General features: G+C 32.4%; 57 protein-coding genes (1 of these 57 running past the window's edge). 15 read left to right on the forward strand and 42 right to left on the reverse strand.

The window, feature by feature from the left end; translation table 11 throughout:
* Nucleotides 1-389: 389 nt before the first annotated feature.
* The 10 genes from LQ679_RS13230 to LQ679_RS13275 form a co-directional block, all read right to left on the reverse strand.
* On the reverse strand, nucleotides 390-1040 hold the full coding sequence (locus LQ679_RS13230) for a KinB-signaling pathway activation protein (RefSeq protein ID WP_159316331.1): 651 nt from the start codon (nucleotides 1038-1040) through the stop codon (nucleotides 390-392).
* A 15-nt stretch (nucleotides 1041-1055) separates the two neighbouring features.
* Nucleotides 1056-2117 (reverse strand): Mrp/NBP35 family ATP-binding protein, encoded by a 1062-nt coding sequence (locus LQ679_RS13235; RefSeq protein WP_037590437.1) that lies wholly within the window; start codon nucleotides 2115-2117, stop codon nucleotides 1056-1058.
* Nucleotides 2118-2385: 268 nt separating this feature from the next.
* On the reverse strand, nucleotides 2386-3855 hold the full coding sequence (locus tag LQ679_RS13240) for an MDR family MFS transporter (protein WP_037590435.1): 1470 nt from the start codon (nucleotides 3853-3855) through the stop codon (nucleotides 2386-2388).
* A gap of 70 nt (nucleotides 3856-3925) precedes the next feature.
* Nucleotides 3926-4393, reverse strand: coding sequence for a SepA family multidrug efflux transporter (locus LQ679_RS13245; RefSeq protein WP_037590433.1), 468 nt, complete (start codon nucleotides 4391-4393; stop codon nucleotides 3926-3928).
* A 32-nt stretch (nucleotides 4394-4425) separates the two neighbouring features.
* Nucleotides 4426-5766, reverse strand: a complete 1341-nt coding sequence (gene sdrM / locus LQ679_RS13250; protein ID WP_204168542.1) for a multidrug efflux MFS transporter SdrM — start codon at nucleotides 5764-5766, stop codon at nucleotides 4426-4428.
* Nucleotides 5767-5769: 3 nt separating this feature from the next.
* On the reverse strand, nucleotides 5770-7359 hold the full coding sequence (locus LQ679_RS13255) for an amidohydrolase (RefSeq protein ID WP_037590429.1): 1590 nt from the start codon (nucleotides 7357-7359) through the stop codon (nucleotides 5770-5772).
* Nucleotides 7360-7469: 110 nt separating this feature from the next.
* Nucleotides 7470-7871, reverse strand: a complete 402-nt coding sequence (locus LQ679_RS13260) for a TipAS antibiotic-recognition domain-containing protein (protein WP_239763287.1) — start codon at nucleotides 7869-7871, stop codon at nucleotides 7470-7472.
* A 130-nt stretch (nucleotides 7872-8001) separates the two neighbouring features.
* Nucleotides 8002-8244 (reverse strand): hypothetical protein, encoded by a 243-nt coding sequence (locus LQ679_RS13265; protein WP_037590426.1) that lies wholly within the window; start codon nucleotides 8242-8244, stop codon nucleotides 8002-8004.
* 9 nt (nucleotides 8245-8253) lie between these two features.
* Nucleotides 8254-8952, reverse strand: a complete 699-nt coding sequence (gene trhA, locus LQ679_RS13270; protein ID WP_051575476.1) for a PAQR family membrane homeostasis protein TrhA — start codon at nucleotides 8950-8952, stop codon at nucleotides 8254-8256.
* A 14-nt stretch (nucleotides 8953-8966) separates the two neighbouring features.
* Nucleotides 8967-10154, reverse strand: a complete 1188-nt coding sequence (locus tag LQ679_RS13275; protein WP_204188298.1) for a UTP--glucose-1-phosphate uridylyltransferase — start codon at nucleotides 10152-10154, stop codon at nucleotides 8967-8969.
* Between the two features lie 180 nt (nucleotides 10155-10334).
* Here LQ679_RS13275 and LQ679_RS13280 point away from each other — a divergent pair, with 180 nt between their 5' ends.
* Nucleotides 10335-10487 carry a hypothetical protein gene (locus tag LQ679_RS13280; protein ID WP_162841906.1) on the forward strand — a complete coding sequence of 51 codons (153 nt, stop codon included), beginning with the start codon at nucleotides 10335-10337 and terminating at the stop codon, nucleotides 10485-10487.
* 51 nt (nucleotides 10488-10538) lie between these two features.
* Here LQ679_RS13280 and LQ679_RS13285 read toward each other — a convergent pair whose 3' ends face one another.
* A complete protein-coding gene (locus LQ679_RS13285; protein WP_037590422.1) occupies nucleotides 10539-11030 on the reverse strand; it encodes a metal-dependent hydrolase in 492 nt (163 codons plus the stop codon).
* Nucleotides 11031-11304: 274 nt separating this feature from the next.
* Nucleotides 11305-12039, reverse strand: coding sequence for a hypothetical protein (locus LQ679_RS13290; RefSeq protein WP_191835692.1), 735 nt, complete (start codon nucleotides 12037-12039; stop codon nucleotides 11305-11307).
* 157 nt (nucleotides 12040-12196) lie between these two features.
* Between LQ679_RS13290 and hutG the strand changes: the two genes are divergently transcribed.
* Nucleotides 12197-13186: a formimidoylglutamase gene (hutG, locus tag LQ679_RS13295; protein WP_037590419.1), complete on the forward strand. Its 990-nt coding sequence runs from the start codon at nucleotides 12197-12199 to the stop codon at nucleotides 13184-13186.
* Nucleotides 13187-13189: 3 nt separating this feature from the next.
* Nucleotides 13190-14101 carry an EamA family transporter RarD gene (gene rarD / locus LQ679_RS13300; RefSeq protein ID WP_103361308.1) on the forward strand — a complete coding sequence of 304 codons (912 nt, stop codon included), beginning with the start codon at nucleotides 13190-13192 and terminating at the stop codon, nucleotides 14099-14101.
* Nucleotides 14102-14145: 44 nt separating this feature from the next.
* Here the strand turns inward: rarD and argF are convergent, their stop codons facing one another.
* The gene (argF, locus tag LQ679_RS13305; protein WP_204255353.1) at nucleotides 14146-15147 is read right to left on the reverse strand and encodes an ornithine carbamoyltransferase; all 1002 of its coding nucleotides are present in this window, start codon (nucleotides 15145-15147) and stop codon (nucleotides 14146-14148) included.
* A gap of 226 nt (nucleotides 15148-15373) precedes the next feature.
* Between argF and LQ679_RS13310 the strand changes: the two genes are divergently transcribed.
* From LQ679_RS13310 to LQ679_RS13320, 3 genes are all read left to right on the forward strand, one after another.
* Complete coding sequence (locus tag LQ679_RS13310) at nucleotides 15374-15640, forward strand: SunI/YnzG family protein (protein WP_025904965.1); 267 nt, start codon at nucleotides 15374-15376, stop codon at nucleotides 15638-15640.
* A 145-nt stretch (nucleotides 15641-15785) separates the two neighbouring features.
* Entirely contained in the window at nucleotides 15786-16508 is a 723-nt protein-coding gene (locus tag LQ679_RS13315) for an SDR family NAD(P)-dependent oxidoreductase (RefSeq protein WP_025904966.1), read from the forward strand.
* Nucleotides 16509-16519: 11 nt separating this feature from the next.
* Nucleotides 16520-16846 carry a heme oxygenase gene (locus LQ679_RS13320; RefSeq protein WP_037590416.1) on the forward strand — a complete coding sequence of 109 codons (327 nt, stop codon included), beginning with the start codon at nucleotides 16520-16522 and terminating at the stop codon, nucleotides 16844-16846.
* Between the two features lie 713 nt (nucleotides 16847-17559).
* Here the strand turns inward: LQ679_RS13320 and LQ679_RS13325 are convergent.
* Entirely contained in the window at nucleotides 17560-18918 is a 1359-nt protein-coding gene (locus tag LQ679_RS13325; protein WP_239763288.1) for a YjiH family protein, read from the reverse strand.
* 359 nt (nucleotides 18919-19277) lie between these two features.
* Between LQ679_RS13325 and LQ679_RS13330 the strand changes: the two genes are divergently transcribed.
* Complete coding sequence (locus LQ679_RS13330) at nucleotides 19278-20435, forward strand: MFS transporter (RefSeq protein ID WP_191835703.1); 1158 nt, start codon at nucleotides 19278-19280, stop codon at nucleotides 20433-20435.
* A gap of 46 nt (nucleotides 20436-20481) precedes the next feature.
* Here LQ679_RS13330 and LQ679_RS13335 read toward each other — a convergent pair whose 3' ends face one another.
* The 10 genes from LQ679_RS13335 to LQ679_RS13380 all read right to left on the reverse strand — a co-directional run bounded on the left by LQ679_RS13335 (nucleotide 20482) and on the right by LQ679_RS13380 (nucleotide 31416).
* The gene (locus LQ679_RS13335) at nucleotides 20482-20994 is read right to left on the reverse strand and encodes an Asp23/Gls24 family envelope stress response protein (protein ID WP_204173708.1); all 513 of its coding nucleotides are present in this window, start codon (nucleotides 20992-20994) and stop codon (nucleotides 20482-20484) included.
* 61 nt (nucleotides 20995-21055) lie between these two features.
* Nucleotides 21056-21283, reverse strand: a complete 228-nt coding sequence (locus tag LQ679_RS13340) for a DUF2273 domain-containing protein (RefSeq protein WP_369919472.1) — start codon at nucleotides 21281-21283, stop codon at nucleotides 21056-21058.
* 21 nt (nucleotides 21284-21304) lie between these two features.
* Nucleotides 21305-21844: an alkaline shock response membrane anchor protein AmaP gene (gene amaP / locus LQ679_RS13345; protein WP_239763289.1), complete on the reverse strand. Its 540-nt coding sequence runs from the start codon at nucleotides 21842-21844 to the stop codon at nucleotides 21305-21307.
* Between the two features lie 181 nt (nucleotides 21845-22025).
* Nucleotides 22026-23042, reverse strand: coding sequence for a FecCD family ABC transporter permease (locus LQ679_RS13350; protein ID WP_126477902.1), 1017 nt, complete (start codon nucleotides 23040-23042; stop codon nucleotides 22026-22028).
* The gene (locus tag LQ679_RS13355; RefSeq protein ID WP_239763290.1) at nucleotides 23039-24043 is read right to left on the reverse strand and encodes a FecCD family ABC transporter permease; all 1005 of its coding nucleotides are present in this window, start codon (nucleotides 24041-24043) and stop codon (nucleotides 23039-23041) included. The genes LQ679_RS13350 and LQ679_RS13355 overlap by 4 nt, the downstream gene beginning before the upstream one ends.
* A 15-nt stretch (nucleotides 24044-24058) precedes the next feature.
* Nucleotides 24059-24862 carry an ABC transporter ATP-binding protein gene (locus tag LQ679_RS13360; RefSeq protein ID WP_025906315.1) on the reverse strand — a complete coding sequence of 268 codons (804 nt, stop codon included), beginning with the start codon at nucleotides 24860-24862 and terminating at the stop codon, nucleotides 24059-24061.
* Nucleotides 24863-25070: 208 nt separating this feature from the next.
* Entirely contained in the window at nucleotides 25071-25907 is an 837-nt protein-coding gene (locus tag LQ679_RS13365; protein WP_025906313.1) for a YitT family protein, read from the reverse strand.
* A gap of 919 nt (nucleotides 25908-26826) precedes the next feature.
* Nucleotides 26827-27780 (reverse strand): L-lactate dehydrogenase, encoded by a 954-nt coding sequence (locus LQ679_RS13370; protein WP_159316342.1) that lies wholly within the window; start codon nucleotides 27778-27780, stop codon nucleotides 26827-26829.
* A gap of 23 nt (nucleotides 27781-27803) precedes the next feature.
* The gene (locus LQ679_RS13375; RefSeq protein WP_126477900.1) at nucleotides 27804-29402 is read right to left on the reverse strand and encodes an L-lactate permease; all 1599 of its coding nucleotides are present in this window, start codon (nucleotides 29400-29402) and stop codon (nucleotides 27804-27806) included.
* Between the two features lie 292 nt (nucleotides 29403-29694).
* Nucleotides 29695-31416: an ABC transporter ATP-binding protein gene (locus LQ679_RS13380; RefSeq protein WP_126477899.1), complete on the reverse strand. Its 1722-nt coding sequence runs from the start codon at nucleotides 31414-31416 to the stop codon at nucleotides 29695-29697.
* 184 nt (nucleotides 31417-31600) lie between these two features.
* Here LQ679_RS13380 and pbp4 point away from each other — a divergent pair, with 184 nt between their 5' ends.
* Both pbp4 and LQ679_RS13390 read left to right on the forward strand, forming a co-directional pair.
* A complete protein-coding gene (pbp4, locus tag LQ679_RS13385) occupies nucleotides 31601-32968 on the forward strand; it encodes a penicillin-binding protein PBP4 (protein WP_204188294.1) in 1368 nt (455 codons plus the stop codon).
* Nucleotides 32969-33056: 88 nt separating this feature from the next.
* On the forward strand, nucleotides 33057-33806 hold the full coding sequence (locus LQ679_RS13390; protein ID WP_051575454.1) for a M50 family metallopeptidase: 750 nt from the start codon (nucleotides 33057-33059) through the stop codon (nucleotides 33804-33806).
* Between the two features lie 407 nt (nucleotides 33807-34213).
* On the opposite strand, the gene LQ679_RS13395 is transcribed toward LQ679_RS13390, so the two are convergent.
* A complete protein-coding gene (locus tag LQ679_RS13395; protein ID WP_025905995.1) occupies nucleotides 34214-34864 on the reverse strand; it encodes a metal-dependent transcriptional regulator in 651 nt (216 codons plus the stop codon).
* Between the two features lie 144 nt (nucleotides 34865-35008).
* On the opposite strand from LQ679_RS13395, the gene LQ679_RS13400 reads away from it, so the two are divergent.
* From LQ679_RS13400 to mntC, 3 genes are read left to right on the forward strand one after another with little or no spacing between them, the layout of a single operon-like run.
* Nucleotides 35009-35722 (forward strand): metal ABC transporter ATP-binding protein, encoded by a 714-nt coding sequence (locus tag LQ679_RS13400; protein WP_025905997.1) that lies wholly within the window; start codon nucleotides 35009-35011, stop codon nucleotides 35720-35722.
* Nucleotides 35719-36543 (forward strand): metal ABC transporter permease, encoded by an 825-nt coding sequence (locus tag LQ679_RS13405; protein WP_159316346.1) that lies wholly within the window; start codon nucleotides 35719-35721, stop codon nucleotides 36541-36543. Before LQ679_RS13400 ends, LQ679_RS13405 begins: the two co-directional genes overlap by 4 nt.
* Before the next feature lie 10 nt (nucleotides 36544-36553).
* A complete protein-coding gene (gene mntC / locus LQ679_RS13410) occupies nucleotides 36554-37471 on the forward strand; it encodes a manganese ABC transporter substrate-binding lipoprotein MntC (RefSeq protein WP_239763306.1) in 918 nt (305 codons plus the stop codon).
* A gap of 275 nt (nucleotides 37472-37746) precedes the next feature.
* Here the strand turns inward: mntC and LQ679_RS13415 are convergent, their stop codons facing one another.
* From LQ679_RS13415 to LQ679_RS13450, 8 genes are read right to left on the reverse strand one after another with little or no spacing between them, the layout of a single operon-like run.
* Complete coding sequence (locus LQ679_RS13415) at nucleotides 37747-38238, reverse strand: Na+/H+ antiporter subunit G (protein WP_126477896.1); 492 nt, start codon at nucleotides 38236-38238, stop codon at nucleotides 37747-37749.
* A complete protein-coding gene (locus LQ679_RS13420) occupies nucleotides 38216-38509 on the reverse strand; it encodes a monovalent cation/H+ antiporter complex subunit F (protein WP_049320936.1) in 294 nt (97 codons plus the stop codon). The genes LQ679_RS13415 and LQ679_RS13420 overlap by 23 nt, the downstream gene beginning before the upstream one ends.
* Nucleotides 38509-38991, reverse strand: a complete 483-nt coding sequence (locus tag LQ679_RS13425; protein WP_025906008.1) for a Na+/H+ antiporter subunit E — start codon at nucleotides 38989-38991, stop codon at nucleotides 38509-38511. Before LQ679_RS13425 ends, LQ679_RS13420 begins: the two co-directional genes overlap by 1 nt.
* Before the next feature lie 2 nt (nucleotides 38992-38993).
* A complete protein-coding gene (locus LQ679_RS13430) occupies nucleotides 38994-40490 on the reverse strand; it encodes a Na+/H+ antiporter subunit D (RefSeq protein ID WP_159316348.1) in 1497 nt (498 codons plus the stop codon).
* Nucleotides 40483-40830: a Na(+)/H(+) antiporter subunit C gene (locus tag LQ679_RS13435; RefSeq protein ID WP_025906012.1), complete on the reverse strand. Its 348-nt coding sequence runs from the start codon at nucleotides 40828-40830 to the stop codon at nucleotides 40483-40485. The genes LQ679_RS13430 and LQ679_RS13435 overlap by 8 nt, the downstream gene beginning before the upstream one ends.
* Nucleotides 40827-41252, reverse strand: coding sequence for a monovalent cation/H+ antiporter subunit B (locus tag LQ679_RS13440; protein WP_025906014.1), 426 nt, complete (start codon nucleotides 41250-41252; stop codon nucleotides 40827-40829). The genes LQ679_RS13435 and LQ679_RS13440 overlap by 4 nt, the downstream gene beginning before the upstream one ends.
* The gene (locus tag LQ679_RS13445) at nucleotides 41239-43638 is read right to left on the reverse strand and encodes a DUF4040 family protein (RefSeq protein WP_239763308.1); all 2400 of its coding nucleotides are present in this window, start codon (nucleotides 43636-43638) and stop codon (nucleotides 41239-41241) included. The genes LQ679_RS13440 and LQ679_RS13445 overlap by 14 nt, the downstream gene beginning before the upstream one ends.
* A gap of 18 nt (nucleotides 43639-43656) precedes the next feature.
* The gene (locus LQ679_RS13450) at nucleotides 43657-44208 is read right to left on the reverse strand and encodes a tyrosine-type recombinase/integrase (RefSeq protein ID WP_037589834.1); all 552 of its coding nucleotides are present in this window, start codon (nucleotides 44206-44208) and stop codon (nucleotides 43657-43659) included.
* A 136-nt stretch (nucleotides 44209-44344) separates the two neighbouring features.
* On the opposite strand from LQ679_RS13450, the gene LQ679_RS13455 reads away from it, so the two are divergent.
* Together LQ679_RS13455 and LQ679_RS13460 are read left to right on the forward strand one after the other, a co-directional pair.
* Nucleotides 44345-44554 carry a DUF1659 domain-containing protein gene (locus tag LQ679_RS13455; RefSeq protein WP_025906021.1) on the forward strand — a complete coding sequence of 70 codons (210 nt, stop codon included), beginning with the start codon at nucleotides 44345-44347 and terminating at the stop codon, nucleotides 44552-44554.
* A gap of 32 nt (nucleotides 44555-44586) precedes the next feature.
* Nucleotides 44587-44802, forward strand: coding sequence for a DUF2922 domain-containing protein (locus LQ679_RS13460; protein ID WP_037589835.1), 216 nt, complete (start codon nucleotides 44587-44589; stop codon nucleotides 44800-44802).
* A 55-nt stretch (nucleotides 44803-44857) separates the two neighbouring features.
* Here LQ679_RS13460 and LQ679_RS13465 read toward each other — a convergent pair whose 3' ends face one another.
* The gene (locus tag LQ679_RS13465) at nucleotides 44858-45187 is read right to left on the reverse strand and encodes a MarR family transcriptional regulator (protein ID WP_025906024.1); all 330 of its coding nucleotides are present in this window, start codon (nucleotides 45185-45187) and stop codon (nucleotides 44858-44860) included.
* A gap of 262 nt (nucleotides 45188-45449) precedes the next feature.
* On the opposite strand from LQ679_RS13465, the gene LQ679_RS13470 reads away from it, so the two are divergent.
* Nucleotides 45450-47630, forward strand: coding sequence for an AraC family transcriptional regulator (locus tag LQ679_RS13470; RefSeq protein ID WP_204167851.1), 2181 nt, complete (start codon nucleotides 45450-45452; stop codon nucleotides 47628-47630).
* A 76-nt stretch (nucleotides 47631-47706) separates the two neighbouring features.
* Here LQ679_RS13470 and LQ679_RS13475 read toward each other — a convergent pair whose 3' ends face one another.
* The 8 genes from LQ679_RS13475 to LQ679_RS13510 all read right to left on the reverse strand — a co-directional run.
* Entirely contained in the window at nucleotides 47707-48669 is a 963-nt protein-coding gene (locus tag LQ679_RS13475) for an LCP family protein (protein WP_037589837.1), read from the reverse strand.
* Nucleotides 48670-48916: 247 nt separating this feature from the next.
* Complete coding sequence (locus LQ679_RS13480; RefSeq protein WP_159316352.1) at nucleotides 48917-49213, reverse strand: hypothetical protein; 297 nt, start codon at nucleotides 49211-49213, stop codon at nucleotides 48917-48919.
* 282 nt (nucleotides 49214-49495) lie between these two features.
* Nucleotides 49496-50347, reverse strand: coding sequence for a MurR/RpiR family transcriptional regulator (locus LQ679_RS13485; RefSeq protein ID WP_239763310.1), 852 nt, complete (start codon nucleotides 50345-50347; stop codon nucleotides 49496-49498).
* A 5-nt stretch (nucleotides 50348-50352) separates the two neighbouring features.
* Nucleotides 50353-51789 (reverse strand): PTS transporter subunit EIIC, encoded by a 1437-nt coding sequence (locus LQ679_RS13490; protein WP_159316353.1) that lies wholly within the window; start codon nucleotides 51787-51789, stop codon nucleotides 50353-50355.
* A 19-nt stretch (nucleotides 51790-51808) separates the two neighbouring features.
* Entirely contained in the window at nucleotides 51809-52693 is an 885-nt protein-coding gene (gene murQ, locus LQ679_RS13495) for an N-acetylmuramic acid 6-phosphate etherase (protein ID WP_037589842.1), read from the reverse strand.
* Complete coding sequence (locus LQ679_RS13500) at nucleotides 52694-53743, reverse strand: MupG family TIM beta-alpha barrel fold protein (protein WP_204188289.1); 1050 nt, start codon at nucleotides 53741-53743, stop codon at nucleotides 52694-52696. It abuts the gene before it with no gap.
* 1000 nt (nucleotides 53744-54743) lie between these two features.
* On the reverse strand, nucleotides 54744-57173 hold the full coding sequence (locus LQ679_RS13505; protein ID WP_239763312.1) for an MMPL family transporter: 2430 nt from the start codon (nucleotides 57171-57173) through the stop codon (nucleotides 54744-54746).
* Between the two features lie 186 nt (nucleotides 57174-57359).
* Nucleotides 57360-57671, reverse strand: partial view of a DUF1304 domain-containing protein gene (locus LQ679_RS13510; protein ID WP_025905022.1) — the 3' portion only. The gene runs 48 nt beyond the window's last position; the window shows 312 of its 360 coding nt (coding positions 49-360); its start codon lies off the right edge, out of view; its stop codon occupies nucleotides 57360-57362.

The following is a 57671-nucleotide window of genomic DNA, read 5'->3' on the forward strand; positions in this document are numbered from 1 at the left end:
TGATTGGTTAAGCCAATCACTCTGAAGTACTTTCAGTACTCAATTATTGGAATTAACGTTGACATATTGTCATTCAGTTTTCAATGTTCATCTAATTTGCGTCTAAACAATATTGTACTAAAAACAATGTTTGTTTTCAACTAATTTTGTTAACTTATTTTTAACACGTTTATAAATATATAACATTTATTTCGTATTAACAAGAGTCAATTTTACACTTTCAAGAAAAAGTTTTGATAACTTTTTTCGTTGTTGTGCTGTCGTTTTCAGCGACTTTTATATAATATCAAGTGAGGTTTTAAAAGTCAACACTATTTATCATCTTTTTTAACAAAAAATTAAAAAGCACAAGATTAAGGTGTAAATAGAATTTAATCTTGTGCTTTTTATCATTTCTTCAATGATTTACCGTCTTTATTCAACTTTGATTTTTTTGCTTTTCTCTCTTCAAGAGACAACGCATTATATTTAGGTAATGTAATTAATTGATAAGCATTACATAATAATAATCCAAAGATTGTAAGATAAATCCAACTTGTATCTTCTACTCTTAAAAATGGTATAAGTTCTACAGTTGTCATAACAACCATGAAAAACATAGATGGAATCCATAAATTCTTTTTAGATTGTTTGTTTTTTATATTACTTGTAATGATTGCAAAAATAACGACAACGATTGGTAGCCAAATAAATGATATGATTTGATCTGTTCCACCAAATCTTAAAAATCTAAAATACACTAAATCAAATATAGCAAATACTGTTACAACGATTTGTACATGTGGCCATATCTTACCAAAGATACCTATGCCTAATTGATTAATGAATAAATAGATGAAATATGCAAGCTGACTAATAGTTGCTACAAGTAGTCCTACAACTAAGAACCATATTGAAGCTGCTACAAACTCACCTATTTCTCCAGCAAATAAATATTTCGTTACTTTATCATATCCAAAGATAAGTGACGCAATATATGTCACAACTACACCTATCAACAGTGTATTTCTGTAAAATTGAATTAAATATTTTAAAGTCACTTGCTTACCTCCGCACTAATCTTCATCTGTTATATTAATGATATTCTTAGCAATTTGACTATAAACTTTACCTAAATCTTCATGTTCTTTATAGATAGAAGGTGAAAAGTTATTTTCATCCCACTCAGGTTGACTTAATGGAAGCTCACCTAATAACGTCGTTTGAAGTTCTTGTGCTAATTTAGCACCGCCGCCTTTACCGAATACATATTCTTTATTTCCTGTTTCTTTACTTTGGAAATAAGACATATTTTCGATTACACCTAAAATAGAATGTTCAGTATGTTTAGCCATTGCACCTGCTCTTGCTGCAACAAATGCTGCAGTTGGATGAGGTGTCGTTACAATAATTTCTTTACTTGAAGGTAACATTGTATGTACATCTAAAGCTACATCACCAGTACCTGGTGGTAAATCAAGTATTAAGTAATCTAATTCTCCCCATTTAACTTCTGTAAAGAAACTTGTGATCATTTTTCCTAACATTGGACCTCTCCAAATGACAGGTGCATTTTCTTCAACGAAAAATGCCATAGAAATAACTTTAACGCCTTCACGCTCAACAGGAATAATTTGTTCGCCTTCTACTTCTGGTTTTTCTTGTATACCCATCATATCTGGAACACTAAATCCATATATATCAGCATCAACGAGTCCTACTTTTTTACCTTCTCTAGCAAGAGATACTGCTAAGTTAACGGCTACTGTTGATTTACCAACACCGCCTTTACCTGAGGCAACTGCAATGAATTCAACTGGATTATCTTTAGATAATAGTCCTTCTATCGTTTGTTCTTCCATTATACCTTTGAATTTTTCTAATGCTTCATCAGATAATTCATCAAATCTTATCCCTACAGTTTTCGCACCATTTTCTTTTAATAGATCTACAATTTCCATTTGTAAATCTAGTTGTGGTTGTCCGCCAAGCTTAGCTATCGCAACTTTGACACTCACATGCTCTTTTTCTTCTTTGATGCTAACTTCAACTATGCCGCCTGTTTCTTTAAGTGGTACATCTACAATCGGATCATGTAACGCTCCCACAAGTTCTTTAACCTGTTCTACTGATAACAAAATCTACGACTCCCCTTCTAAAATAATTATCTACTTATCATTATATTCAGTGTAACAAAAAATTTAAACATACAGGTAGTTTATTGTTTAAAAAAGGGAGCGGGACAGAAATCTAATTTATATAAATAGATTTCGTAGTCCCACCCCGGTAAGGATGACTAGAGTTGAAAAAAGCTTGGTACAAGCGCATTTTCAATTCAGACATCTACTGCCAAGTTGTAAAAAGAGACTGAAACATTACATTATGTCTCAGTCTCTTTAAATCTTCTTATTTAGAATGGTTCGGTATTCTTGTATTACTATGTTTGTTTTCTGATTTAATAAATATAGATAATACAACTCCGAAAAATACAATAACAGTTAATACTAAGAAAGCAATATTAATACCGTGAATCATTGCTTCAGATTGTAATATCTTCGCAGTATTACCTGCATTGGCATGTTCTAATTGTGTCTTTGAAGGTTCAAAGTTCTTAGCACCAATCGACATAATCGTTACTAATATACCTGTACCAATTGAACCTGAGATTGTTCTTAGTGTATTCATCATTGCTGTACCATGGGATAATACTTCGTTTGGAATCGCATTTAATCCTGCAGTATTAACAGGCATCATTATCATAGAGACACCAAACATTCTAATTGAATAAACAACAATTAAATAAAGTAGTGATGTACTATCATTTAAGAATGCAAGCATGAGAGTTGTGACTGTAATGATTGTAAATCCGATGATTGCCAACCATTTCGCACCGTATTTGTCGAACAAACGACCTGTTACAAGTGACATAACACCTGTAATGATTGCACCTGGTAATAATAGTAAACCAGAAATTAATGCTGAATATCCTCTTGCATCTTGCATATACATTGGCATTAATAGTGATGGTCCAATTAAAGAAACCATTGAGAAAATACCTATGATTGTTGTTAATGCAAATGTTTTATATTTGAATACTCTTATATTCAATAATGGGGTTTCTAATTTCAACTGTCTTAATACGAAGATTACTAACGTTACGATACCTACAATTAATGTAACGATAACAATTGGTGATGTGAATCCTAGAGATCCTGCGCTACTGAATCCATATAATAAAGATCCAAAGCCTACTGTAGATAGAATAATAGATGGTACATCTAAGTGAACATCTTTTGGTTTAGAAATATTCGTTAAGTATTTCGCACCAAAAGCTAATGCTACAACCGCGAATGGAATGATTGTGTAGAATGGACTTCTCCAACTAAAGTTATCAACGAGATAACCAGATAACGTTGGACCTAATGCTGGGGCGAATGAGATAACGAGACCTGCCATACCCATCGCAAAACCACGTTTTTCTTTAGGGAATAAATTAAAGAGTACAAATTGCATAAGGGGCATCATAACACCTGCACCCATTGCTTGAAGTACTCTTGCTAACATTAATATTCCGAAGTTTGGCGATAAAGCGGCAACTAAAGTACCGATTGTAAATGATAACATCGCCATTAAATAAAGTGGTCTTGTATTAAATTTATCCATCAAAAATGCTGTAGCCGGTATCATAACACCGTTGACTAACATAAATCCTGTCATTAACCATTGACCTTGGTTGGCATCGATTTTTAAATGTACCATGATTTCAGGTATTGCTGTATTTAATAAAGTTTGGTTTAAAATCGCCACAAAGGCACTTACTAACATTACAGCTACTACTAAATTTCTTTGACCTTTTGAAATGTCCTGAACATTCATGGTTTCAACTCCTTCCAAATATACCTTTGCTATTATGCACTATTTTATTTCGGAAATCAAAATAAATGTTTCATCGGTTTAAATTTTTGCTATCTGGATAGAAAATTTCAGTACATATATATAAAACAGTGATAATCACTAAAATGACCCAAAAGTCAATTTTGATTTGTGAATAATATATATGTACTGTGAAATAAAACATAATCGTGCTAACAGTAATTGTTAATAAATGAAAAGTCATACCCTTGAAATACGGATTATCATTTAGTCTATTTTTAAATCTATCTAATAAAAATTCTATAGCGACAAGTGTAAAGTAGCCAAACAATATATAACTACCATAATAGAACAAGTTATCTATCATACTTTTATTGTAGTTGAATTCTGCTAAGCCATAATAAATTAAAATTCTGCTTAATCCAAACATACCAAAAGAAAGTAGTACAATAAAAATTGCACCAGACAATGTGAAAATACTTATAATAATCAATATGGACAATAAATGAAAAATATCAAAACGCTTATTTTTTCTTTTCATACATTGTGACTCCCTCTAAATATGTTTTACCTTTAAAAACTTTTTCTTCGCTTTTCTTTAAATACAATAGACCATACAATCGTCAATGTAACGACTACTAATATAATATACAACATAATATTTTGAACGCCGTAACTTAAAAATGAAATGTTTAATACATATATTGAAGAAACAATTAACGATCCAGTTGTACTACCTATTGTCTTAAATAATGTATAAATCGACATCATGGAACCTAATTGGTGATGCGGTGCTTCTTCTTGAACAACGACAACATCTTTCGTATATACCGTACCAAATGATACACCCATTACAAAAACAGCAAATGGGATGATTACAATCCATTCGACGCCTGTTAATATAGCAAAGCTACCAACAAACATTGCCAAGAAAGCTAACATATAAATGAATTTCAATTTAAGTTGATCTAATCTACCAAGTACAAACGTGATAAACAACCAACCTACCGACATTGGAAAAATGATTAAACCACTTTGTAACGGTGTAAAGCCTTGTTCATTTTGTAAATAGATTGGCATAAAAATAGTGTAGCCCATCAACATTGTTGAATAAATCATATCTGTAAACAACACGAGAATGATTTTTCTATTAAATGCTTCAACAGGTACAAACGGATTTCTCATACGCGTCTCAACTCTGTAGAGTAATACGACAAATCCAATTAATAATATGAAGCAAATCATACGTAAAATAAATGGTATATGTTCTGCAACAATTAGTAAAAAGCTTGCGACCACACCATAAAATATGAATAAGCCTTTATAATCTAATTTAGTTTTTTCTACTTTTTCTTGTTCGAAATTAAAATACTTTATAACCAACCACATAGATACTAAAGCTATAGGTACATTGATATAAAATAGAAAGCTCCAGTTTAAAGATTCTAATATTGCGCCACCTAACAGTGGTCCTACAATACTAGATATACCCCAAACACTTCCAACAATACCCATCACTTTATATCTTCTCGGAATTGGAAAAGCAAGTTTAGGTACAACTTGACCTAATGTCATCATGACACCTGCACCTAAACCTTGAACAATTCTAGAAATAACTAGCAATGGGAAACTATGTGTCATTTCACTTAACCCACAAAATACACTACCAATAATAAATACAGATATCCCTAGTAACACTACTAACTTAATATTAATTCTCTTTACAAGTTCACCAACGATTGGTGTCATAAACACAACCGCTATTAAATATACTGTAAAGATTAATGCAACTTCCGTATCAATATTAAAGTCTTTCTGCATCGTTGGTGTTGCTAAAGATACGATTGATGTTTCTATAGCACTCATAAACATAATAAGTACTAAAGCCAACACAATTCCTTTGTTCTTAGTCATAATTCACGCTCTTTCATATACAATATTTCCGTTAACAATTGTTAATTTAGCTTGAATTTGTGCTAAATCTTGACGGTTAACCTTAAATGGATCTTGATCTAACACAGTGAAATCCGCTTCATATCCTACTTTAATTCTTCCAGTACGGTCAGTCGTTTGACCAATCTCACTCGCAAGTGTTGTATATAAACGTAAAGCATCAAATACCGAAAGTGCTTCTTCAAAGAAATACGCACCTTCTTCACCATACGTTTGTCTATTAACTGCCGCATGAATACCTAGCATAGGATTCGGTGTTTCAATCGGTGCATCTGAACCCCCACCTATTATAATACCTAAGTCTAACATTGACTTGAATGGATATAAATATCTTGCTCTTTCTTCCCCTACTTTATCTTGAACCCACGGAAAATCACTTGTAATAAATTGTGGCTGAACATCACAAATCACAGGTAACTTCGCAACACGTTGTAACAGTTCTTCATTTAATGTACTAATGTGAATTAATCTATCTCTTAGTCCGTTTGGCACAGGATATTTTTCTATTGCATCTAATACCATTTCACAAGCTTTGTCACCAATCATATGAACAGCTATCGCACCATTATATTTTCTTGCGATTTTCACTTTTTCTTCGAGTTCTTCTTGTGTATATATCGCAAGTCCATAATTCGTTCCAGTAGGATCATTAGAATAAGGTTCTTTCAACAATGCTGTACTGCCACCAAAAGCACCATCTGCATAAAATTTCATAGCATCAGGTTCTATCCATTTATCAACAAAAGTCGCCTGTTCTTCCATCATTTGTTCATAAACACTAAAGTGTCGTAACAATCGTACTCTAAATGGCTTTTGATCTTCACCTGGTCCTACAACTGTTTTATAAGCATTTAAGACATCTTTATAATCTTCGTAGTAACCTAAATCTTCTGTATGCGATCCTGTTATACCATACTGATATAAATATGTAATCGCGTTATTTAAATGTTTAGTAAGAGACTGTTCATCTTCATTTGAAGCTAATTCTTCAAATGGTTCCATAGCTGTATCATATAACCAACCAGTCAGTTCACCTTCTTGTTTTTCATATGAACCACCGTCAGGATTTTCGACATCATTTGTCATACCTAAAATCTCTAACGCTTTCGAATTGACGATTGCTGCATGTCTACATACCCTTTTTACAATTACCGGATTATCTTTGCATAATTCATCTAAATCAAATTTATTAAGTCTAATGCCATTTAATAAATTTTCGTCATACCCTTCAGCAACTAACCATTCACCTGGTTGTAGCGTTTGTGCTTTTTGGCTAATTTTTTGTTTAACATTTTCGATATTTGTTTCACCATTTAAAATGACTGATGATAACCAAACACCAGTCCCCATAACATGAATATGTGTTTCAACAAAACCCGGAAACATCGTCCCACCTTTTAAATCGATTGTTTCATAATCCGTTGTTTGAATTTGGTTTAAATCTTCTTTTGATAAAACAGCTTCTATCAAACCATTTTCTACAATTACCCCTGCATATGTATCATCTGGTCTTTCCATCGTATATATTGTTCCATTATGATATAACTTTTTCATCCGATTCAGCTCCCTTATACATTCAAGTTTATTCTAATTCTACATATTTAATAGTAAAAAAGACACCGATAAAATCGATGTCTCCTATTTTAATTTTATAAAGTTCATTTTTATAGTATGACATGCTTAACGGCAGTAATTAATGCTTCCGTTCTTTCTTCACCAAAATATGCTTTATATCTATTATCCGCTTCATACATATTAATAATTTCTAAGTGTTTATCTTCTGTATAATTTGGCCAACTGAATGTTAACCATTCTCTGTGTAACTGAGTGACTTCTTCTTGTTTTTCTAATGTTGCCCCTTGTTCAACAATATTATCCAGTTTTTCTACGAGTTTCTTTTCAATTTGATTTTTACTTTTAATTTCATCTTTTGTCATATCAAGAAACTGATCATCAGTCTGGTCAATCTTATGGCCGCTTCTATCTTCTACTGTTTCTCCCTGAAGCTCTTCATTAACATTTAGTTTGTCACGATCGAATGTTTCAAAATCTCTTTTTTCTGACATTATGATTTCCCCCTATTCATATCGTATAACATTTAATATTATCTATTTACCCGTTTTGCAAAAAAATAACAAAAAGAGCAGGATAGAAACCTCAATATTCTAAAGAGATTACATATCCTGCTCACTAACTTTATTTCAATCGTCTTTGTTCACCTTTTTTAAGATGTTCATTAAACGTTTGTTTATTATTTCTGCGTTGGTGTTTAATCAATAATACTAGTGCATAAACTAATATTAGACCGAATATAAGTGAAACAATACCCATAAACTGCAAACCACTTTGTTTGCCGTCACTAAATACAAAGTAATAAAAGAAATAGCCTTGAATTAAAATAATAATTGTAAGAACCGTATAATACAAACGATAGTTCATCTTATCCTCCTACATAAAGTACATAATTGCTAGAAAATGAAAAATAGAAGCAATCAAAATGAAGAAGTGCCAAATCATATGGAAGTATTTTTTATCTTTTTGAGCATAGAACCATGCTCCTACTGTATAACTAAGACCTCCAAATAAAATAAACAACATAAATATTAACGATGTCTTATTGATAACTGTTGGTAACATGAGAACACCCATCCAACCCATAATTAAATACATCGCTAAACTTAATTTATGATTAACGTTCTTAGCTGTTGATTTATATATAATGCCCCAAATTGTAATTCCCCATTGGACTGCCATAATTAGCCAACCTAACCAGCCGCCAACTAACGATAATGCAATCGGCGTGTACGTTCCACAAATTGCGATATAAATCATACTATGATCAATAATTCTCATAATGTATTTCTGAGGTGATGAAGATGACATTGAGTGATAAATCGCAGATGATAAAAACATCAGCATAATACTTATAATATAAATAGAGACACTCGTCGATTTAAGTGCGCCATCACTAATATAACTTTCTACTGCTGCGTATGGTAAGAAGAATAATAGAAAGAAAGCAGGGACACCATGTGATACTGCATTACCAACTTCCTCACCGAAGGAAAGTGGCATAATATCTTTAAATGCTTCTTTAACTTTCCCGTTTTTTCTAGGATGAGACTTTGTATGATTGATTTGTTCCATTCATATACCTCTTTTTATAATAGTTGATTGTTCTCTAAATCTCTTTGCGCTGTTTCGATACTGTCTTGTCCTTCTTTGTTCTTTAAAGGGCTAAATTCTTTCGTTCTATCTACTTGTAGTGTAGCAAATGATTCTGCATATTTGAAAATATCAAAATAAAACAATTCGAATTTCAATGACTCTTCTTCTACAACACTGAAGTCTTCATCTAATTGTTTTAACTTCTTAACTGCTAAATGATACGGCAATGGTTTAGAAGCCGCTTCTATAAGAAAATCTAATTTAAATACATGAATACCAATGTTAGCATTCTCTAGTTTATCAACATCATCTTCAGATAGCTCAGAATACTCTAATACACGTTTTTTACCATCAATTGATACAAGACGACCAACTTTTTCGCCACTATGCGCTTTAATAGATTTAGTTGTCACATCACTATTATGTTCAACTGTAAATCCAACAAATTCAGGATCCAGAACTTTTACGAGCGCATTATCAATGTTGTTTAAGAATAAGTATTCCACACCATTTTCTTTCATTTCAGCAAGTAACTTTGTCTTCTCTAGAGATTTGAATACACCACCATTACCATTAGGTGTGCGCATGACTCTTCTATTTGTATCTAAAATTAATTGACCGTCCGTCGTTAAAGATACAATGTGGTCTTGCTTAAAGAAATGAATATAATTTTCATCGTAATCAAAGTATTTGTTTTCTAAGAAAAATGACAATGTATCTTTATGATTCACGTCACTTGTCATGATATACCAATGAATTGGCGTACCCACTTCTTCTGTTAATTGCTTTAATTGCTCTGCTTGTCTTTCAAATAAACTTTTGTTATTGAATGAGAATGTACCTTTTGGTCCTTTATGACCTAATCTTGTACCTTGCCCACCAGCCATTAATAATACAGCAAATTTACCATCTTTAATCGCTTGTATACCAAGTGAACGGTAAGATTTCAGTTGTTCTTCTGAAAGTTGATCTTTAACTTCAAACTCAACTTGTTCTATATTATCTGCAACATCTATTGTTTTTCTATTTATGTATACATCTTGATATAGCTTATCTATTTCATCTAAATCTAATTGATTGATATCAGATTCTAATTGTTCTTTCTCACTTTGGCTCATCACTTTAGTATATTCTAAAATGTGATGTTGACCATGTTCTTTCAGGTTTGTTTCATCTAGCATTATAATACCTCCGAAAATTTGACTCATTCTTATTATACGACTTTAGAATGATTTGTCTAAAAATATCACAAAAAATTTATAATTAAAATGATTATTTTAAAATTAAATGGGTATTTATAATAATGTGTTGCTTTAAGCACAAAATATTCCTATATATAATAGGCCAAGGAGGATTTTATTATGAGTTTAGGAGATAAGTTTAACGATGCAAAAGACAAAGCAGTTGAAAAAGGTAAGGATCATTTAGAAGAGAATAAAGACGAATATACTGAAAAAGGTAAAGACTTTGCTAAAGAAAAAGGCGAAGATTTAAAAGGTAAATTCGGAAAATAACATAATGTTTAATGAAAGCTAAGACACTACCTTTGGTCTTAGCTTCTTTTTTTATATAAACAATCGATAAATATCTTTCCACCATAAAATGACTGTGATAATGGTAAATGCAGATGATAAGCTTAAATCCATAACACCGCCCGTTCTAAATACAATGGGTAATTTAACCGAGACATTTAAAGGATAAAATAGTTTGACCCCTCTTGGTGTTAACATATCTAAAATGATATGCGATAACATACCCAATATAATCGAAACTAAATATGGTTCTGGTGCGGATATTGTTCTCAATCCCCAAAATATTAAAAATAGAAATAATAATGAATGGGTAAACGTTCGGTGTCCAAAAATTAACCTAATAACAAAACTAATCGGAAATATTTTCTTACCTAGATTACTTTTGAAATGACAAATATCTGGGACCAAACTCGCTACACCACATAAACTTACAATCGTAAATGATGTAAAAATATCTTCTCCATAATAAATACTTAATGATGACCCGATGAATATACCGCATGAGAGATGTGTTTTTCCTGTCATATTAATGTTTCCTCTTTTCAATTACTTTATTCTATTTTACCACAAAATACCGAACAAGTATACGAACACTTTGTGACTTTATAGTGATATACCTCACATAAATGTAGTTCAAATGACAAAATTGTGAAAACAATCACATAAGTATTGATTTGTTATTAATCCCTGTTAAACTATAGTTGTAAGTCATATTAAACATAACCCTATACCATTGTTGAAATAACCCCCTTATTTCACAATTAAAAAACGTTCATCGCATTAGATGAACGTTTTTTATTTAGCTTGCTTTGTTTAATTGTGTTTCTTGCTGATGATCACTTTGAGTGGATTCATTGTTGCTTGATTGTTGAGAGCGATTTTGACTTTGCCCTTCTCTATTTGTATTCTCGTCTTGTTGATTCGTGTTTCGAGATGGATCAGCTTGATTATTATCCTCTTCGTAGGGTTCATTACTTTGTTCATTTGATCCTTGGTTTGAATCTTGGTTAGAATCTTCATTTGTATTTGAGTGATGTTGATCTTGATGACCTTGATTATTCTGATCATTTTCTTTAGGTAATGTACAGCCATCATCATTACATAAATAACCATCACGAGATAAATTTTGCCAAGCTCTCGTAAATTCGATTGTATTTTCTGCTTTATCACATTCTGCTTGAGAGTTACCTTGATTTAACAAACAATTTCTAGCTACTGTATAAGCTTCTGTATCAAAGTTTTCAGTTTCATTATGATTGTTCGGTTTAACACCATTTACATTTTCTTCTACTGGAATTTCATCTGAAGATTGTTGATTGTTATTGCCATTTTGATTGTTATCATTATTATTTGTTTTTGATTTTTCTTCTTTAGTTTTAACATCTTCACCTGTCGATTCTGAAGTTGTTTTTTTCTCAGTAGTCGTTTCAGATGATTTTTCGTTATCATTATGTTCATTATTCTTAGAAGTTTGGTTGTCACATGCTACTAGAAATAATAAGCAAACTGTTAAGAGACCATAAATCCATTTCATAGAATCACTCCTCGGCCTTTTTGCTTTTTCTTTCTTACTATTCATTAAAGACACTTCTTTCTTATAAAATAATTAAGCATTTAATAAAACATAAGAATATCATACATGATAAACTAACATTAGTAAAAACTATTGTAACATTTAGGGGGTATTAAATATGTATAGAAGTGTTAAAAAGGATGAGTGGACAGGTAGAACAGATAGCACAACATTGCGTTCTGCCTTTAGATTCCATCAAATCGTTGACTCAATTCATATTGAGAAAGAAGACATTACACCAAAGAAAGAATTCGAACATCAAGTTAATATGGCACTTATAGGTTTTGAATGCGATGAAGGTGTTTCTAGAAATAATGGTCGACCAGGTGCTGTAGATGGTCCTAAACATTTTAGAAAAGCTTTAAGTCCTTTGCCAATACATAATGAGTATTTACATTTAACTGACTACGGAGATGTCATTTGCCACAAAAATAAAATGGAAGAAGCGCAATCAGAACTTGGAGATAAAATCTCAAACATATTATTGCATAATGACTTTACAGTTATTATTGGTGGCGGTCATGAAGTCTTATATGGCCATTATTTAGGTGTAAGAAAAGCCAACAAAGACAAAAAAATTGGCATCATCAACATAGACGCACATTTTGATATGAGAGATTACGACGAAAAAACATCTTCTGGCACAATGTTTAAACAGATTTTAGATCAAGATGATCAAGTTGGTTATTTTGTGTTAGGTATTCAGAAAAATGGTAATACTAAAGCACTCTTCGAAAGAGCTGATGAATATGGTGTCCAATACATTCGTGAAGATGAGCTTCGTAGCCATTTATCGATAGAAACAATTACTTCTATTAATTCATTTATTGAAGGCTATGATGAAATCCTCATTACATTATGTACTGATTCTATAGATGTAAGTTATGCACCTGCAGTAAGTGCACCTTGTATTATGGGATTACAACCTCAAATTGTTCAAACAATTTTACAATTAGTTACAAACTCAAACAAAAGTTCAAGCATTAGTATTGCTGAGCTATCACCAAGATTCGATATAGATAATCGAACTGCAAGATTACTTGCGAATATCGCATCGAATATTTATCACGATCAAGCAGAAGTCATTCAATCACAGTGGGAGTCCTAAATCATGTCAGAATTTAAAAAAGGTATTATATATGCAATATTTGCATATGTTATTTGGGGTGTCCTACCAATTTATTGGAACCTCGTAAGTGAAATTGGACCATTCGAAATTTTAGCACATCGTATTATATGGTCAGCAGTATTCATGTTATTACTGTTATTATTTACAAAACAATTTCCAATGTTCAAAGCAGCAACAATTAAGTTATTTAAACAAAAGAAAATGCTATTCGCTATTATCATCGCTGGTTATATAATTACAGTGAACTGGGGTACATTTATTTGGGCGGTTAATAACCACCATGTACTACAAGCAAGTCTTGGTTATTACATCAATCCTTTAATGAGTATATTCCTAGCCTTTATTTTCCTAGGCGAACGATTCTCAAAAGCTCAATGGGTAGCTATTCTATTAGCATTTGTTGGTGTTATTTATATGACTTTTCAAGTCGGAGAATTTCCATTCGTATCAATATTACTTGCAACATCATTTGCGCTTTATGGATTGATCAAGAAAGTTGTAGATATCGATGCATTTAGTAGTATTACGATAGAATGTATCGTGACATTACCAGCAGCACTTATTTATATATTCTACTTATCACAACATAATGCCGTTACATTTGGTATGAACAGTTCAAGCGGATGGTTATTACTTTCTGGTGCTGTTACAGCTGTTCCACTTATTTTATTTAGTGCTGGCGCAAGAAGAATACCTCTATCTTTAACAGGCTTTATTCAATATATTGGTCCAACTATCATGTTCTTTATTGGTATATTCTTATTGAACGAACATTTCGATGTTGATCAATTTATTACATTCATATTTATTTGGGCAGGTATTATCATTTATAGCTACAGTAAATATGTAGAACTTAATCGCAATAGAAAAAAATTAACTAAAGAAGCTCGTTAACAATAAAAGGCTGAGACATTCATGGATGTCTCAGCCTTTATTTATTAATATATATCGCCACAAGTTGTAGCTAATAAAGCTTTAATTGTATGCATTCTATTTTCTGCTTGTTGGAATACTTTTGAATAAACTGATCTAAATACGTCATCTGTCACTTCCATACATGTTACACCAAACTTTTCGAAGCATAGCGCACCCATTTCAGTATTCAAATCATGAATAGCTGGTAAGCAATGTAAAAATAAAGTTTCATTTTTACCTGTTAAATTAATTAAGTTTTGATTTACTTGGTAATCTTTAAGTAATTCAAAGCGTTCTTCTAATTGTTGTTCCTCACCCATTGAACACCAAACATCTGTATATATGATATCACTGCCGTAAATACCTTCTTGGATATTATCTGTAATTAATATTTCACTTCCAGATTCTTTACTAAATGACAATGCCATATTTTGAACTTCTTCATTTGGTTGAAGTGATGATGGTGCAACAATATGAATATTCACACCTAAAATTGCACTCGTAACGAGCAATGAGTTTGCAACATTATTGCGTCCATCTCCTATAAATGTCAAAGTCTTTCCTTCGTATGTACCAAAGTATTCTTTAATTGTCATAAAGTCCGCTAACATTTGTGTAGGATGCCACTCATTTGTTAAGCCATTCCATACGGGTACGTTGGAATATTGAGCTAAGTCTTCTACTGTCTTTTGTTCAAATCCTCTAAAAGCAATTCCATCAAACATAGATCCAAGTACGACTGCTGTATCTTCTACAGATTCTTTCTTACCTAGCTGTAAATCCTCTTTACCTAAATATGACACACTTGCACCCATTTTAGTTGCAGCTACTGTGAAAGCTGAACGTGTTCTTGTAGATTGCTTTTCAAATAATAAAGCGATATGTTTCCCGTTTAAATAACGATGTGGGATCTGATGCTTTTCTTTGAATTTTAATTCCATTGCCAAATCAATAAGTGATTCTAATTCTGCTTTAGAAAAATCAACTTCTTTTAAAAAACTTGTCTTGTTTAATTCTTTTAACATAGATAACTTCGTCCCAATGAAACCAGCTCCTTATTTATTTATAAAGATAATATTACAACATACAATTCCATTTGTAAATAGTTATTCAATATATTGCATAAAAATACTTATTTTAATTAGTATGACATAATAAATAAAAAATATAACACATTTTCTCGCTTTTCTATTGAAAACGGATACATAATGCGTTATGATGTAGTCATCAAACAAAAGGATGTGTTTAGATATGGCAATGAGAGTATCAAAGGACAATAATCAAGTTCATATTCAATGGAGAGTAGCGGACATTACAATTCCAAATAATGAAATTAAAAACATTAAAGAGGATCAAGATATTCACGCTTTGTCTAATGAAGCCCAAGATCATATCGTAAGAATTGGCTCAACTTTTGGCAAAACAAATCGTGTGATTATCGAAACAAATGATAAAGAATACATTATTTATACACATGCTGATAAGAAAGTTTACAACGAGCTTACTAAAGAAGCTTAAGTTCAAACTTTCAGGCATTTTAAATAAACACCGCGAAGTCATATTACATTGACTTCGTGGTGTTATTTATATGGCATTTTCAAATTGAATTATTATGATACATTTTTAAAGCATGCTAACATATAAGAAAGGAGTGATGTTCAATATGTTAAGAGACTTAAAAGGGCTCAATGCAGTCATTACAGGTGGCTCTAAAGGTATCGGTAAATCAATCGCGATTGCATTAGCTCACGAAGGCGTTAATGTCGCTATTGCAAGTAGAAATATTGATACTTTAAAAGCAACAGCCGATGAACTTAAACAATATGACGTCAAAGTATTTTATAAAGAAACCAATATTGCGCACCAAAAAGATGTGCAACGTTTCATAGAAGATTCATACCATGCATTAGGCTCAATAGATATCGTGATTAATAATGCAGGTATTATGAAGAATAATTCATTTTTAGAAGTAAGTGAATCTGAGTTCGATCAATTATTTGAAACAAATGTTAAAGGTATATACTACGTCTTACAAGAAGCATTACCACATCTCGTAAGACAAAAAAGCGGAGATGTTATTAATATCGCCTCAATGTCTGGATTAAAAGCCAGTGCAACAAGCAGTATCTATTCTGCTACTAAATATGCGGTAATTGGTATGACTGAAGGTATTATGCAAGAAATGAGAAAACATAACATTCGAGTATCATATTTAACCCCTTCTGCCGTCTTAACAGATTTAATAGGAGAAACACAATTACAAGAAGATACGATGACGCATCCAGAAGATATAGCAGACGTAGTTGTATCACAACTGAAACTACAACCGAGAACATTTATGAAGACAGCACAAATCTGGGCTACTAACCCAACACCAAAAGAATAGGAGAGATCACTATGTATGTTGTAACAAATAGAATTAAAATGAAAAAAGGTTATGCAGAAAAATTAGCACCAATGTTTACTAAAGGTGGCGCACTACAAGAAATGAAAGGTTTCATTAAAGTTGAAACTTGGAATATGCAAGACATTGAAGACAATGACGAATTACATGTCAATATGTGGTGGGAAGAACTAGAAGACTTCGAAGCATGGAAAACGAGCGATGCATTTAAACAAGCACATAGTCGCGGCGGAGACAGTAATAAAGACAAAGGCGAATCACCAATGTTAGGATCTGAAATCGCAATCGCTAAAGTCGAAACAACAATTGACCCAAAATAATATAAATATGGACAAACTGAACTTATCTAGTTCAGTTTGTTTTTGTTATGAGGGTGGAATGAGGAAGATGTGAGTTTATTTGGTGCTTAAGCTATAATTTGGACAATCTCTTGGCTTTACTCAGACATTAAGCCATGACTTTAGCGATCTCTTGGCTTTATTCAGACATTAAGCCATGACTTTAGCGATCTCTTGGCTTTACTCACCCATTAAGCCATGACTTGGACGATCTCTTGGCTTTACTCAGACATTAAGCCATGATTTTAGCAATCTCTTGGCTTTACTCAGCACTTAAGCTAAGACTTAGACGATCTCTTGGCTTTACTCAGCACTTAAGCCAAGACTTGGACGATCTCTTGGCTTTATTCGGACATTAAGCCACGACTTAAGCTATCTCTTGGCTTTACTCACCCATTAAGCCAAGACTTGGACGATCTCTTGGCTTTATTCAAGACTTAAGCCATGACTTGAGCTATCTCTTGGCTTTACTCAGCACTTAAGCCAAGACTTGAGCTATCTCTTGGCTTTACTCAGACATAAAGCCATGACTTGGGCTATCTCTTGGCTTTATTCGGACATTAAGCCACGACTTGAGCTATCTCTTGGCTTTACTCAGCACTTAAGCCACGACTCAAAACCTCCTCATCTCCCCCAACCATTCCCATACATAAAAAACGACAGGGGCACATCATGCCTCTGTCGCTATTTTAAATTTAGAAGAATATATGAGCTAATATAACGATTATCGGTAGAGCTATGATTGTACGTATAATATAAATCATAAATAGTTTCCCTAGGCTTACTGGTATTTTCGAACCGAGTATAACGCCCCCTACTTCTGATAAATATATTAATTGTGAAATACTTAAAGCACCTACGATAAATCTTGTCATATCACTTGGTACATTACTAATCAGTAATGATGGTAAGAACATATCTGCGAAACCGATTAATAATGTTTCAGACATTTCTTTTGCATATGGTATTTGCATTAATTCTAATAATGGTACAAATGGTGCTCCTAATATACTAAATGTTGGTGTATATTCAGCAACTATAGTGGCTAAAGTACCGATTGTCATAACGACTGGTAGTACTGCTAACCACATATCCAACACAGTCTTCACACCGTTAATAATGAATTGTTTAAGGTCAGGTGATTTTACAGCTTTTTGAGTTGCTTGTTCAAATCCCCATGATATTGGATTATGTGTTTTAGGAATTGATTCATTTAATTGCTCAGTGCTTCCGTTTGAATACTTATCTGGAATTTGTTTAAGTGGCCAAATTCTAGGCATTATAAAAGCTGCTACAACACAAGCTAAAATAACGGATAAATAAAATTTAAAGAAATAATCCATTAAGCCGATTGTTTGAGCAATGACAATTGCAAATGTGATTGATACAACAGAGAATGTTGTCGCAATAACTGTTGCTTCTCGACGTGTATAAAATCCTTGTTCATATTGTTGACTTGTAATCATAACGCCAACTGTACCATCACCAATAAATGATGCTAGATTATCAACAGTTGATCTACCTGGTAATTTAAACATTGGTCTCATAATTGGAGCAAACATTGGTCCTAAAAATTCTAATAAACCAAAGTCCATTAATAATGGTAAGAACAAACCTGCAAAGAAAAATACGGCAAGTAATGTTGGTAATAAATCATTGTATACCATTAATCCGGTATTTTCATTTACAACTACACCTGGTCCGAAATCGAAATAAATAAATATTGCAAATATCGCACCTATTATTCTAATGACGACCCAAATCCAATTGACGTTAAATAATTCATTCGTTATAGATCTCTTTGTAGAAGTACTGAATATCGTAGAATAGATTAATGTCATTACTGCAGAGAAACTAATTAAAAGCATAATAATTAGCCCATCATAGTCACCTATCCAATCTAAAGCTGTATTTGCAAGGTATGCAACAGGTAAACTTGTTTCCTTCTCCCCTTTATCGTCAGTTACCGTTACAGGCACTAAAAATAAATATATTCCTAACAGTGATAATATAATAAACTTTAACCTTCCTACTAAAACGCTCGTCTCTTTCATACTTTCTCTCCTTTACGCAAGACTAACTATACACAATAATTAATAAATATTCAATACTATTCATCTCTAATTTTATTATATATTTTTATGTAAGCGCTGTCATTATTTTTAGTAAAAATAAAAGAATTATTAATCATAATATACCAATGTATTTATTATATTTTTTCTTTAAATATTTTTAATTTTCAAACAACTATTTATTATCCGTATAATATATAGAACAATTCCAATTAATTCTTTCAATTTATACCTTAAAAACACCTTACATTTCTGATTGTTCGGGTATTAAATTTTATCTGTATTTTTACAAATCACACTGTTATAATCATGATTATATGTCAAAGAGAAGGAGTAATATGATGTCGAAACCTCGATTAATTACATTTATGTTAAGCGTATTTGTTGTGGGAATGGTTGAATTAATGATTGCAGGTATACTTACTTTAATGAGTAAAGATTTGAATGTATCAGAAGCAATTGTAGGACAACTTGTAACAGTTTATGCATTAACATTCGCAATTAGCGGACCCATACTTGTTAAACTGACTAAGAATGTCTCACCAAAGACTGTATTATTAGTGAGTATGGCTATATTTATTTTAGGAAACGGGATTATTGCGATTTCACCTAACTTTACAATACTTGTAATAGGTCGAATATTATCTTCAGCCGCTGCAGCAATTATTGTCGTGAAAATCTTATCTTTAACTGTTGTGTATTCAAAACCAAGTGAACGTGGGAAAATGATTGGGCTTGTTTATACTGGTTTCAGTGCAGCGAACGTACTTGGTGTTCCTCTAGGTACTAAAATAGGAGACTTAGTAGGTTGGAGAATGTCATTTGTATTTATTTCTACAGTTGGTATTATTGCGCTTATACTTATTATTTTTAATGTCGCAAGCAATAAAATTGATACGTTAGAATCTTCTAGCCAAAGTCAAGATTACAAAGTCGTTCATCCTTTAGAAATTGTAAAATATTTAAGCATTACTTTCCTTATATTAGCGGCAAATTATGTTGTCGTAACGTATATTAGTCCATTATTATCTGTGTATGGATATGATTTAAATATTGTATCACTGGTACTACTTGTTGCAGGTATCGGTGCAATTATCGGTACGTCATTAGGTGGATATATTACAGATGCATTAGGTAGTAAAAAGTGGCTATTAATTTCATTAAGTACTTATACAGTACTGATGCTTGTATTTGAACAATTCTTACCGATACTTGTTATTACATTAATTGGTGTATTTGCTTGGAATATTGTCCAATGGGGATCAAATCCACCTATCCAAATCGGTATTATCTCTCAAATTGAAGGAGATACAAGTGCAGCAATGAGTTGGAACATGTCAAGTTTAAATGCAGGAATAGGTGCTGGTTCATTATTAGGTGGTATATTCGTATCATACTTTAATGTCGTATCTAGTTTATATGTAGCAGGTGCATTAAGCTTTATTGCATTCCTTATTTGTTTAACGATTAAGAAACAACCAAAGGCGCAGAAATCATAAAAAAAAGCGAGTGAGATTAGATAATCTCACTCGTCTTTTTTATAGATTATTGTAATTCTTTATTGCCTTTTGATTGGCCTTCATCATCAGATGATGAATTTTTTTGTTCGTATTCTTTTCTACTCATTACATCATCAACATGCATATTTACTTCAACAACTTCAAGTCCAGTCATATGTTTAACTTGTTCTTTAACTAAGTCTGCAACTTTTTTGAAGATTTTAGGAGCTGATTCGCCATATTCTAAAATAACTTTTAAATCTACAGCTGCTTGTTTTTCTCCTACTTCAACAGAAACCCCTTGTGTTACGTTATTTCCAGATGTGAAACGATCAGTTAAGCTAGAAGCAAAGCCGCCTTTCATATCTAAAATACCTCTAACTTCTCTTGCAGCAATACCAGCAATTTTTTCTACTACTTCATCTGAAAATGATAATGTATTTGAAAATTGTTGCTCTTGAGCTTGAGCTTGTTGTTGTTGAGCTTCGCGCTCTTGTTCATTTACCCCTGTTTGTTCATTGTAACTACTTTTTGCTTTGTTGTTGTCTACGTTTGCCATAATAGATTCTCTCCCTTTAATTTATAATTTGTTTGTTTTCTTTATTTATATTGTAAGCAGTCTAACTTATTCTATTTAGGAAATTTAAGAACTGCTGTGTACAATCTTTAATATACCCCAATCCTACACCTATTAAACATAGGACTAGGATTAAAACTGTTTTCCAAAAACCAATTGTTAAAAATAGTACTGCTAATATTAACATTGCGATAAAACCAATAATTCTCCATTTATATTCTTTAATAAAATTAATGAATTGATTTGGATCTTGATTTTCATTTGGCATAATCGGAACCTCCTATCCTTAGTCTTATAAAACTCTTGTGTCACTCGATTTTTGATCTCTGACATTAATCTCAATATTTTTTACAGGTATTTCTAAGAAATGCTCTACATTTTGTTTGATATCAGATTTAATTCGATCTGTTAATGTTTGAATTTGACCTGTATCTGAAACAACAAAGAAATCAGCTTTGATTGTTGCATAAGATTTATTTTTCTTATTATACAGTTTCGCAATAACATTTGGTTGACGTACTTCATCGTATTTTTGAATAGTACGATAAATACATTTTTCAACTGAATTTCTCGTAATATAAATGTGACCATCCTCATAGTCACGATGTAAGCCTGGCTTTTTATGTGTTGGTTTAAATGTTGCAAAGAACATCAATATACCAAAGAATATTAATACGCCTGCACAAGCAATCAACGTTGGTTCAAACCAATTATATTTTAATAATTCTTGTTGATAGCTCTTAATTTGGCTAATATCCAAATACATAAAAAGAAGCGTGCCTACAACTACTATTATGAATAAGCCTAGGAAAAAATTTTTTAATCTTCTCACTGGCAACTGCACCTCCTATGTAAAGTTCTATTACTACTCCTTGTTATACCCCTAAAATGATTTTGAAAACAAAATTTTATAATTTATGTATACTTTTTTGAGAAATTTTAATAATTCTTAGAATGTGTCGTGATTATAAGCACGAAAAAACTCTCTTTCATTATAGAAAGAGAGTTCACTATTATATATGCGTTGATTTTTGCATTAAGTATAAGAAATACGGCGCACCAACTATTGCAACGATAATACCTGCTGGAAGTCCGTTAGGTTCTAATACAATTTTACCAATTGTATCTGCTACAACAAGTAAAATCGCACCATTTAACACTGCAATTGGTAAGTATAATTGATGTCTTGGTCCAACAATACTTCTTGCGATATGTGGTCCCATTAAGCCAACGAAACCAATTCCGCCTGCTACTGAAACTGCAGCTGATGATAATACAACAGCTAAAAATACGAGTAGAATTCTTTCTCTATTATTATTAATACCGAAAGAAACGGAAATTTGTTCATTCGTACTTAATACATTTAATACATTTGCTTTATAGAACAAGAATGGCATAACAATCGCCAACCATGGGATAAATGCGAACACGAATGGCCATTCATCTCCCCATATGTTACCTGCGAACCATCTTGCGATAAATTCCATTTGATCTTGATCAAATGTAGACATAATTGTTATAGATGCTCCACTCAGAGCAGTAGATAAACCTACACCTATTAAGACCATTCTTACAGGGTTTATGCCTTCACCACGTTTATGACTGAATATGAAAATAACCATTGCAGTTGCTAAACCACCAAGCATACTTACAAGTGGTAATACATATACAAAATCTCCTGCTTTAATCGTACCAACAACAAGAAATAGCGTAATCATAAATCCGCTTCCTGCATTAATACCAAGAATACCTGGTTCTGCTAAAGGATTCTTCGTAATACTTTGAAGGATTGCACCACTTAACGCTAAACTTGCACCAGCAAGTATTGTGATGAGCATTCTAGGCATTCTAAATTCAAATAATACCATTGTATCTAACTCATTACCTTGTCCAAATATCGTTTTGAAAAATTGCGTAAAGGACATATTAAACTCACCAGTTGTCATGGCAAATCCCATTGAAGCAATAAGTGCGATAACTAATATAATAAATGTAATACGTTGTTTTTTAATAACTTTAGGATGTATCATAGTATTTTACCGTCCCTTCTAACAAGATAAAGGAAGAACGGCACACCGATAATTGAGATAACAGCTCCAATAGGTGCTTCTCCTAACATTCTTGCAATCATATCTGCAAATAACAGAATAAAGCCTCCGAGTACTGCTGATAAAGGTATTACACGTTTATAATCTGTTCCAATCATAAATCGAACAATATGTGGCACCATTAAGCCGACAAATGCGATTTGTCCAACGATTGAAACTGCTATACCTGCTAGGAACATTGTAGCAATTAAACTTGTGTATCTTACAAATGTACTATTTTGGCCTAATCCTTTAGAAAGTGTATCACCTAAACTAAGTATAGTAAGTTGTCTACTCATAAAAATAAGAACAATTAAAATAACAATAACAACTGGTGTAGAGATCATAAGTTGTTTCCAAGTTGTACCACTTACACCACCAACACTCCAGAATGTTAATGTTTGATTTAATCTAAATATTAAAGCAATTCCTTCACTTGCAGCTGTTAAAAGCGCAGATACTGCAGCACCAGCAAGTACTAACCTCATTGGGCTGAATCCACCTCGTTTAGATGAGCCAACACTCATAACAAGTATCCCACCTATAGCTGCACCTACGAATCCTGCAAGCATCAATGTGAAATAACCTGCATTAGGTATAACGGCTAAAGTTAACGCAAGCATCATACTCGCACCAGCATTAAGACCTAATAAACCAGGGTCAGCTAAGCCATTACGTGTAACGCCTTGCATGACAGCACCGGATACAGCAAGTGCCATACCTACAATAACAGCACCTATTTCTCTTGGAATTCTTATTTCTCTTAATATATTATGTTCTTCTATTTTAGGATTATAATGAAAAATCGCATCATAAACCATTTGTATTGAAGTCGTCTTTGCACCAAATAAAAATGACAGAAGTAAAACAGCTACAAGTAAAATGATTGTAACTGTTAATATAATTGGATAGCGATTAGCTTTTAATGTTTTAGTCTGATTCATTGGGTTGCCATCCTTTTATAACTTCGTATAGTGCTTACATAATAAATTATATGTTACAAGCATTGGTTTTCCAGTACGTGGATCTGTAGAAAGCTCTGCATCAATATTGAAGACTTCTTCCAATATTTCATTTGTTAGAACTTCTTCAGTTTGACCTTGTGCAACAATTTTACCAGACTTCATAGCAATTAAATGATCTGAGAAACGGATTGCTTGGTTAATATCATGTAAGACCATAATAATCGTACAACCTTGTTCTCTATTTAATTCCTGTACAAGTTCTAAAATTTCTAATTGGTGTGAAATATCTAAATAAGTAGTTGGTTCGTCTAAGAAAATGATGTCTGTTTTTTGAGCGAGCGCCATTGCAATCCAAACACGTTGTCTTTGACCACCACTTAAATCGTTAATTGATCTATATTTAAATTCATGCGTACCTGTTACATTTAAAGCCCATTCAATTTCCTCTTTATCTTGTTTAGATAATCTACCGAAACCTTTTTGATGAGGAAATCTACCATAAGATACGAGTTCTCCAACTGTTAATCCATCTGCAACATCAGGAGATTGGGGCAAAATTGCAATCTTTTTAGCTATTTCTTTAGTTGAAGTTGAATGCAAATTCTTACCGTCTAACAACACTTGACCTGTTTGTACATTTAAAATACGGCTTAAAGCTTTTAATAAAGTAGACTTACCGCAACCATTTGGTCCGATGATAGAAGTCACTTTGCCATCTGGTACTTCAAGATTCAATTCATTAACTATTAATTTGTCTCCATAACCTATTGAAATAGCTTCTCCCGTTAAACGATTCATAAAGAACCCTCTTTCCATTAAAATAAACTCTATTTATATGATATTTTCATTAATTGTATATATTTGTAAATGATAATCATTATCATCATTCACATTCATGTATTATAGCATTTAATAGTAGCTTTTTCTATCATTTTCTGAATATTTTCGTATTCCGTTCACAAAAAGAGGTTGGCACAATTAATGTGTACCAACCTCTTAAACATTATTATTCATCTACTAAAAAGCCATTTCCAAGAACGTCTCTTACGTCATGGACAACGACAAATGCATTTTCATCGAACTTTCTAATCATGCGTTTTGTTCTAGAAAGTTGTGTCTTCGCAATAACTACATATAAGACATCTGTGTCTTTCTTAGAATAATAGCCTCTACCATTTAGAATCGTACAACCACGACCAATTTGTTCATCAATCATTTTGGCGATTTGATCGGGATTTTGAGAAATAATTGTAACGGCTTTTTTAGGATTGAGACCTTCAATTACAAAGTCCATCACTTTTGTTCCTACATATAATGAAATCACTGTAAGTAACGCTTTTTCTAAAGGCATTACAGTAAGTGAGAACATCACGACGATAAGGTCAAAGAATAGTAGAGCATATGATGTATTTACGTCTAAATATTTATGCGCTATTCGGGCAAGAATCGTCGTCCCAGCAGTCGTACCACCAGACAATACAATGAGTCCTATACCTAGACCAACCATGAAACCACCAAAGATTGTGTTAATTAAAATTTCGTTCGTATGCACAACCCAAGATTCAGTCAGACCTAGAAATACAGAAATAGCAATAACCGCTATTATCGTATATACAGTACTTCTCTTGCTTAAAAATTTATAACCTAACGCAATTAAAATAGCATTTAAAATAAACGTAGACCATGCAGGTGAAATATCGAATGCATAAAGTAAGATTAAAGAAACCCCAGTTACGCCACCTTCACCTAAATTAGCAGAAATGATAAAGGCATTAACACCCGTAGCAAAAATAAAAGATCCTGCCAAAATTAATATCATATCTCGTAAAATTCTATTTTTCATGACCTTACCTCCTCTATATTTTTTAACAGACATATTGATACTACCACAATCCTCAAATCCCCTCAACATGCCGATTTTAAATAGAAGACGAATCATATAATGGATGAGGAATGATGATGTGAAAAAAAGTGATTTGAATTAAAGGAACTGATGGAGGTGCGAGAAATAGATGATGTCTTGGCTTAGTTAGAGCGTTAAGCCATGACTTGGACGATCTCTTGGCTTTATTCAGACATTAAGCCACGACTTAGACGATCTCTTGGCTTTATTCAGACATTAAGCCATGACTTGCGCTATCTCTTGGCTTTATTCAGACATTAAGCCATGACTTGGCTCATCTCTTGGCTTTATTAGGTCGTTAAGCCATGACTTGGACGATCTCTTGGCTTTATTCAGACATTAAGCCATGACTTGGCTCATCTCTTGGCTTTATTCAGACATTAAGCCACGACTTGGGTTATCTCTTGGCTTTATTCGGACATTAAGCCATGACTTGGCTCATCTCTTGGCTTTATTCAGACATTAAGCCACGACTTAGACGATCTCTTGGCTTTATTCAGACATTAAGCCATGACTTGGCTCATCTCTTGGCTTTATTCAGACATTAAGCCATGACTTGGCTCATCTCTTGGCTTTATTAGGACGTTAAGCCATGACTTAGACAATCTCTTGGCTTTATTCGGACATTAAGCCATGACTTAGACGATCTCTTGGCTTTACTCTGGACTTAAGCCATGACTTATGAGTTTATTCCGCCTTTAACTCACGTCTTCCATCATCTTCCGCCTTCAATCCCACTCATTTTCACATTCCCCCCTTAATTCAAACAGTCACCACAAAAAATACCGACAAAATCTTTTCTAGACTTTGTCGGTACTACTAAAATCTTCATATATTAAATCCCTGATATATCTTACTATTAAAATTCTTTTTCAAATGGTGCTTGTATATCTTTCAACACTTTAACAGAGTTATCGAATAATGATTTTTCTTCTTCATCTAATGGCATTTCGATGACTTCTCTAATGCCTGATCTGTTTATAAGTGCTGGTACGCCTATATACACGCCTTCATGTCCGTACTCGCCTTCTAAATATGCAGAAACTGTCAACACCACATCTTGGTTATTTAAAATGGCTTTTGTAATACGCATTAACCCCATTGCTACTCCGTAATAAGTTGCGCCTTTTGCTTCTATAATTTCATATGCTGCATCTCGAGTTTGTACAAATATTTCTTCTACTCTATGTTTACGTGATTCGTCTTTTTCAATAATACTTCTTAATGGTTTACCTGCAATATTAGCATGAGACCATACTGGTAATTCTGAATCACCATGTTCACCGATAATGTTTGCATGTACACTTTGTGGTGCTACATCGAATTCTTCACTTAATAAATATCTAAATCTTGCTGTATCTAATATAGTACCTGATCCGATTACACGTTCTTTTGGTAAACCAGAGAATTTCATAGTTGCATAAGTTAATACATCTACTGGGTTAGTTGCAATTAAGAATATACCATCAAATCCTGAGTCCATAATTTCAGTAACGATTGATTTGAAAATTTTCATATTTTTTGCTACTAAATCTAGTCTTGTTTCACCTGGTTTTTGTGCTGCACCTGCACAAATAACTACTAAGTCTGCATCATGACAATCTTTATAGTCACCTGATTTAACTTTAATTGGTGATGGTCCGTATACTGTACCATGATTTAAATCCATGACATCCCCGATTACTTTCTTTTTATCTAAATCTATGATGACAAATTCATCACAAATACCTTGGTTTATCATTGAAAATGCATAACTTGAACCTACTGCACCATTACCTACTAATACGACTTTTTTACCTTTGAATTGTTTCATTATATTCGCTCCTCAATTTATATTTATAAAATTATTGTTAAAATAAATGTCCATACACAGATGAATATTAAGAATCCGACACTATATTTCAAAGTCATTTTGAGCAATTCAGACTCTTTACCAACTTCTCTAACAGCAGCTGTTGCAATCGCGATAGATTGTGGTGAGATTAATTTAGCTGCTACACCACCTGCTGTATTTGCTGCAACTAACAATGGTCCGCTTGTACCAATTTGACTTGCTACTGACGCTTGAATTGGTGCAAATAATGTGTTGTTATTAACGACTGAACCAGTCATGAATACACCTATCCAACCTAATACTGGAGATAGTATTGGGAAGATGTTACCAGCTTTTGCAATACCTTGACCCATTGCAGCTGTTAGTCCGCCATAAGTTGTGATTTTAGCAATAGCTAAAATAAAACAGATTGTCAAAATTGGTAACCACAATTCTTTAATTGTTACGCCTAGTAAATTGAATGCGTCACTAAATTTAAAGTGTTTCGAAATTAATATTGTAATCACAACTGAGATTAATATTGCTGTACCAGTTGCGCTAAAGATGTCGATTTTTAATGTGATCAGTTTATTAGTAATTTCATTAAATGTTCCCGGAATACTTATATTCCATACTAATGAAGAAAGTAAACCACCTTCAGCAAATAAAGCTTTGAAAAACGGTGCACTCCATATCATGACGAAAATCGTTAAAATATAGAATGGACTCCATGCATACATAATGGATTTAACAGAATGTTTCTTTGTTTCCAATACTTCTTGATCTGAAATTCTGAAAATATTTTTTGGTTGATAATATTTTGAGAAAATTGCTAATGCAACCATAGATAATAATGGTGGAATAATATCAGCCAATTCTGGACCTTGGAAATACGTAATCAATATTTGTAAGCCAGTGTATGTTGTACTTACAACAAGAATCATCGGTAAAATTTCTTTCACACCTTTAAATCCATCCAATATCATGACTAGTAAAAATGGAATAAAGAAGTTCAGGATTGGAAGTGTAAGTGTTGAAATCTGTGATACTTCAAGCGCTGAAATATTACCGTGAAGACCTAAACTATCTATAATGCCAACTGGAATACCTATCGCACCAAAAGCGCCCGCTGCTCCGTTAGCAATTAAGCAAAGCATTGCTGCCTGTAAAGGTTTAAAACCAATTTGAATTAACAATACACTACATATTGCGATAGGAACACCAAACCCAGCAGCACCTTCTAAAAATGCATTAAAACTAAAACCTATTAATAATAATTGGATACGTTGGTCTTGAGAAATACCTGAAATACTATCTTGAATGATACTAAATTGTCCTGTACCAATTGAAACTTTGTATAACCATACTGCCATTACGACGATATAGCCTATTGGAAGAATACCTTGAAAGAACCCTTCTGTTATAGCACCAGTCGCTACAGTATGTGGTAATTCGAAGATAAATGATGCAATGACTAAAGTTACAATAAGTGTTGTAATAGATGCATAAATACCTTTCATTTTAAAAACTGTTAAACATAATAGAAATAATATAATCGGTATACTAGCAACAACTGCTGATAGTGTAACGTTGTCTAATGGATTTATATTATTTAGTAGCACAATGAACAACTTCTTTCTTAATTTTATTTTTTCAAGATGCGCATCTTTAACGTTTGTGATGTTTTTCACAATGTAAATATAGCATCTCAATCCCCTGAGGTCAATAGGTTTGACACATATTTTGTGAAAAAATTCACGAATTATTTTTGACTCGTTTTTTGATTTTTATTGAATCCTTTGCCCCATCTAAATGGTTGCGTTTTCATTATTTCTCATATTTTTTAAATTTTTTTATAATAAAAAACAAGATCCTGAAATATTTTTCTAGGATCTTGTTCAATTCACTTCTATATTATTCTGTTAAACTTTGTGTATTTACAAAATGTCTATACTTATCATGAGATGCTAATAATTCTTGATGGGTACCTACGCCTGTGATTTCACCCTTATCTAAAAATACAATTTGATTCGCTTTTTTAATCGTAGCAAGTCTATGAGCAATCACAATAGTTGTACGATCTTTCATTAATTCATTCAACGCTTGTTGAATGTAGAATTCACTTTCACTATCTAAATTAGCTGTCGCTTCATCTAGTAGTAGAATATCTGGATTCTTAATGAAACTTCGCGCGATATCTATACGTTGTCTTTGCCCACCAGATAATTTGGTGCCTCTCTCACCGATTTCTGTATCAAAGCCTTGTGGAAATGCCATTATAAAATCATAACAACGTGCCATCTTCGTATAATGTATGAGTGTTTCTTCATCTACTTCTGAATAGACACCATATGTTAAATTATCGCGTATTGTCCCGGACATCATCGCATTAGATTGCATAACATATCCAATTTTCTGTCGCCAATATTTTAAAGATATATCATCTATTGGTTGGTTTCCATATAATATTTGGCCATGATCGATTGGATAAAGTCTTTCTATTAAACTAAACAATGTACTTTTTCCTGAACCTGAAGGACCTACAAATGCTGTCACTTCTCCAGAACGAATGGATAAAGATAAATCTTTAATGACCGGATTATCTTCGTATCCAAATGAAACATTGTCAAATGTGATATCTTGATGATTCGTAATCGGTTGATTATGATCATCACCTCTTTTTTCCGCTTCTTCTTGATAAATCTCATAGATACGTTCACTTGCGCCGACAGCTTTCTTATAATCCGTTAAAAACATAGAAAAATTCAAAATTGGCGCTGATAATTGCACAACATAGAATATCATTGCGACTAATGTCCCTGCAGTAATCGCACCACTCGAAACTCTAATACCACCAAATCCAAGTATGACAGCTACGGTTAACGTCATAATAACGCCTGAAAGTGGAGATATGATTGCTCTAATTTTCGCTTCCTTTAATCCTAGATCATATATACCTAGTAAAGTACCTTTTGTTTTTTCTAGTTCTTTTTCTTCTGACGTTGTCACTTTTACTAATTTCATTTCTGTCAGTACTCTTCCTAATATACCGCTGAACCTAGAAATCTCAGTTTGTGTGTCTTTTGAGATTTTACCCATTTTTCGTCCTAATGGTACCATTATCCCGATAAATATAGGTAAGATCAGAAATGTCATGAGTGTCATTTGCCAATCTAAAATAAATAACATCACAATCGAACCAATAAGTGTTAACAATGATGGTAATACACTTGGTGCTTTTTCAGAGATAAATAAGTTAATCACATTTGTATCATCTGTAATTCTACTCATCAATTGACCACTTTCGTTTTTGTCAAAGAAACTCATTTTCAAATTGATTAAATGCTTCCATAACTTTTCTCTAATTGAATAAATTGTTTTTTCACCAATCTTGCTTAGTAAATATGTCCCGATACCGCTCAAGACTGCATTTACCAAAAATACGCCTATAAATAGCCAAACCATTCTTAAATCCAAATTTTCTGCATTAAATGTATCTACTAATTTCCCAGTAAATAATGGTACAAGCAAACCACTAAGACTACCTAAAATAGAAAGTGTCATAGCCGTAAACACTAATTTTTTAGGCCAGTCTACCTTTTTTAATAAATAAAGCAGAGGATTTTGTTTTGTCATTTTAATAACCTCTTTACTAAAATTAATGATATAGTATATTTTACAGCATTGAGATTATACATACCAAATTTAAAATATGTTCACAAAAAATTAACGTTCATTTGTTATCTTATTGTAGGGTAGTTAATTAATATATGTTAGAATGATATAGTTAATTTTAAAAATAAATGAAGAGGTCTTATTCATGAAAAAAAGTCTATTATTATTTTTTGCATTACTTTTATTAAGCATACCAGTAACTCAAAGTGCTTATGCAGCGGATAATCCGAAATCACCAACACAAGTAGCCAATGAAGATGGATACTCACTCGGTGAAATCTATGAACCTGAAGGCGCTATTAACTATAGTTCTGATACTGGTCAAATTTTGTATGAATATAAAATAGATGCTAAATGGTATCCAGCTAGTATGTCTAAATTAATGACATTATATTTAACTGAGAAAGCAATCAATAGTGGCAAACTTGATAAAAATGCTAAAGTTAAAATGACAAACGAAGAATATCGTTTATCTACATTACCAGAATTAAGTAATACAAAATTGTATCCAGGAGATGTTTATACAATTTCTGAACTCATGCAAATTACCGTTTCTAACTCTTCTAATGCAGGTGCGATGATTTTAGGAAGAGAAACGATGAAAGCTGAGAACTTAGCTTCTGCTAAAAAGATAGATAAAAAAGATAAAGACTCTAATAAAAATACAGCATCAAAACAACAAAAAAAGGATTTAGATTCTGACTTTGTTGACTACATGAATGAGACAGCTAAGAAATTAGGCATGGAACATACGAAGTTCTACAATGCTAATGGTGCTTCTAATAATTTATTACTAGAATATAAAGCTAAACGTTACCAATCAGATGAAGATAACTATACAACAGCTAGAGATTTTGCCATTTTAACGCAACATCTTGTAAAACAGTATCCTGACATTTTAGAATACACTAAAAAAGTTGCCCCTACTGTTCACTACGTTACATATTATACGTATAATCATTCACTTGAAGGTGCAGATATGTCACTTAAAGGTACTGATGGTCTAAAAACGGGTTCTAGTGACACTGCCGACTATAACCACAGTCTTTCTACTAAAAGAGATGGATTAAGAATTAACCAAGTTCTTTTAGGTGCAGGAGATTACAACAGTGTTGGTGGAGAGAAAGAACGTAATATGATGGGTAATAGCTTGATGGAAAAATCATTCAAAGAATATGAATGGAAAAAAGTATTATCTAAAGGTACTCAAAAAATTAATGGCAAAAAATACTACGTTACAGAAGACTTATATGATGTCGTACGTAAAGGCGAAGATTATAAAGTCGTACTTAAAGATGGACGTGCAAGCATTGATTATAACCGTTCTTATATCAATGATAGTTATGGTCCACCATCTGTAAAAGTAGAAACACCAAGTAAACATAAATTTAACGAAACAAAGAAAAAAGTAACAAGTACGGATAATAGACCTATTATTATGACAGCGTCAATCTTACTTATTGCTGGAATCATTCTTTTATTAACTTGGTTAATTAAGCGTAAGAAAAAATAATAACGGATATTAAGTCTTAAGTCCGACAACAAAAACGTCACTTTAGTGTAGAATAGTCTTAAACTATTCAATACGAGGTGACGTTTTTTTGATTCAATTTTTACCGAATTTCCTATCAGAACCAATAAATTTATCCTTAACAATGATAACGATCATCGCGCTTATATATGTATTTGTTCATCATAGAAGACAACAGCCCATTTTAAGTTTAATTGATATCATTTTAGGTTATTTTCCAATACTCATCCATGAGATGGGTCATGTTATAGCAAATAAACTATCAGGTGGTAAACCTAAAGACCTCGTAGTTGTTTGGCGTCGTAAAGAGCGCATGGAAACCGGTAGACAAGGTTATGCCGTTACTGGTTCCAAATCACGTTTAAATCAATTTATAACGACTTTATTCGGTTATATCATGCCGCCGATAATGTTGATTTTAGGTGTATGGCTAAAACATCACACATTCGGACCAATTTTCTTAATCATTCTTCTGATCATGTTTTTATTCTATGTCATATTAACATCTAGGAAATTTATCCCAAGTATCATTCTCGTCATTATTGCAGTAGCTTTATATGAAGTACTATCTGCACCAAATATACATGACTTTGGACAAATCATTACGTATATTTATCACATTAGTTTAGGAACATTATTAGGTGAAGTCGCACAATCAAGTATTACAATATTCCTATTAACATTCTCACGTTCAAGACAAGAATGGGATGGTAGTCAGTTAAGACAACTCACTAAAATTCCAACTATTTTCTTTAGTGTTATATGGATAGCGATTAATGTATATGCGGTTATGTATACATTCAATATTTTATGGCCATAGATATTGGAACTTTAAATATGGAGTCTTCGCGTAGTATAATTCGACTTTATACTTTAGCGCACGATATCTTGAAGTCTTCGTGCGTTACACCCTGATTTTGTACCTTATCGCACGATATCTCGTAGTCTTCGTGCGTTACACCCTGATTTTGTACCTTAGCGCACGATATCTTATAGTCTTCGTGCGTTACACCCTGATTTTTTACCTTAGCGCACGATATCTCGTAGTCTTCGTGCGTTACACCCTGATTTTTTACCTTAGCGCACGATATCTCGTAGTCTTCGTGCGTTACACCCTGATTTTGTACCTTAGCGCACGATATCTCGTAGTCTTCGTGCGTTATTTTAATCCATTAACAAAAAACCAGCAGAAATTCATTCGCTTGAATTTCTGCTGGTTTTTATTTATTAAGCTGTTTTTATACCAAACAAATATGATGCATTTGTTTCACTTATCATAATTGTTTTATCTTTTAGTTTAAGTTCTATGAGCTGGTTTAAGCTATCTTTATTGCTAATTGTTACTACATCGCCAATATGCAATTCTTGATTACTTAAATAATCTAAGAGATTCACGTAATCCATTACACGTTTAATTTCAACGTCATCTCCAATTTCAAACTCATTTAATGATGTGTTATAAATTTCCTCTATTTGATTCTCTCTTGGAATAATACCACCATGCGGACAAGTTGTTGGGTAACCCATTAACTTATCTATCTTATCTATAAAACGGTCAGATACACGATGTTCTAATATTTCTGCCTCTTCGTGAACTTCATCCCAAGTATATTCAAGTTCTTCTATTAAGAATCGCTCTATGAGTCTATGTCTTTTAATAATATTAGTTGTATGATCTAACCCCTTCTGAGTTAATTTCACACCTTTATAAGGACGAATATCTACGTAGTCATCCTTTTTCAAACGTAACATCATTTCACTAACTGATGAAGGTTTAATATTTAAATCTTGCGCTAAATTCTTATTGGATACGTAATCTGTTGTGCCATTTAATCCAAAAATCGCTTTTAAGTAGTCTTCTTGTTCTTCAGTCAACATCTACTCTGACCTCACTTTTATTATCATATATTTATTGTACCACGATTTATTTTTACAGGCTATCTCTTGACTTTAGATAATTTTCTAATATAATCGAATTATAGTTTAGGTTAGCCTAAACTTATTTTTAGAAAAGGTGATAACATGTTGCAGGTAAAAAATTTGAATCTATATTTAGGTCAACAGCACATATTGCATGATATTAATTTAACCATTGAATCTACAGGTGAATTAATTGGCATTATGGGACCGAATGGTGCAGGAAAATCTTCATTTATTAAATCGATTTTGGGTGAATTTAAGGCATCAGGAGAAGTTTATTGGCATGATAAACCGATAAACCAACAGTTGAAACAATTAACGTATATTCCTCAAAGAAATCAATTAGATTTAGATTTCCCTATCACTGTTCAAGATAGTTTATTAACAGGCTATTATGCTACATCAGGTTGGTTTAGGCCATTAAAAAAAGAAGCGTATCAAAAAAGGGATCAATTAATGTCAGAGTTACAACTAACTGAATTAAAAGACAAGACATTAAATCAATTAAGTGGTGGTCAATTACAACGTGTTCTTTTAGCAAAATCTTTAATGAAAGACAGTGATTTATTATGTCTCGATGAACCATTTGTCGGTATTGATTTTAAAAGTGAAGAAATCATGATAAACATGCTTAGAAGATTAAAGTCAGAAGGAAAACTCATCATTATTGTTCATCATGATATTCAAAAAGCCAAATTATATTTCGATAGAATCATCCTCCTCAATCGAACTATTAAATTTTTTGGCACAGCATCTGAAGCTTTAACAGAACACAATATTAAAGAAGTATTTCTAAAGGAAGGCGTTACACCATGATTAATGAATTTATCTCATCCCTTATACAATATAATTTCTTAAGTCGAGCGCTGATTACTGCTATTGTAGTTGGTGTTGTTTGTGGCATTGTAGGTAGCCTCATTATATTAAGAGGTTTGTCTTTAATGGGTGATGCTATGAGCCACGCTGTACTGCCTGGTGTTGCTATAAGTTACGTATTGAACATCCCGATGTTTATAGGTGCGCTTGTTACCGGTATGTTAACGAGCTTTCTGATTGGTTACATTGCCCAACACTCAAAAACTAAAAATGACGCAGCTATCGGTATTATCTTTACTGCATTCTTTTCCCTTGGAATTATTATCATAAGTCAAATTAACTCCTCTACTGATTTATATCATATTTTATTTGGGAACATATTAGCAGTAACTTCAAGTGCATTTTATACAACGAGTATAGTTAGTCTAATCGTTATCGCTTGTGTCATATTATTTTACAAACCCTTGCATTTATCAACGTTTGACCCTATTGCAGCTAGAATGAGCGGTTTAAATGTAAAAGTCATTCATTATTTTGTCATGATGCTATTAGCACTCGTTACAGTTGCTAGTTTACAAACAGTGGGCATTATACTTGTCGTTGCACTTCTTATTACACCGAGTTCAGCCGCATTTTTAATTACAAAATCATTAAAATCAATGATGATTGTCGCAAGTGTTATCAGTGCAATATGTGCGGCCTGTGGCATGTATATTAGTTACCTTTATAACTTACCAAGTGGCGCGTGTATCGTATTAGTCTGCTGCTTAGTGTACATGATTACATTCACCATACATAAAATGAAATTAAAATTTGCTTAGGAGGTTAAACATGAAGAAATTATTTATGCCATTACTCGCTATCATTGTTTTACTATGTGCTTGTAATGCAACATCATCTAATGAAGACAAACATTTAAAAATAGTAACAACAAATTCAATATTAGCGGACATGACTAAAGAAGTAACAAAGTCTGATGCAAAAGTTACAAGCATCGTCCCTATCGGACAAGACCCTCACGAATATGAAATTAAACCTAAAGACGTCAAAGCATTAACAGATGCAGATGTTATTATATATAATGGTTTTAACCTTGAAAGTGGAAATGGTTGGTTTGAAAAAGCATTAGAACAAGCAGGTAAAAAAGTCTCAGACAAAAATGTTATTCAAGCAACTGAAGACGTTACACCTATCTATTTAAAAGGTGGAGAAGGCGATAAAAATAAAATCGATCCACACGCTTGGTTAAGTCTTGAAAATGGTATAAAATACGTCAATACAATTGAAAAGCACTTAAGTGATATTGATAAAGATCACAGCAAACAATTTAAAGATAATGCTGAAAAATACACGAATAAATTAGATAAACTACATCATAAAATGATGACAGCATTCAATGATATTCCTGAAGATAAACGTGCTTTTATAACAAGTGAAGGTGCATTTAAATACTTTGCGAAAAGCTATCATATAACACCAGGATATATTTGGGAGATTAATACAGAAAAACAAGGTACACCAGATCAAATGAAGCAAGCCATTAAATTTGTGAAAGACCATGACCTAAAATCATTAGTCGTCGAAACAAGTGTTGATAAGAAAAGTATGCAAACATTAGCAGAAGAAACAAACCTCAACATTAAAGATGAAGTATTTACAGATTCAATTGGTAAAAAAGATTCTAAAGGTAACTCATATTACAATATGATGGAACACAATGCAGAAGCTATTCATAATAGTATGAAATAATGAAAAAAGAGGCCGAGATGATGAAATCTCGGCCTCTTTTTTGTGTATTTAACTTCCATTTTTCTGAATTGTGGTAATTAGAACGCTGTAACTATCATTATTCCGAATTCTGGTAATTAGAACGCTGTAACTATCATTATTTCGAATTCTGTCCCTAACAGCACCTCTTACGGACATTTCTCGGAATTCTGTCCCTAACGACACCTCTTAGAGACATTTCTCGGAATTCTGTCCCTAACGACATCCCATAACATACACTTCTCAAATAAATTCTATTATTTTAATGTTGGATCATCTTTTTTCATGACTTGTTTATATTTACTAAATGTTTCTTTATCATTTTTAGAAAATGCTTCGTTCATCACTTGTCTTTTTTCGGCTCTTCTTCGTCTGTCTTTTTTTGTTTCTTTACGATCATATCTAAAGTTTAACGAAGTACCTTTTTTAGTAAATTCTTTCATATACATATATGATCCTGAATTATAAGCTGCTCTAATAATCATATGTCCTGCTACTGGAGATGTTAAATATAAGAACAGTATTGTTAATAATGTTCGGACACTAAAGTATTCTTGTGTCACTAAGAAATATATAAACACACCTGTCAAAGTAAGCAACACAGATAATGTAGAACTTTTAGTAGCGGCATGACTTCGAAGAAATGTATCTCTAAAGCGTACAATTCCTATCGCACTGATGAGCGCTGCTATTGAACCTAACAATATTGATAAAGCGGCAATTAAACTAACGATCTCGCTTAGATTCAAAGACACGACCCCCTTCTATGAAACGTGAAATACCTACTGTACTCAAGAAAGAAAGTATTGCGATAATCAAACTCGCTTCTAAATAACTGAATGTATCATAAATAATGCTTAATACCCCTACTACGGAAACTAAAATCGCACCGATTGCATCAAAAGCAATGACTCTATCAGCAGTAGTTGGACCTATGATCGTTCTGAGAAGTACGACAACAATGGAAATACCATATATAACAAGCGCTGTTTTGATAATTGCTAATATGATAAATGACATTATTTAAGCACCTCCCAGATTAGTTTTTCATATTTCTTAATTTGCTTCGTTAAAATTTCTTTTTCTTTATCTGATATATCAATTGCATGTATAAAGAATCTTCTACCATCAGGTGAAAGTCTAAGCACGACGGAACCTGGTGTAAGCATAATAAGCAATGTTAACAATGTAATCGCCCAATCTTGTTTTAATGTTGTTTCATAAGTTACAAGACCTGGATTAACTTTGTTTGTTTTAAATAAAATATAATTGATTGTTGTCATACTTGAAGTCACAAGTTGATAGTTATAAACACATATAAACTTGAAGATTACCCAAACCTTTTTCAAGTAGAAGACATGTCCAAAGAATCTATGCATTAAATAAACAATAACAATACCAATGAGATATCCACCTACAAAGGTTGATAAATGAAATTTATCTTCATCTTGGAATAACGTCCATAAGAAGGCGATTAAAATATTTAATAACAACTGTGCCATTATTACTTCGCCTCCACTTCTACGTTTGGAATAATTTCTTTAATATATGACTGTTCATGTATGTTAAATTGTGCTGCCAATTCTGAAATGTTCAATACATATTGTGATGCTATACCTAATGCGATAGTAGCTACTGTTAATATGATCATCGCATATAATTTATGTTTAGAAAGTGGTACCCTTTCAACTTTAGGAATATCGTTTCTACCAAAGTACATCACTAAGAATATTCTTAGTAAACTGTACATTGCGATAACACTTGTAATCACCATCACGATGACACCTATTGTATAACCATTATCTAAAGCACCTTTAATAATTAATAATTTCCCAGGAAATCCACTAAAGGGTGGTACACCACCGATTGATAATATCGTGATAAAGAATATAATCCCTAGACTCGGATAATATTTAATTAATCCACCAAATTGATCATAATATCTCGTGCCTGATAATAATACGAAAGTACCGATGATTAAGAATAGTAATGTTTTGATAATCATATCGTGACTGACATAGAATATTGCCCCTGTAATACCATCGCTATTATTCGCACTTAAACCGAGGACAGCAAATCCTATTGATAAAATAACTTGGTAAGCTGCAATCTTTTTAATATCTTTAAATCCTAATACACCGATACTGCCGATGATCATTGTGATGATAGCCATAATATATAATAGGAAATGTGTAACTTCTGGCTTTTCATCGAACATCAACACCATAACTCTTATCAATGCATAGACACCGACTTTAGTCATAAGGCTGGCAAACAATGCTGCTAACTCAGTGTTTAAAGCAGCATATGCTTTCGGCAACCACATAAACATGACTAAGGCTGCTTTACCACCAAAGACGAAAATCATAATAACTGCTACTAAAGTAACGGTCGTTGGTTGATTACTTTCAGTTATGCGCATTGCGATATGTCCAAAGTTCAAAGTACCTAGCGTTCCATATAAATATGCTACACCCATTAAGAAGAACCAAGAACTGACAACGTTAATAACAACATAAATAACACTCGCTCTTAATTGTTCAATAGATTGTCCCAGTGTTAATAATACAAATGATGCTAATAACATAATTTCAAACATAACGTATAAATTGAAGATATCTGCCGTTAAGAAGCTTCCGTTAACACCTGTTAATAAAAATAGTATAAAAGATGGTAAGAAATATCTATTTGCTACTCTTTCTCGTTTACCAAAACCAAAATATATAATAACTGTTACAACAAAACAAGAAACAGACGTAAATAGAAGTGCTAATTCATCTCCGACAAACTGTATACCATATGGCGGTTGCCAATCTCCAAAGTTAATAACAAGTACTTTATTTAAACTAACTTCTATAAGTAGCCATACCGAAATGATTGTTGTGATTGATAAACTCGTTATCGCGATACGTCTTGTTAAAGCTAAACGTTCTTTAAAGAAGAACAATATTAATCCAGTAATTAAAGGTACGAGTAATGGTACTAATATTAAATTATTCATCTACATCTTCATCCTCACCGCGTAACGCCTCTATTCTATTTACTTTCGTCAACTTAAATGTTCTATATATAAGTACGAGTAAAAATGCCGTAACAGCAAAACCAATAACGATCGCTGTTAAGATCAATGCTTGAGGTAAAGGATCGACATAATCTTTTCCTTCTCCATTAATAAGTGGAACATTCTTCCCACCGAACTCGCTCATTGATAAAATCATTAAGTTTGCTACGTGTGTATAAATTGCTGTACCAATAACAATTCGAATTAAGTTTTTAGACAAAATCATATATGTTCCTACAAATGTGAGTACGCCTATTATAATAACTAGTATTAAATTCAACTGTTATCACCACTTATCGCAAGCATAATTGTTACAACTGCCCCTACTACAGTAAGTAGTATGCCGAGCTCAAAAAGTGTAACGCTTGATAAATGAATCTCACCTAACAACGGCCACGTCATATAGCCATCTTCATGTGTTAACATCGGATGTCCAAAGAACATAGGAATAATACCTGTACCAATTGAAATGAGACATCCAATAATCGTAACTGCTCTAAAGTCTAATGGCATTGATTGAACGACTGTTTCCACATCAAAAGCTAAAAACATTAAGATAAAAGCTGAACTAAAGACGAGCCCACCTATAAACCCACCGCCTGGGTTATCGTGACCAGCAAGAAAAATATAAAATCCAAACGTCAATATTATGAATATAGCAATTTTGGATATCGTTTCTAATACAACATCATTTTCTTTCATTTGGCTCATCCTTTCTTATCTTAAATTTAACTAATGTAAATATACCTAATCCTGCAATTAATATAACGATTCCTTCAAGCATTGTATCTAACGCTCTAAAATCTCCTAGAATACCATTAACGATATTTTTAACACCTGCTAATTCGTAAGCATTATCATAGTAGAATGAAATTTTGTCGAACAGACTATCTTGTTGCATCATAATGACAAAGACCACAACAAATACTGCCATTAATAAAGCAATTGTTAGTTTCACAATTTCACTCATAACGTTTGGTGTATCTTTCTGAACGTTTGGTAAATGATAGAACACTAATAAGAATAATACTGTCGTAATCGTTTCTATAACTAGTTGCGTTAAAGCTAAATCAGGTGCTTTCATAAATATGAATACGACCGCGATCGAATACCCGATGACACCATTTAAAATCGTCATTGTCATTCTCTCACGTATAAACATTAACGCTGTTGCAGTAATCACTATATTAATTAATATAATGATTTCAAATGTTGTCGCTTCAGTAATATGGTAATAAGCAATATCATAAATACCGACTTGATAAATACCATATCCCATAATGACAAAGAAGATTACATAAATAATGTGTAAATATTGGTTCAGTTTATTATTCATAATACCTTGAATTGAAAACGTACTGATACGATCTAATGCATCCATACCTTTTGTATATAGCGTATTGATTTCTAAGTTTTTAGAAATCTTACTATAAATAACATCCCATTTTGGCACGAGTATAAGAAGTGTCCCAATAATGTATATGCCAAGTGTTAAGAATAATTCTACTGTAAATCCGTGCCATGCTTTAATATGTGGTAAATGAGCCATAATCTCGCTATCGTGGAATATATCTCTTAATGCTGGACCAATTAAATATTCTCCTAATACATTCGGTACAAAGAAAATGATTGGAACAAACAATACGATAATCATTGGTGAGATTAATAACCCGCCACCATCATGACGTGGTACTTTCGGTAATTGTTCTTTTTTAAGCTTACCGAAAAATGGTTCTTTAATGAGTTTAATACAATATACAAATGTAAATATACTGCCGATAAACCCAGCTAATATCATCACGGTAGACATCGTTTGATTAAAGATATCTGTGTGACCTGTTTCAACTAAACTCGTAAAGAACTTCTCTTTACTTAAGAAACCATTAAATAACGGAATACCTGCCATAGATAGTGCACTGATTGTCATGACAACTGCTGTTATTGGCATGATTGTTCTTAATCCACCAAGCTTTTTAACATCTCTTGTTCCTGTTTCATGGTCGATAATACCAACACCCATAAATAGAACACTTTTGAAAATCGCATGGTTAATTAAATGGAATAATGCTGCAAATAAACTCGCTAAAAAGATTTCATTATCAGCTTTAAAATTACTATTTAATGCTAATAGCCCTAAACCGATCATCGTCATAATCATACCGAGCTGACTGATTGTTGAATAGGCAAGCATGGCTTTTAAATCTTTCTTGTTAACTGCAAAGAATGAACCGACTAATAACGTCACTAAACCGATAGTAACAACTGTATAAACGACCCATGTACTTTGACCGATAATTGGTGTAAATCTTAATAATAAATATAATCCTGCTTTAACCATTGTTGCTGAATGTAAATAAGCACTGACAGGCGTTGGTGCTTCCATTGCATCTGGCAACCAAATATGAAATGGAAATTGTGCAGATTTCGTAAATGCTCCGAGTAAGATTAAAATGACTGCAAGTACAAACCATGGTGATTCATAAATTTTATCAATCATACCGACTTGTTCAGTAATTGTATTCGTACCCGTAATGCTGTATAGCAAAATCAATCCTACTAACATTGCCATACCGCCAAACACTGTAATTAAAAATGATTTCAAAGCACCGTCTTGACTCTTTCTACGTTGATACCAATATGAAATGAGCAAGAATGAAGAAATACTTGTTAACTCCCAAAATGTATATAACAATATCGTATTATTTGAAAGTACGACACCTAACATTGCTAACATAAACATTAACAAATACGTATAAAATCTTGGAAGATTCTCTTTTTCATGGGAAAGATAATAAATGGCATATAAGAAGACACCTGCACCAATTAATGAAATAAGTAGTGCAAAAATTAAAGATAGACCATCTAAACGTAAATCTAAATTAACATCGACAAGTGGAATCCACTCTTGGAAATAAGTAATACTTTGGCCAGCATATATCGTCTTAATTTGACTTAAGAAATATATGGAACTTAGAACTGGCGCAATTAAACTTAGCCATCCAGCAAATCGGCTAAACTTTGTATTCATCGTCATGAGCACGATTGACATCACAACGATAATCATTAAAAACAGCCATATTAAAGCCATACATTAACCCCTTTCTCTCTATATATTAAGTTCAATTGTCGTTTCTTTTTTTATAGTTGTGACATCAATGAATTTTAATGTTTCTATTAAAGACTGATGTCCTAAATATTTTTGAATAATCGAAACTGATACCCCTGATTTGAAAGCATGATATGCAAAAGTCTTCCTTAATGAGTACAACCCGATATTCTTCAACCCTACTTCTTCAGCTGCAACATGTATAATTCGATAAGCTTGTTGTCTTGATAATTGTTTTTTTGTTTTGATAGACATAAAAACAAAGTCATCTCTTTTTAATCCTTCTTCATAAATAAAAGTAGATAAACTCGATCTCAAATGTAACGGTATCACAACTTTAATTAAATCCTGCTCATCATTGATCCAATCTTGCTTTATATCATTGTCCTCATCATATAAATCTCGGACTGTTAAATTAAGTAACTGGTTTACTTTCATACCCGTATGAATAGCTAAGCTAAACAATAAATAGTCTCGTTCACTATGTGATTTCAATACTTCATACATTGCTCTAATGTCATCTTTATTCTTAATTGGAGATACTTGTTGCATAAATTTGGTCCATCCTTCCTAATTAAGGTACATATTAATAATAATATATATTTGAGTAACATGAAAGTAATTTATACATTTTTTTGTCGTTTTTACATACTTATTTCGATATATAAAGTGAAAGGAGGTTTTACTTATGGAAACAGTTAAAGACATCAACATCATTTTATTGCATCAGTATTTAGATGAAGCTTCTAAAGTAAAAACTGTTCAACGTAAATTTAATGCAATTAATTTAAACGTTACACCAGAACAAGTTAAAACTTTTAAAGGCATTATCGAAACATTAAGTGACGAGAAATTTAAAGATGCGTATATCGTCAAAACAATACAGATAGAAAATTAATGCTATCTAAAAACCATTTAGGAGGTGAAAATATGAAAAGAGTATTGGAGTTAACATTCAAAACATCATTAGATAAGACATTTACATTACAAATTCAAAATCCAAAAGCAAACTTAACAAGCGACATCGTTGAAGATGCGATGAATAAAATTATGAAGCTTAACTTATTTAACTTAAACAAAGGTGAGCTCGTATCAATCCATTCTGCACAATATATCGAGCGCAGCACACGTCAATTGATTAAATAAGTATTCTAGAGAATTAGAAAAGGCAAGGACATAAATTTTGTCCTTGCCTTTTTTCTTATATATCTTTAACGAGTGTTTCGTATTTTTCTTTATGTTCTGCATCCATAAAGTAGTAAACTTTTCTTTCGTCGAGATTACTTCTATATTTATCGATTAAACCTTTTCTATATAATTTTGCTAAGTTTGTACCAATATTAGAAGGTCTTGTTTTTAATTCTAAAAGCTTTCCACTTAGAATTTCTTTGATTGTAATTTCTTTTGCAGTGTATATTTCTTCTAAAATAATGAAGTCAACGAGTGATAATTTCTTTTCATTTTTTAAAGTTGTTACTTTATTTTCATAGTCGATCATTTGTTGAATAGTTTTGTTGAATGTTTCTATCAAGTAAAGCCCTCCAATTTAATTTTTCCCGATTTTTAATAGTTCACAACACACAAATTTCATTAATTATTATTTTAACGCGTTTTAAATTCATATTTTGATTAAATCGATTAACATATTTGATTTATTATAAAGTATCTTCTCCATTTTATTAAATTAGGTAACATTTACATACGATTTTTGATATCATATTGTTAAATAAATAAATATAATGACAGATTTTGATGTTTTATTCCATAATTTGTCTTTATTGAGAGGTGATTATTTGTACAACTATAAGATTTCACTACATAAAGAAAGTATCATTAATCCGAAATTACTCGGATATGGCGCTTTATGTTTCGTTTTAGAAGGTCATACAGAACTTACTTTAAATCATACGACTTATGAATATAATGTTGGTGATTTATTTTATCTTCAAGATAACGATAATTATTTACCGATTATTAATAATGGATTGGTCGCTATACTTCATATTAGCTATGCGATGATGGAAAATTTAAGTGGAGAAGAGGCATTTGTCTTTAGAATCCCCCGTACTTCGAAGACAAATGAATTAGATAGATATAAACATGAAATTAAAGATTTATATATTAGAGCTATTCTTGCAAACTTAACAAACGTTAAAATTAGATGCAGTAATTACGTTGTTGAGATTTATAAAATTATGTTTGAACGTTTTCAAGTGGATACTAAAAATTATGGTCATATTGAAATAGAACTCAGCAGCCTTATTTATAAAGTAAAACAATATATTGATCAAAATTATCACGAAAGATTATCACTTAATAGTGTCGCGAGTCATTTTTATATTTCTCCTGAACATTTATCTAGAGAATTCTCTAAACAAATGGGGACAACATTCATTCAATATTTAAAAGAAACAAGACTTTTTCAAGCGACATATGCATTACTGTTCACACAGTTTAAAACTGAGCAAATTGCAAACAGTCATGGTTTTTCTAGTTATCATAACTTTAATAGACAATTTAAAGAGCAGTTTCATGTAACGCCTAATCAATACCGACTACAATATAGACGTCATAAAAAAGATAAAGAAAATGCAGTGATTTCTAACGAAGAAAAAGCTTCATTGATTTCTAAATTACAAAAATTGATGCATAATAAATCGTTTGTTCATGAATATAAAAGAATGGCCTTTAGTGATGTACCTTTTAAGACCCTCTCAGCAAACCATAAGACATATTTACATGTCGGTGATGTTCATGATTTCTATACACCTTTTCTTGGGGAAATTTTAGAAAATGTAGAGAAAATGACGGATATGCCAATCATTGTTATTCACTGTTCTATGAAGACTTTCTTTGATACAGAACAACAAAATCATTATAAACAAAATTTAGCATTTTGTTTAAGTATGTTTTCAGATACGAGAATCATACCAGCCATAAAAATATATGATATTGATTATGACGACGACAACTTTAAAAACAACTGGCATGAATTAATAGATGCCATTTACAATTATTTTTATAACAAGAATGGAGAAATATTCTTTGATGTAGATTTTAGCGATATTCATCATGTTAAAAAGCAAATTAGAGAAACAAAGATAAAGTTACCTGATATACAAATTGGAATAAATGCGCCAAATCCATTTATGCATATATATGAAGAATTAGAGATTGATTTCTCGCAATATGAAGACATTGATGCTTTTGCATTAAGTTATAACTTTAACGACTTGTATAACTTAGATGAAATAAACAATTATGATATCGCAGACATTACAAACCAACATACGAAACAACTCATTCAAAATATGGCTTATTTAAAATCAAAAAATAAACATGTTATCCCAATGGAATGGAATATATTAAACGGTGATACGTATACTAGTAAAAGCTTTTATTTTAATGCGGCCATTATGTTAAAGCATTTAATGAGTATTACGAATTACATATCTGGTATAGGATTTTGGTTAATGGAAGAAGCTTCTGCTAAATATTCAGCTATCGAACAACCATTATCTTTGTATTTAAAATATCACTGTAAAAGTCCGACGAATTATTTATTATCTATTCTGAGTCATTTTAACGGTCATGAATTTTATGAAGGGCCAAACTATATTAAATTTGAAATTCACAATAAAATATTCTATTTATTATTTAACTATGAACTGTATCATCCGCATGATATCAACTATCAAAATAATATCGGGATTATCTTATCTTATCGTGACATCCCATTCGATAAATTCAGAGTCACGAAAATTACATTCGACCAAGACAACGGAAATATCTTTAAAGCGATTAGAAAATTAGATCATACTCATGGTAATTTGGATTTCTTAAATACAGTATTATTAGATAGATATTGTTCGCCAGATATAGAAATGGCAGATTATAACACAAATAAAATTGATGAAACTTATTTCTTAAAGACGAACGCTGTTCAATTATTGATCGTACAGAATAGAGGATAGAGAAACACATATTCAAACAAACTTAATAAAAATCCAAAAAAATCTTGGGCATCGATTGATGTCCAAGATTATTTATTTAATCTAATTCTAAATTAGTACGATAGTTATCTACGACTTCTTTCTTGCTTGAATCGCTAGGTACGAAATAATACAATCCATCATCTAGAATAGTATCTTGGCCTTCTAATTGATTTCTATCAACATTATCTAATGCATCACTATATTTAGATCTTAAACTATTGATTTGTGAAATTTTTAAATCTGTTTGAACATTATCACCTAATGTATCAAAGATTTGGTTGATTTTCGGTAATGAACCGATACTTACTAATTCATTTGCTAATGCTTGAATAACAAGTTGTTGTCTTTCTTGTCTACCAAAGTCTCCACCAGCACCATCTTCTTTTCTACTTCTAATAAATGCTAAAGCTTCGTCTCCATCAAGCTTGTACTTTTGACCTTTAACATATGAATTACCTTTAACGGTAAATGTTGCATTACTTTTAACGGTTACGCCGCCTGCTTGGTCAACTAATTCTTTAACACCATCCATATTAATCGTCGCATAATGGTCAATTGGTACATTCATTAATTTCTCTAAAGAATTAATGGCCATCTTCGGTCCACCGTATGCATATGCATGGTTAATTTTCTCGACAGAATCTCTACCTACGATTTGAGCTCTCGTATCTCTAGGTACACTTACCATAACAGTCTTTTTCTTATCAGGATTGATAGATAATAATAAGATTGAGTCCGATCTTTCTCCTCCACCCGCTGCTGCTCTTGTTGAATCTGAATCTATTCCGAATAATGCGATAGATATCGGATCACCATTTGTATCTACTGCTTTCTTTCGTAATTCTGATTTATCTCTGTCTAATGGATTATGTATTGAATTACCTAATGCGAAGAATTTATAGACAAAAAATGCGATCACTAATAAAAATACGAGTAATAAAATAATGACGATTGTCGTTACTATTTTGAATGCTGTTGACTTCTTTTTCTTTGCAGAACGCTCATATTGGTTTGCCACGTGTTCTCAGTCCATTCTATTTTTTTCTTTATTATACATTTATTTATCTCATATTTCCATATTGAACATAATTCTGTACACAACTTAAATTTTATTTTAATAATTTTAAAATTTATACAAAGATTTCCTACTTATTTCTGGAAAATCTATACATTATATGATAGAGTATTCTTGTAAATATACAACGTTACTTGTTTTTTAATTTTAATGACATATTAAACGGGAAAGAGGATGAGATTCGGCGATCTCATCCTCTCTTTTTACGTCTTTTTCTATTTGTTTTTGATTTAATAACTTTTGTTTCTATATTAAACGCATCTGGATATCTAATTCTTACAACTTCACCATAAAATAACCTTTGTTCTCCGTATCTTGTACATAAAGATAACTCTGGATAAACTTCTTCTACTTTTGCAATATAATTATATGACTTATCCCTTTTCAATACATCAATATAATAACCAGGTTTAATACCCTTATTTGTTCCTGCATTAATAATAAATGACGTATCATCTAATATTCTTATAATTTCCACTTGTTTCATAACTTCACGCTAACTTTCTTTAATTCTTAATATATGAAATGTGATGATAAGTGCTTAGAGGACTGTTATGTTCGTTTCATAGAGTTGAAGAATATTTATATAATTTGTCTTATGCCATTTCTTTTTCTTTAGGATATTTAAACTTTTTTGAAATTATTAATATCATTACATTACATATTTTGGCAATAGGTTTATTAGTTAAATTGTACTATTTTTTTATTATTTTTTCAATATAATACTTAATAGAAAGAGCATGGACAAATGTCCATGCTCTTAACCATACTATTCAAGATACAATTCCACTGCATCTCTTGTTTTACTCATCGTTACAACGTGTTCATCATAATTTCTTGATAAATAACTATAGAAAAGAATATCTATTGTCATAAGTTGAGAGATAAGAGAACTTGTCGCTGCTAATCTTAAACTTTTTTCTGAACTTGCATCATGAATTAAATATATATCAGATTTTTTTGCTAATGTAGACTGTTCTGACTGAGTTAAACCAACTATTTTTACACCATATTTTCGAGCTACTTTAGCTAAAGATAACGTCTCATGATTCTCACCTGAATTAGATATACCAATGAGTACACAACTATCACTATGTGAAGCAATGGCTGTAGCTAAAAAGTGTGTATCTAAAGAATGAATCACTTGTTTACCTATTCTAGTGAACTTCTGATACAAATCTTGAGCAACCAAACTTGAAGCACCGACACCAAATACGATAATCGTATCTATATCGTATAATTGATCAACAACCTCCTCAATATGTTTACTCGAAATATTCTTTTCGGTCATTTCAAGTGTATGAGAAGCTCTTGTGATGAGTTTCTTACTGATTGAGTCGACTGTTTCACCTTGTTTAATTTCTTGATAAATACTTTGTTCATGTTGAGGTAAATATCTAGAAATCGCTAATTTCAAGTCTGTGAACCCTTTAAATTCAAGTTTATGGGTACATCTAATGACAGAAGCCGCACTTGTATTCGTTAATTTGCCTAGTTCTTTAGCGCTCAAGTTAATTGTTTTTTCTGGATGTTCAATAAAATATTCTGCAATACGTTTTTCATGTTTTGTTAAACGTGGCATTTGTTCTTTTATAAATATGAGTAAATGTTGATGTTCCATATGATTTAATCCTCTTCTAATTCTTGTGGTGCCGTCATTTCTTTATTTGTTCCAAATAAATATGTGGCAATGAATCCGCCAAGATATGCTGCTAGCAATCCTGCGATATATCCTAAATACATATTATCAGAAATAAGTGGAATAAGTGAAACGCCACTTGGTCCAATTGCTGATGCACCGATATGACCAATGCCACCGATAACTGCACCACCAACACCTCCACCGATACATGCTGTGATAAATGGTCTACCTAAAGGAAGTGTTACACCGTAAATCAACGGTTCTCCAATGCCTAAAATACCAACTGGCAATGCCCCTTTAAGTAAGTTGATAATCTTTTTATTTTTTCTACATTTAAACCATAATGCAAATGCTGCACCTACTTGACCTGCACCAGCCATGGCTAGAATAGGTAAGAGATAAGTTGCACCAGATTGATTAATCATTTCGATATGAATCGGTGTTAATACTTGGTGTAAGCCAAACATAACAAGTGGTAAGAACGTTGCACCTAGTACAAATCCACTAAATGCACCACCGATATTTAGAACCCAATCTATTACGCCTAATAAGCCATTTGAAATAAAGCCGGCAATTGGCATGATTAAGAATATTGTTCCTAGCCCCATAATAAATAGTGTAATCGTTGGCGTAACAATGATATCTACCGCACTTGGAACGACTTTGTGTAATCTTTTTTCAATTAAAGATAAAATCCAAACTGCAATGATAACACCAATGACACCACCTTGACCGGCAGCTAATGGTTCTCCATTAAAAATATTTTTAAGCGGACTTTCTGGATCCATACCCGTCAGCATGGTTGTACCACCAATAACACCACCTAAACCTGGTGTTGCGCCAAATTCTTTTGCCGCATTAATACCCACATAAATCACGAGATATGCGAAAATACCATTTTTAATGATATCGAATATTAATACGAACTGTTCCCATGTCGCACCATCTAATGTACCTGCTGTTAACATATTAGATAGTACTGCAGAAATACCACCAATTAAACCTGCACCAACAAAAGCTGGAATTAATGGTACAAATATATTAGCAATAGATCTTAATACTTTTTTAAATGGTGTTTGATTCTTCTTATTAATACTTTGCTTAAATAAATCCGCTTCTTTTTCAACTTGTTCTTTATTAGATGCTTTATGCTTTATATCTTCACCTAAAGGAACCCCTATAATTGAACTCATTTCATTAGCTACTTTATTAACAGTACCTGGTCCAATCACAACTTGAAGCATATCATCTTCTACTACACCCATTACGCCCTTGATATTCTTTAAACCTTCGACATCGACCTTACTGTAATCAACGATATTCATTCTGACACGCGTCATACAATGTATCACTTTGTCTAAATTATCTCTTCCCCCGACTTCTTTGAGAATATTTTGTGCAATCTCTCTTTCTTTTGTCATAGCCTACACACCCCTTAATTTACGTATTTCTCACAAACCCTTTAGCTTGTTTAAGTCTTTCTAATGCTTCCTCTTTAGAAATTCCATGCATCCCCATTACTATTGCTACTTTCACTTGCTCATCACTTTGTTTGAATAATTTCTCACTATCTTCATCCGTTGTTTGTAATACTTCTTGAATCATGTTTACGGCTCTTTGCTTTAGTTTTTTATTAGTTGGTTTAACATCAATCATTAAATTCTCGTATACTTTTCCTATACCAACCATTGCCCCTGTTGATATCATATTAAGAATTAATTTTTGAGCAGTACCTGCTTTCAATCTCGTTGAACCTGTCAATACTTCAGGGCCGACATCTACTTGGACCGGATAATCTGCATGTTTACCAACTTCAGATGCTTTATTGCATGTCACACAGCCAGTAGGTACATTTATACTTTGTGCGTATCTTAAACCACCTATTACATATGGTGTTCTACCACTAGCAGCTATCCCGATAACCGTATCATGTTCATTAATATTTAAATCTCTTAAATCTTGTTCGCCTAGACTTTCATCATCTTCTGCACCCTCAACAGCTACAGTCATCGCACTTGGACCACCAGCAATAAGTCCAACGACAACATCAGGTGTTACACCAAATGTTGGTACACATTCAGCTGCGTCTAATACACCTAATCGACCACTTGTACCTGCGCCCATATAAATCAATCTTCCACCATTGTTTAATCCTTTAATAACTTGCCTAATTAATTGAGCAATTGCATGATTTTCTTCTTTAATAAACTGAGCCACTTTTTGATCTTCGTTATTCATAACATCAACAAATTGCTCAGGTGTTAATGTGTCTAACTTAGACGAGTGCTCATTTCTTGATTCTGTCGTTAAACGACTAATATCCATTTATTCTTCCCCCTTAACAAACTGAAAAGCTGTACCTGCATCAATTAAATCTATGCATGGTATATCATGTTGGCATATATGTCCAATAACATTAACAGCTTCATGACGTTTTAAATCTTTATTGACGATTTGTAATTCATTCATATAGCGACCATACTTTTTATTATCTAAAGTGATCGCACCCCTTGTTCTTGCAACCGTGTTCTCAGGCAATATTTCAGATTGAAACATTTGCCGTCCTTCTTCCGCTCTAATCACATCTCTAGCTTTGTCTTTTCTATTATGAAAAATTCTCCCAATATAACTTTCTAAATGCTTTGTTTCAGATTGCACTTGAAGTGACACGATTCCTTTATGAAAGAAGTTGTTGAATTGATCGATCGTTGTTGTATCGATACCTGTATCCCCTATACAAATATCATCTACTCCTAAAGCTGCTAATTCATGAGCAGCAACTAATGGGTGGCAATATCTATGATCTTCTAATGTAGGTAAGCCTTCATATACCGGACCTCTATATACCGTACCTGGTACAAAAGCCATAATTGAAATATCCGGGAATGATGTCTTTAATTTTGTATTTTGCTTTATAAAGTAAGCTTTATCTAGTCCAGTTTCAGGACGAGGATAATAATTATGCGCAACCATAATACGAGACATATCAATATCTTGATCTTTAAGTTCATCCAATAAACTTATCGCATCCGTACTCGCATTACAGACAATTTTAACTTCACTTAATAAAGAAATAATATCCGGAATCGCTAGCGAAATATCCAACCTTATATAATCAATACCTAAACCTTTTAATACTTCCGGTTGCTTATAAGAAAGCCCAAGATTTTGAAAAGCATGCGGACTCGCATCAGCTATAATTTCAGCTTTATCACCAATAAGTAGCTTCAATTCCTTTAACCTATCAAAATACAATTCCGAATCCTCTTCAGGAATTTGAAGAGAAGTAAACACATACTTGAAACCATGATTGAGCATCGTCTCAATATATAATTCATCAAACGCTTCACCTAAATATACCGAAAAACCTAACATATCAACACACCCTTATTGGAATCGTTTACATTATCTCATTTTTGAAACAATATTTCAATGGTTAAAAGTTTTTACGAATATTTGTGAAATGGCGTTACAGAATGTGGGGGATTGTAGGTAAATAATGTATTTATATAGAATAAACTCACATCTTTTGCGATCTTGTGAGTTTACTACTCCTTTAACTCACATGTTTCGCAATCTTGTGAGTTTATTACCTCTTTAACTCACATCTTTTTCAATCTTGTGTGTTTATTCCACCTTTAACTCACATGTTTCGCAATCTTGTGAGTTTATTACCTCTTTAACTCACATCTTTTGCGATCTTGTGAGTTTACTACTCCTTTAACTCACATGTTTTTCAATCTCGTGTGTTTATTCAACCTTTAACTCACATGTTTCGCAATCTTGTGAGTTTATTACCTCTTTAACTCACATCTTTTTCAATCTTGTGTGTTTACTCCGCCTTTAACTCACATCTTTTTCAATCTCGTGAGTTTACTACCTCTTTAACTCACACGTTTTTCAATCTCGTGTGTTTACTCCGTCTTTAACTCACATCTTTTTCAATCTTGTGTGTTTACTCCGTCTTTAACTCACATCTTTTGCGATCTCGTGTGTTTACTCCACCTTTAACTCACATGTTTCGCAATCTTGTGAGTTTATTACCTCTTTAACTCACATCTTTTTCAATCTCGTGTGTTTATTCCACCTTTAACTCACATGTTTCGCAATCTTGTGAGTTTATTACCTCTTTAACTCACATCTTTTTCAATCTCGTGTGTTTACTCCACCTTTAACTCACATCTTTTTCAATCTCGTGTGTTTACTCCACCTTTAACTCACATCTTTTTCAATCTTGTGAGTTTATTACCTCTTTAACTCACATCTTTTTCAATCTCGTGTGTTTACTCCACCTTTAACTCACATCTTTTATAAAAAATTCTCCCCCCCAAAAAACGCCGGGACTTCTGCAGTTCCGGCGTTTTTCCTTATTCTATTATTTCTTATTTATCAAACGTTCTACTAATTGGTTTACTTGTTCGATATTTTTAGTTTGTTGATTCAATATTTCTATAATTTCTTGGTTGTCAGTGCTCGTTTTAATATCTTCTTGAGTATTATGTTCTTGCTTACGACTATGTTGACGCAATGCTTCATATAATACTTCATCTTTATTTGTATCATCTATCTTATCATACAATGCTTTTGTTTTTGAACTTACTTCTATTGTTGTCGCATGTGTATTGTTTGTACCTGCTTCTTCTGCAACGTGATTATTCTCACTTAATGCATGACCTTCAATATCGATTTTAGGTAAAATTGCATTTAACCAATTTGGAATATACCATGATGCTCTACCAAATAGTTTCGTCAATGCTGGAATAATTGTCATTCTTACAATAAATGCATCGAATAATACTCCGAATGCCAATGCTATACCCATCGATTTAATCATCACATCATCTTGGAATACGAAGCTGATGAATACACTAAACATAATGAGTGCTGCTGCGACAATAACTGGTCCACTTTCTTTAAGACCGACTTTAATGGACTTCGTATTATTCATTGTACGTACATACTCTTCATGTACACGCGACATAAGGAATACTTCGTAATCCATAGCTAAACCAAATAACAGCCCTATTGTGATAACAGGTAAGAATGCTAATAATGGACCTGTTGTATCTACGCCAAACAAGCTACTCATAAAGCCATCTTGCATGATAAGTGTTGTAAATCCTAAAGTCGCTGCTAATGATAATACAAATCCTAGTACTGCTTTTAAAGGAATAATAATTGATCTAAATACAACCATTAATAATATGAAGGCTAATAATATAATAACCCCTGCAAATAACGGTATCGCATCGTTAAGTTTTTCAGACATATCTATATTAATAACACTTTGACCTGATATTTCTGTATCTAAATCATATTTGTCTTTAGCATCTTTATTATAATCTCTTAAATCATGAACTAAATCATATGTTGATTCTGCATTTGGACCTTTTTCAGGAAGAACAGTCACAAGTGCATAGTCTTGATCTTTGTTCAATTGAGGCGGTGTGACAGTTTCAACATTTTTAATATCGCCTACATCTTTCATCAAATCTTGTAAATCTTTTTGTAATGCTTTAGGATTATCTTTTTTATCAGAAGTATCCACAAGCATGACGATTGGACCATTAAAGCCTTCTCCAAAATCGTCAGAAATTATATCATATGCTTTCTTCTCTGTAGAATCATTTGGTTTCATACCATTATCAGGTATACCTAAACGCATATGTGTCACTGGTAAAGCTGCTGCGATTAAAATAACAAATCCAATGATTAATGCTATCCATGGTTTACCTACTACAAATTTTGACCATGGTGTATCCAGACTTTCATTTGAATGTATTTTACGTTTTTTCGGATGAATTTGTTTGTGGAAGACACTAATCAATGCTGGTAGTAATGTAATGGCACTGAGTACAGCAAAGATAACACTTAGCGCTGATGCAAATCCCATCGTAGCTAAGAAATCGATACCCACTAATGCTAAACCACAGACAGCAATGACAACCGTAACCCCTGCAAAGATAACGGCACTTCCGGCTGTACCTAATGCTAATCCAATTGCTTTAATATGATTTTTCTCAGTCTTAATAATTTGTCTATATCTAAATAAAATGAATAAAGCATAATCAATACCTAACGCTAATCCAATCATAACTGCTAATGATAGCGTAACGTTTGGAATATCAAATGAATACGTAAGTAAAGCGATTGTACCAATACTAGAACCAAGTCCGATAACCGCACTTAATATTGGCATGCCTGCTGCAATAAATGATCCGAAAGTTACAAGTAACACAACGAAAGCAATTACGATACCAATAGCTTCAGAAGCGCCACCGATTTCAGTATTCGCAGTTAAAGCATTACCTGTTAATTCAGTTTGAATATCGTCATCATCTTCTAAAGATTTAACAGCATCTTTAACTTTATCAACGGAATCCGATTTAATAGAAGTTTGAGATACTTTATAATTGATATCTGCAAAAGCAGTTGTTTGCTCTTTATTAATTTGTTTATTCTTATAAGGATCTGTCACTTCTTTAATATCATCATCTTTATCTTTTACATCTTTTAAAGCTTTTTGAATATCTTGCATAACCTTTTGATCCGTTATGCCTTTTTTATCTTCACTTTTAAAGACAACTCTTATATTTGCCTTTTCACTATCTTGATTAAATTCTTTCTCAATCTTTTCATTCGTGTCGATTGATTTAATACCACTCATTGTAATATCGTTGTCAAATGTGGGTTTATTAATCGTTAATGGCGTTACGATTCCAGCTAATAAGATGACCCATATAAATATAGTTAACCACTTATGTTTAGCAATAGAAGAACCCAATTTGTATAAAAAGTTCGCCAAAAATATTTCCTCCCTTAAATCTACTATATAGTTTATGCATACAGTGTATACAACATAACGCTTATACTAACACCTGTAATATTCCCTAAAAAGAGATAAAATCCCAAATGTGTATACTTTGTCTACACTTTTCAAAAATTGTAGAAAAGCTGTTAACAAAACGTTCACATTTGGGATTTCTTATTTCTATATTAATAGTAGAATTAATGCAATAATTGCTGGTCCACCTTGTTTTAAAATAATAGACTTTGAGCTTGTAAGACTGCCATATATAGCCGCTAATATAATGAATATTAACAGAACTGCTACAAATTCTTTAGGACTACTTGATAAAAAGGCACCATAAAATAATGATAATGCCAGTAAACCATTATAAATACCTTGGTTTTTAAGAAGTGTTTGAATATTTTTATCTTTTAACTCTTGTTGCTTTAAATTAAATGTTTCTGCCGTTTTTTTAGAAGTCGTAGCGATTGTTTCTAAATACATAATGTACAA

This window comes from Mammaliicoccus sp. I-M35, from assembly GCF_022386455.1.
Lineage (GTDB): Bacteria > Bacillota > Bacilli > Staphylococcales > Staphylococcaceae > Mammaliicoccus > Mammaliicoccus sciuri_A.

Bases quoted from the DNA above. Each gene is read 5' to 3' on its own strand.
- LQ679_RS13240 (WP_037590435.1), bottom strand. From the start codon at position 3,855: ATGAATGTTCAGGACATTTCAAAAGGTCAAAGAAATTTAGTAGTAGCT.
- LQ679_RS13245 (WP_037590433.1), bottom strand. From the start codon at position 4,393: ATGAAAAGAAAAAATAAGCGTTTTGATATTTTTCATTTATTGTCCATA.
- sdrM (WP_204168542.1), bottom strand. From the start codon at position 5,766: ATGACTAAGAACAAAGGAATTGTGTTGGCTTTAGTACTTATTATGTTT.
- LQ679_RS13255 (WP_037590429.1), bottom strand. From the start codon at position 7,359: ATGAAAAAGTTATATCATAATGGAACAATATATACGATGGAAAGACCA.
- LQ679_RS13260 (WP_239763287.1), bottom strand. From the start codon at position 7,871: ATGTCAGAAAAAAGAGATTTTGAAACATTCGATCGTGACAAACTAAAT.
- LQ679_RS13265 (WP_037590426.1), bottom strand. From the start codon at position 8,244: ATGAACTATCGTTTGTATTATACGGTTCTTACAATTATTATTTTAATT.
- trhA (WP_051575476.1), bottom strand. From the start codon at position 8,952: ATGGAACAAATCAATCATACAAAGTCTCATCCTAGAAAAAACGGGAAA.
- LQ679_RS13275 (WP_204188298.1), bottom strand. From the start codon at position 10,154: ATGCTAGATGAAACAAACCTGAAAGAACATGGTCAACATCACATTTTA.
- LQ679_RS13280 (WP_162841906.1), top strand. From the start codon at position 10,335: ATGAGTTTAGGAGATAAGTTTAACGATGCAAAAGACAAAGCAGTTGAA.
- LQ679_RS13285 (WP_037590422.1), bottom strand. From the start codon at position 11,030: ATGACAGGAAAAACACATCTCTCATGCGGTATATTCATCGGGTCATCA.
- LQ679_RS13290 (WP_191835692.1), bottom strand. From the start codon at position 12,039: ATGAAATGGATTTATGGTCTCTTAACAGTTTGCTTATTATTTCTAGTA.
- hutG (WP_037590419.1), top strand. From the start codon at position 12,197: ATGTATAGAAGTGTTAAAAAGGATGAGTGGACAGGTAGAACAGATAGC.
- rarD (WP_103361308.1), top strand. From the start codon at position 13,190: ATGTCAGAATTTAAAAAAGGTATTATATATGCAATATTTGCATATGTT.
- argF (WP_204255353.1), bottom strand. From the start codon at position 15,147: ATGTTAAAAGAATTAAACAAGACAAGTTTTTTAAAAGAAGTTGATTTT.
- LQ679_RS13310 (WP_025904965.1), top strand. From the start codon at position 15,374: ATGGCAATGAGAGTATCAAAGGACAATAATCAAGTTCATATTCAATGG.
- LQ679_RS13315 (WP_025904966.1), top strand. From the start codon at position 15,786: ATGTTAAGAGACTTAAAAGGGCTCAATGCAGTCATTACAGGTGGCTCT.
- LQ679_RS13320 (WP_037590416.1), top strand. From the start codon at position 16,520: ATGTATGTTGTAACAAATAGAATTAAAATGAAAAAAGGTTATGCAGAA.
- LQ679_RS13325 (WP_239763288.1), bottom strand. From the start codon at position 18,918: ATGAAAGAGACGAGCGTTTTAGTAGGAAGGTTAAAGTTTATTATATTA.
- LQ679_RS13330 (WP_191835703.1), top strand. From the start codon at position 19,278: ATGTCGAAACCTCGATTAATTACATTTATGTTAAGCGTATTTGTTGTG.
- LQ679_RS13335 (WP_204173708.1), bottom strand. From the start codon at position 20,994: ATGGCAAACGTAGACAACAACAAAGCAAAAAGTAGTTACAATGAACAA.
- LQ679_RS13350 (WP_126477902.1), bottom strand. From the start codon at position 23,042: ATGATACATCCTAAAGTTATTAAAAAACAACGTATTACATTTATTATA.
- LQ679_RS13355 (WP_239763290.1), bottom strand. From the start codon at position 24,043: ATGAATCAGACTAAAACATTAAAAGCTAATCGCTATCCAATTATATTA.
- LQ679_RS13360 (WP_025906315.1), bottom strand. From the start codon at position 24,862: ATGAATCGTTTAACGGGAGAAGCTATTTCAATAGGTTATGGAGACAAA.
- LQ679_RS13365 (WP_025906313.1), bottom strand. From the start codon at position 25,907: ATGAAAAATAGAATTTTACGAGATATGATATTAATTTTGGCAGGATCT.
- LQ679_RS13370 (WP_159316342.1), bottom strand. From the start codon at position 27,780: ATGAAACAATTCAAAGGTAAAAAAGTCGTATTAGTAGGTAATGGTGCA.
- LQ679_RS13380 (WP_126477899.1), bottom strand. From the start codon at position 31,416: ATGACAAAACAAAATCCTCTGCTTTATTTATTAAAAAAGGTAGACTGG.
- pbp4 (WP_204188294.1), top strand. From the start codon at position 31,601: ATGAAAAAAAGTCTATTATTATTTTTTGCATTACTTTTATTAAGCATA.
- LQ679_RS13395 (WP_025905995.1), bottom strand. From the start codon at position 34,864: ATGTTGACTGAAGAACAAGAAGACTACTTAAAAGCGATTTTTGGATTA.
- LQ679_RS13400 (WP_025905997.1), top strand. From the start codon at position 35,009: ATGTTGCAGGTAAAAAATTTGAATCTATATTTAGGTCAACAGCACATA.
- LQ679_RS13405 (WP_159316346.1), top strand. From the start codon at position 35,719: ATGATTAATGAATTTATCTCATCCCTTATACAATATAATTTCTTAAGT.
- mntC (WP_239763306.1), top strand. From the start codon at position 36,554: ATGAAGAAATTATTTATGCCATTACTCGCTATCATTGTTTTACTATGT.
- LQ679_RS13420 (WP_049320936.1), bottom strand. From the start codon at position 38,509: ATGTCATTTATCATATTAGCAATTATCAAAACAGCGCTTGTTATATAT.
- LQ679_RS13425 (WP_025906008.1), bottom strand. From the start codon at position 38,991: ATGGCACAGTTGTTATTAAATATTTTAATCGCCTTCTTATGGACGTTA.
- LQ679_RS13430 (WP_159316348.1), bottom strand. From the start codon at position 40,490: ATGAATAATTTAATATTAGTACCATTACTCGTACCTTTAATTACTGGA.
- LQ679_RS13440 (WP_025906014.1), bottom strand. From the start codon at position 41,252: ATGAAAGAAAATGATGTTGTATTAGAAACGATATCCAAAATTGCTATA.
- LQ679_RS13445 (WP_239763308.1), bottom strand. From the start codon at position 43,638: ATGGCTTTAATATGGCTGTTTTTAATGATTATCGTTGTGATGTCAATC.
- LQ679_RS13450 (WP_037589834.1), bottom strand. From the start codon at position 44,208: ATGCAACAAGTATCTCCAATTAAGAATAAAGATGACATTAGAGCAATG.
- LQ679_RS13455 (WP_025906021.1), top strand. From the start codon at position 44,345: ATGGAAACAGTTAAAGACATCAACATCATTTTATTGCATCAGTATTTA.
- LQ679_RS13460 (WP_037589835.1), top strand. From the start codon at position 44,587: ATGAAAAGAGTATTGGAGTTAACATTCAAAACATCATTAGATAAGACA.
- LQ679_RS13480 (WP_159316352.1), bottom strand. From the start codon at position 49,213: ATGAAACAAGTGGAAATTATAAGAATATTAGATGATACGTCATTTATT.
- LQ679_RS13485 (WP_239763310.1), bottom strand. From the start codon at position 50,347: ATGGAACATCAACATTTACTCATATTTATAAAAGAACAAATGCCACGT.
- LQ679_RS13490 (WP_159316353.1), bottom strand. From the start codon at position 51,789: ATGACAAAAGAAAGAGAGATTGCACAAAATATTCTCAAAGAAGTCGGG.
- murQ (WP_037589842.1), bottom strand. From the start codon at position 52,693: ATGGATATTAGTCGTTTAACGACAGAATCAAGAAATGAGCACTCGTCT.
- LQ679_RS13500 (WP_204188289.1), bottom strand. From the start codon at position 53,743: ATGTTAGGTTTTTCGGTATATTTAGGTGAAGCGTTTGATGAATTATAT.